The following is a 50,768-nucleotide window of genomic DNA, read 5'->3' as shown; positions in this document are numbered from 1 at the left end:
TTTGCTCAGCCAGTTTCTTGATGTCAGATTGGTTAGTCATTGCTTATTCTCCTGTTAGTGGATTATAAGCAGTTACACAGAGTTTGGGAAACTCCCCTCTATAAGATGGTAGGATGTGGCATCAATGGTCGTTCTACCTTCTGGACCAAGTACTCGGTCATATTTTCCAGAAGGTACAAAATGCGTAAGAATAGCTGCAATAGCACTAAATACAAATAATATGACATAAATATGCGGCATCTCAAATTTTTTCTTTTGCGTACTCACTAAATCTGTATCATCAATTTTGTTCTTTGACATGCTGCTTACTCCAAATTATCGTTTTAGAGAATATGATGTATCTTTCAATAGAAACTAAACTGTAATATATAAACAACTTATAATGTTGTGAGACGCACGAGATGAGCATATGTTCAACGAGTTGTACATTATGAACAACGAATGACACATTTTTTATACTATATAGAAGTTATCAGGAGAGGGATAAAATATCCTATTGAAATGCTAGTTGATAAATGTGGTAGAAAAGAGAGGTAGAAAGAAATTTTTAATGGGCTTTGATGCAATATCTATAGTTTTTGAATTAGAAAACCCAGCTATTATAAATAACTGGGTTTTTTTGACATTTTATGCGCTACTATAATAGCGATCTATTTACGCATGCGGTGTGATAGCAGGCATCAAGTCATGGAAGGTGCGACCAGAGGCTGTCTCGCCAATAGCATGCATTTTCCATTCATTATTGTGACGATAGACTTTTGCCATTATCATTGCTGTGTGTCCACCTTGTGCAGACAGATTATAACGCGCTACTTCGCTATTGTTGTTGGCGTTGACAATACGACAAAATGCATTTTCTACGGTTTCGAACGTCTGACCAGTAAAGCTATTTACCGTAAATACCAATGAAACCACATTGGCAGGTACTCTTGAGAGATCGACATTGATGACTTCATCATCACCATCACCGTCGCCAGTACGGTTATCACCAGTATGCACGATACTGCCGTCTTTCGATTTTAGCTGACTAAACCAAATAGCATCGACCGCTTGCTTATTAGCGTCAAACATAATGCATGAAGCATCTAAGTCGATAGAATCACCACCAGAACCGCCGCCGAATAATTTTCCTAAGAAGCCACCTTTTTTGTCCTGTGGCCCTTGAGCAACATCCCAGCCTAGCCCCAATTTAACTTGAGTAAGATCGCCGCCAGCTTCTTTGCTTAGGGAGATTTTTTGACCTTTTTGAAGACTAACTGCCATGTGAGTATCCTTATAATAATTGTGAGTAAAATGCTATAAAATATTATCTAAAAAGCCACCGCCGCCACCACGTCCACCTGAGCTACTACCTAGGACGCTTTGTATCCAACCTTGATAACTGTCACGGTTACGCGAGCAAATAATAACTTTGCCACTTCCTGAGAAGTTTAAAACCATACCTTCGCCACTGGTGACGGAGTTGATGATATTGCTCATGATGCCTTTTTTCTTACTGGTCGAAACTGACAGTTTATATTCAAGATTTGAATCCCAGCAGACCACATGACCGTTATCAATGATGACGTCTTTGTCTGGTGTAACATCAATCTCAAACAACGAGCCAAAACCAGAAACAACAACCTGACCTTGACCTTGTGTCTGCATCACCATAAAGCCGCCTGTGTCACCAAACACAGCACCGCCTAAATTGCGCTGAATATTGGCTCTGATATCGACGCCAGTTTGGGCTGCGACAAACGCACCATCACTCAGTGTATATTGCTGCTTGCCAACTTCTATGATTTGCATATCACCATCGAGCGTGGGCGCAAGCAAACAGTCACCTTCACCATTAACCGCTTCAATCTGCTGTTGAAACAATGATTCATCGTTTGCAAAGCGGCGCATCAGTGACTGCATTAGGCCACCTTGTAGCTTACCTTTCAGCTCAAGGTTAGACTCCATCATTACCATCGCATTGGCTTCACAATAAATTGAATCGCCTTTTTTAAGATTGCAGTGCAAAAAAGGTTCAATAGTACCGATTAAACTGAATGTTGCGGCCATGGCTTGCAAATCCTTATTCTAATATCTTTGTTAGGTGCTCTTAATATGTGTGCGTGCTTTTATAGACTCTATAATTCTAATGGTAAGCCAATTAAATTTAAAGCCATCAAATGCGTTAAAAGGGCACACTTGATGGCTTATCAGATCATAACCAGACGTCTGGTTATGAGAATCGGCTTGCTAAACGTTTACGCTAGTTCTAACGTTAAACATTTACGCCATAAGAGGCTGCTAATGGTCCAAGACCACCACTGAAACCTTGACCTACAGCACGGAACTTCCAGTCACCGCTATGACGATACAATTCGCCAAAGATCATTGCTGTTTCAGTGCTACCGTCTTCTGATAGGTCGTAACGAGCGATTTCAGATTCGCCATTGTCGTTTACAACGCGGATATAAGCATCACCAACTTGACCGAAATTTTGGTTACGTGCTTGACCTTCATAGATGATTGCGCAGATAGCTACTTTGTTGACGTCAGCTGGAATACTACCAAGATTGATTTTGATTTTTTCGTCATCGCCGTCGCCTTCGCCAGTACGGTTATCGCCAGTGTGTTCAACAGCGCCATTGTCTGATTTTAGGTTATTGAAAAAGATAAAGTCTTGATCGTTACGAACTTTACCTGCTTCATTGATCAGAAAACCGATTGCATCTAAGTCAAACTCTTGGCCGTCAGTGGCACGTGGATCCCAGCCTAAACCGACTGTAATGTTAGTTAAACCCGGCGCTTCTTTTGATAAGTTTACGTTGCCGCCTTTTGTTAAGCTAATAGCCATACAAATATCCTTTGGATTAATAGTTAAGTGGATTGGATAATAAAAAAGAAACTAAATAAAAGTTGTGCAGTGACTGATATACCAGCTGGAACAGTATAAGTAACTTAGCTGTGTGCCATGTACTGTATATCATTAGGTTTTACTATACTAAGCGTTTGCTTACTAAGCAAGGCGTATTTTGTGCACTTACTATATGCTTACTAAAGGACATAATACTTCTGTATCTTTGATAATTTCTAATCAACTTAGCAATAGTCGTTAAGATATTGTTATGAAAAGTAATGTTTCATACAACGAGAGTTTGGCGCAATGGTAGCTTCAAGAAAATAAACGATTGAAAAAGCACTGACTTACTATACGAGCTTAGATTAAATCAACTTATGGCTTACATATGCTTCGTAGCTAGTATAAAAGAGTATGAGCATGGCATGGTACCAAAAGCCTATTTGTAAAAATGTATATATAGCTCTTATTCTGCAAAAACCGACCAGCCTGTTTTTTGTACGAAACGCTCTAGCGCTTTTAACCCAAGCTTAGAGTTGCCTACATGATCAAGCCCTGGTGACCAAACAGCGATAGAACCTTTACCAGGTGCTATGGTTAAAATACCGCCACCAACCCCGCTTTTACCTGGTAAGCCCACGCGATAAGCAAATTCACCAGAACCATCGTAATGACCACACATCATCATCAACGAGTTGATACGGCGTGCTCGGTTTTCATTGATGACACGTATTCCTGAGTGCTTATCAACTCCGTTAGACACCAGATAAAGACCAGCACTGGCTAACTGTTGGCAATTCATTTCAATTGAACACTGATGAAAATACGTACCTAATACATTATCTACATCGTGTTTCAAACGATCAAAGGATTTCATAAAGTGCGCCAGAGAAGCGTTTCGGTCTTTGTGCGCCATTTCAGAAGCCGCCACTTTGTGATCAAAGCGAATGGATTCATCATCTGCAATGAGGTGAACAAATTGAAGAATTTCACCCAGTGTTTCTTTGGGTTCATGCCCCATCATAATAGCATCCACCACGGCAATGGCACCGGCATTGATAAATGGGTTACGTGGTCGGCCAGTCTCATGTTCGAGCATCACAATTGAATTAAAAGGATCACCAGATGGCTCACGCCCAACGTGTGTCCAAAGCGTGTCGCCTAGCTTGCCAAGACCAATGGTCAAGGTAAATACCTTAGAGATACTTTGGATGGAGAAGAGTGTGCTTGCATCACCTGCTGCATACATTTTCCCATCTGGAGTCGCTACGGCAATACCAAACTGATTAGGGTCGATATGGGCCAATTGTGGAATATAATCTGCCACTTTTCCACGGTCAGTTTCTCTTGCCATCTCTGCGGCAATATCATCAAGAATTTTTTGCATATTAATTGTATGGTCTTATCTTTGTGAGGTGACTTAAAATTGACGATTTTAATTGAAGATAGGGCAATAGTAACGGAATAAGCGCCATTTTAATCATTGATTATCTCAATTATTGAATATTCTTATATTTGAGTGCTTCAATGCGCCTTAGTAATATGGCAAAAATAGTATGACAAAAAAACAGGCCATACCTTGTGGTATGACCTGCTTAGATATATAGCTAGTTACAGACGGTATTATCCTGAGAAGATACCTTAGTTTAGGCTTGCTTTCTCAGCTTTACGATGCTGAAGTGATGCTAGCAGCGCCCAACCAATAAAGGCAATACCAATCAGGCCAGTGATAATCTCTGGTACATGGAACTTCACTGACAATAGCATAATCAATGCCAACGCACCGATTGCATAATGTGCGCCATGCTCAAGATAGATGAACTCGTCAAGCGTGCCTTTGTCTACCAAAAAGATAGTCATAGAACGTACGAACATCGCACCAATCGCAAGACCTAGCATGATAACAATCACGTCGTTGGTAATTGCAAATGCGCCAATCACACCATCAAAGCTGAATGAGGCATCTAAAACTTCTAGGTATAAGAAACCAATGATACCGCCTTTCATGATGGCACTGGTCGCCGCTGCGCCTGAATCGTTTTCTAGGTCTTCTTCAAGATCGCCCTCAAGCATGCCAGATACGACCTGCACACCAAGGTAAACTAAGATACCCCAAACACCAGCAATCAAGACAGCGCTTGCTTGATTATCATTAGCCCATGACACCGCAATCATCAACACAATAAGTGCGACAAATACGCTCATAGCATCGACTTTGCCTAGCTTGGCTAAACGGCTTTCAAGCCAACTGAACCAATGCACGTCTTTGTCATCAAAAATAAAGTTCAAGAATACTAAAAGTAAGAAGATACCACCAAATGCTGAAATTTCTGCATGGTGAGCCATTAGTCTTGCTGAGTACTCTTGAGGGTTATTCAATGCCAAATCGATTACTTGCATCATGCCAAGGTCAGCAGTAACGGCGACGATGACAATAGGGAAAACCAAGCGCATACCGAATACAGCAATTAGAATACCAACGGTTAAAAATATCTTTTTCCAAAATTCGTCCCAGCCCTTAAGGACTGAAGCATTGACCACCGCATTATCAAAAGATAATGAAATCTCCATAACGGCCAAAATAGCGGTAATAGAAAGAGTGGCTATCAAGCCGCCCATACCGCCATGTGAATATCCCCACCATGCTGCTATTGCCAAAGCAATCGCTGTGAAGATAAAGTCTAAATAAAAATGTCTCATGACACATCCTGTCTGGTTGCGTAAAGCTAAGGTCTACCTAGTATAGGCATGAACCGCAAAAAAGTGGTTATGACTAACCACTTTTTATGCATAATTTTAAACGAAACGTAAAGCATTACTAGTCATTTGGCCATTAAAAATTGTGACTATTTGCAACGATGGCGGTTTGCTATTTTGGACGTGATTACGGTGACTAATAATAGACTGAGTACCAGTGAATAATGGTGCTAGATATCAACACCGTATTGCTGACACATCGCTTGCAAGCCACCTGAATAGCCTTGACCAACAGCACGGAATTTCCATTCGCCGTTGTGACGATATACTTCGCCAAACACCATCGCTGTCTCAACAGAGTAATCTTCTGCTAAATCAAAACGTACGACTTCGGTGCCAGTCTCTTCGTTAACAACACGGATAAAGGCGTTGGCGACCTGACCAAAGTTTTGACTGCGAGCAGCAGCGTCATGAATAGTAACGGTTACGACTACTTTATCCACGTCAGCAGGTACTTGGGTTAGGTTTACTTTGATAACTTCATCATCACCGTCGCCTTCGCCAGTACGGTTATCACCAGTGTGTTCAACAGCACCATTGTCAGACTTCAGCTGATTGTAGAAGATAAAGTCATGATCGCCGCGCACTTTACCTGCGCCATTTAGTAAGAACACGCTGGCATCAAGATCGAACTCAGCACCAGAAGTGGCACGCTCATCCCAACCAAGACCGATAAGTAGCTTGGTCAAATTTGGGTCAGTTTTCGTTAGCGATAAATTACCGCCTTTATTAAGTGATAAAGCCATGGTTTTATCCTTCTTATTAGAAATTAGTGGTTTTATAAAATTATCGAAAAAAGGCGATGCTTGCACAACAACTGCGCAAATCCATCGCCTAGTAACGCTCTATCATAACAACAAAAAATGACCCAATCAAAGCTGATTGGGTCATTATTATATTTCATATACATTTGGCAAAAAACAGAATTTTCAGGTACTTAGACTACCACTATAAATATGTAGTTTTATATATATAAATCCTGTTTATGGACCTTAAGTCTCATATCTTGAGTTATAGACTTTGACGATGACGAATCTCAAAGCTTTGGTGAATTGGCTTCTTGATATTGAAATCAAAACCAATGGTTTTTTGAGTAATATCAACGATGTCATAACGCTGAGTCAACTGCTCATCTAGCTCAAAGCGAGTAAAGTTATTAGAAAAATACAAGACGCCATCAGAAGTAAGACGGTTCATTGCACGGTTAATCAGTGCAGCATGATCGCGTTGCACATCAAAGGTACCTTGAAATTTCTTAGAGTTTGAGAAAGTCGGTGGATCAATAAAGATAACATCGAACTGCTCAGTATTGTCTTTAATCCATTCAAAGATATCAGCAGCAACGAATTGGTACTTATTGCGACTAACGTCCAAACCGTTTAGGACAAAGTTTTGCTTGCCCCAGTCTAGATAGTTCTGTGACAAATCAACGCTAGTAACTTTTTTCGCACCAGCAAGTGCTGCATGCAAACTTGCGGTACAAGTATAAGCGAATAGGTTAAGTACTGCTTTATCGCGACTGTTGGCCTTGATACGAGCACGCATATTACGGTGATCGATAAATAGGCCAGTATCTAAATAATCTGTAAAGTTGACATAGATATACGCACCATCTTCACGCGCAACATGAAACTTGCCGCGTTTTTCTGTGGTGTTCTGCTTGCTGTATTGATCGTTACCAGACTGTCGAGCACGCGTTTTGATGAAGACCTGTTCACGGTTAATATCAAAGACTTCGCGAATACCCATTAATGCCAAGTTAAAGCGTTTTTTTGCAGTCTCAGGTGGTATTGTCTTCGGTGGCGCATATTCTTGTACATGAGCATAGTCACCGTATAAATCGATCGCGACTTTGAAGTCTGGCAAATCAGCATCATAGACACGTATATTACTGACATTGTCTTTTTTGGCCAATTTCTTAAGCTTAGCAAGGTTTTTTTGCAAGCGATTGACAAAGTCCTGTCCTTCTTCTACTTCAATCTCACGCTTTTCGAAACGGCTGACAAGATTGCCCGTTTGTCCCGAGATAAGTGTTCCGTAGCGGAAATAAACAGTGATGGCACCATTATGACAACGCAACGTTTTTGGTTCTTTAATCGGCAAGATATCGACCTGTTCGACATTGGCAGCCAAGATGCCAAGCATCGGATCAATACCGCTACCAGCAAAGCTGTCTTGCAAGATAAGCCCAATCGCTTGGTACAACGGCTTAATCATTTCTTCATCACCCAAACGCTCACCATAAGGTGGGTTAGTGATGACCAAAGGATTGCTCAGTCGACCATCATTAACTAATGGCTTGAGTACATTGCTGAGTTGGTCAAGCGCACGACGCTCGATATCGAGTAGCGGTAAAATATCTTGTAGACCTGCTGCAATTAAGTTTTTTTCTGTCGCAAGAACCGCACCACTATCAGCATCAAATCCTAACATGAGTGGCAACGTATCAGGCTGCTCATTGGCAATCTCTAACGCTTCGCGGAAACGCGTTTGGGCATCATCGATCATCTCTTGCCATAGCGTCTCGTCATGATGCTGCCATTGATAAAAACCAAATTGATTGGCAGCCTTATCGATACCCACGGCATAGTCGCAATGCATGAGTAGCGCTTCGATAAGAAATGTACCAGAACCGCACATTGGGTCAATTAAGGCATTGTAGAATGGCGCGTCACCGGCTTCGTTTTTCTTATGCCAACCAGCGCTATAGAGTAGGGCTGCTGCCAAGTTTTCTTTTAGCGGCGCTTCTGTCATAGCCACACGGTAACCACGGCGATGCAAACTGGTACCTGATAAATCTAAATATAGCTCGGCTTGCTTGTCATTGATAGTTGCAAAAACAGAGAAGTCTGGGTTTTTGCTATCGACGTTAGGACGGCTGTCGTAGACTTCGTTGAACGTATCGGCAATCGCATCTTTAATACGTAGCATAGCAAACTGCTGACTGACGGCGACACGCTTATCAACAGACAGACGAATAGCAAAGGTTTGCTCTAGGCTAAATTGCTCAGTCCAATTGACCGATTTTGCCAAGCCATATAGCTGTTCTGCAACATCGTATTCTGCGTTGATATTTTTGCGTTTAATCAGCATCAATACTCGCGAGGCCACACGTGACCAAAGGCAGATAGTATATAGCTCACGTAAGCCGACAGTTACGGTTAGACGGCCTGTACTTTTGATTTCGCTGTCAATGCCAAAACTGGTTAGCTCAGTTTGCAGTGGTGCCTCAAGCCCATCGGCACAGGTAATAATAAGATCAAGCGACAACTCTGGTGAAGCTGCTGCTAGAGATGTGGGCGCGGTTTGTTCGGTCATACGGGTACCTGTGGGCTAAATTGACAAAAAAGCAAATAATAAGATAATCGGTGTAACCAGCAATTTTACCATAATTCACGGTAGGATAGTTCAAAGTGGTCGTGTTTAAGATTTGAAGATGTGATAGCCAAATGCATAAGAATAAATTGTCTACTCACCCTTGGTCAGTGGTAATTTCTCTGGGAGAATTTGAGTGGTGGTTGCAAAAGGCTTAGTGGCAATAGGGTAGTCAATGTCTTTTGGCATGAGTAACCGCATATGAGGATAAGGGGTAGATATATCCGCAGCATCAAAGGCGACCTTGATATCTTCTTTTAGGCCCTCTTTAATCTTTGGCATACGCGCAACGGCTGCTGGCTTGACCCAAAAACGCACGATAAAAAACACCCCATACTCACCAATTTCTGAGACGGTCGCTGAGGTTTCAGGCCGATTGAGCACTACATCAGTATCGCTCAGCACCTGTAATATTTCTTGGCGAGCTGTTTCAATGTCATCCTCAAATGCGATACGTACGCGAATATCAAAACGTATGAAGTTCTTAGAAGTCAGGTTGATCACTTCAGAGGAGGCAACGTTAGAGTTTGGAATGATAACCGTAATATTGTCACGAGTAAGGATATGGGTAGTCCGCAGCGCAATAAGTACCACGCGTCCCTCAGTGTCATTGATATGAATCCAATCACCAACCTGAAAGGACTGCTCAAGCAAAATAGTAATACCAGCGATGAAATTAGCAAGAGTAGACTGAGCGGCGAAACCCACTGCCAAACCAACAATACCTAAACCGGCAACCAACGACACAATATCAAAGCCAAATTGTGCCATGACGCTGGCAAGCCCAAGTACCAACAGCAGTACGGATAAGATATTTTTAAGCAACTGTTCTATTGAAGCGTTGAGGCCATAGTGCTGTAAGACTCTGTGAATGATCTGTCCTGAGGATGCCCAAAGTACGTAATAGATACCGGCCCAAGTGCTTGCCTTTGCGGTGGCTTTGATGGTTTCTGGTTCAAAATTTATCTGACTCATGATGGCGATTAGACTTGCGACAATCCATATATAGCGTAAGACTGAACGGGCAATCTTAGTACGGCGTTCATTCAACCGAATTTTGGCTCGGCTTTGCCTAAGAATATAATTGGCCAACCAATAAAAAAATCCCAATACCGCAAGCAGTATTAGGATTTTGATGCCAGTGCTGACCAGTTCTGCTGCTTGTGAAGACCAATTAAGTGAGTCCTCATCTATAGAGCCGCCAAGAGCAAGGTAAAGACTAGTATGTAAGTCATGAACAATTTCTTTGAAGAAGTCAGTAATACTAGCAATTGGCATTGTTTCGTCCATGCAGGTTGCGATTATAAAAAACGTTATACATGAAATAGCTGTCTACAAATTATATCAAGCTGACCATACAATCACACGTGATATAAGCAGTGATTCAGTCTAGAGAGTTAAATTCCAAAAATTTTATTGGGCTAAAAAATACAAACCATTAGAAGTTGTCTTCTTGTGCATCTTGAGACTGGAAAGGGATCTCCATTTTATATTGAACATCGCGTAGTGCTGTGCGTAGTCCCTCTAATATCGTTGGATGATAAAAAGGCGTGTCTAGCAAGGCTTTGATGCTTAAGTCATTAGTAATGGCAGTAGCAAGTATGTGTCCAATGTATTCGGCATCAGGACCGACCATGCTAGCACCTAGAATCTTATCAGTTTTTTTGCAGCCATAGATATGTAGCAGACCACAATTGACACCCATCACACGACTACGCCCTTGATTGTCAAAGCTTACACTACCAATAACAAACTCTAATTCTGAATCTTCTTGAATCTCTGGTAGAGACATACCGATATTAACAATTTGCGGTGAGCAAAAGACGATAGAGAAAGGTGGGGCAGGTGGGCGGATATAAGCCCCTTCTGTATTTTCACAAACCATGTTGCCTGCACTATAGCCCTCATCACTGGCTACATGTAATAGTGGAATATTGGCATTGGCATCACCAACGATATAGACGTTTAAGTCGCCAATCTGACCTGTTTTTTTACTCAAATCTTTCGGACGGTTCTTATCGTCTAGCTCAACACCTAAGTTTTCAATTCCTAGCTGCTTAATATTGTTGCGACGACCAGTAGCAACTAATACGTATTCACCTTGCCATTGTTGAGACTTGCCAGTACTATCTTCATATTCGATAAATGCAGTGGTATTTTTATTGTTTCCATTACTTTCAGAGGTATCGTCTGCAGTAGATTTTGTACCAACATCCGTAATTTTGCTTCCCAAATGCATGGTCAATTCACGACTTAAGCAATCGATAGCCTTGTGATTGATATCTTCGTCTTGTAGACCAGCGACTTGTTTGACGCGGTTTAACAGCGTAACTTCTACACCTAAACGTGTAAACGCTTGCGCAAGCTCTAGACCAATGGCACCAGCACCGACGACTGCCATAGTTTTTGGCAAGTCTTCAAGCTCAAAGACACTGTCAGACGTAAGCATGGTATCACCAAGCTTGTCAGCCCATCCATCGGGGATAAACGGCGAGCTACCTGTGGCGACAATGATTTGCTCAGCGGCAATCAGCTCATCGTTGACCTCGATTAAACCTTGTTCATTGATATGAGCACGACCGTCGATTTTCTTATGATCAGGCCAGCTGTCTACTTGTTTCTTGATATAGCTGGCAAAATGACTGCGTTCATCACGTACACGCTCCATCACTCGTTTGCCATCTATTTGTGCCGTTGCATGAATACCAAATTCAGCAGAATGATTGGTATCGTGTGCACGATCAGCAGCTGCAATTAGTAGCTTACTAGGCATGCAGCCAACGGCAATACAGGTCGTGGTCCAAAATCCTTCATTTATAATGACCACGTCGTCTTTGATTTTACTTGCTTGGCGAAAAGCATTTTGTCCTGCGGTACCAGCGCCAATAATGGCGACGGATACTTTGCGCGTGGCTTCTTTTGACGTATCGTCAGTGGTAGTGTCAGTTTTTTTATTCATATTATTCTCTAATAGGGGAAAGTTATATTCAGTAATAGACTGAATTTTTAGCTTATATTTTTTATTCAGTTTTTATAATTATGACGGATACTGATTCAATGATAGAACCAATAATTACGGCGCCAATATAGTCAGTAAACGACTGGTATAGTCTTTGGCACGTAGATTACGCTGCGCATGAGTCAGCTCCCTGTCTTTATTGAATACAAATGCTGAACGTACAAGGCCTAGCGTGACTTTGCCATACATATTTTTTTCTTTGATAACGTCAAAATACTGGCATAACTTTTCATCAGTATCACTGATAAGTGGAATTTGCAGGTCATATTTGTCGATAAACTTTTCATGAGATTCGACGCTATCACGAGAAACGCCGATAATGTCGTAGCCCAATTCGTCAAAGTCATGAAGGTGCGAGGTAAATTCTGTTGCCTGTGTGGTACAGCCCGGCGTGTTGTCTTTGGGGTAAAAATACAGAATAAGGCCTTTATCAGTATTAGCGACCATTTCTTTTAAATTGATTTCATCATGAATGAAATTACCTGCAAGCTTGCGTACGATAGTTACTGGGAAATCAGGTAGATGAATGGTTTCTGTCGTTGGCTTGGCCATTGTAAAATCCTTATTAGTTTTAGTTGTGTGTATTGGCTTGATTAAGGTTCTATTTATATTGTTCTTATTATAAGCAGATTAGTAGAAATAAATAATCAGTTTTACACTTTGTCCATGCATTGGCAACAAAAAAGACTGGCAATAGCCAGTCTTTTGTATATTAAACGATTAAAAGTTAAGCAGGTTTTTGTGGCTTCTTTAGATCCAGACCAACAGTACATTGTTGCAGATCTTTTTGCATTGCTTTCACATAAGGCAGACCAGATGGATCCTTTTTATCTTGTGCGTAGCTTTCTATTTCCCACATTTGACCGATGGTCATGTTGCTACGTACGTCAATAGTACAGTTACACAGTTTGGTTGCGTTACTTTTGTCAGCGACCTTATATTTGACTGCGCCATCGACACATGAGTTGATATTTTGTTGCTTAATGTCGGCGGCGTTGGCTTGTGGCATGGCAAATAGGGCAGCTAAGGCTAAGGGTAGTACTGGCAACAACTTCATAGATTTCCTCTTACAGGTGGCGTCAATTTTGTGTATTTTGCTCAATGCAAAGTTAACTCATCAATATATGAGTGACTAATATTATTATATACATCGTTCGATAGATATAATCGTCCATACGATAGCAAGTATGTCGATTAAAATACAAGAATGACATGCTGTGTTAATGCAAGCGAATGTTGCGCAAATGTTGACGGACAACATCGTTGAATGCAATATTTAACGTTAGCGTGTAGTTTGCTCAATATAATCTGGATATAAGGAAGGCAAGTAAAAGTACCGTAACTAGTCTAAGCGCGCCTGATAGCGTATCCAGCTTATATAGGATTGACTCAAGTTAATTAAGATTGGTAATGAGTAGGGTCTGTTACACCAGCTTGGGCAAAGCCCTGACGACGTAATGCGCAGCTGTCACAAACGCCGCAAGCAAGGCCGTCGGCATCCGCGCGATAACAAGAAATTGTCTGCCCGTAATCGACACCTAATGATAGGCCAAGCTCAATCGTTTGTGCTTTTGACAATTGCTGTAATGGTGTTTGAATCGATAAACGATGACCAGTAACGCCTGCTTTTGTCGCAAGGTTGGCCATATGTTCAAAGGCAGCTATATACTCTGGGCGACAATCAGGATAACCAGAATAGTCAACTGAGCTGACACCGATGACGATATGATTGGCATCAGCCACTTCGGCAACTGCTAACGCGTACGATAAAAAGATAGTATTACGCGCAGGCACATAGGTATTGGGGATAGCGTCGTTGTCAATTTCATCGCGTTTTTTGCTAGGGAATTTATCTGAATCCCCATCTGGCACGATCATGCTGTGATCTGTTAGTGATGAGCCGCCCAGTTGTGCGATATCAATATCGATGATTCTATGATTGACGCCTGCTGTATCAGCGATGGTCTTTGCGGCGACAAGTTCACTATTATGACGTTGACCATAGTCAAAGCTAACGGCTGTCACTGATGCATAGCGCGATTTTGCCCAATATAAGCAAGTCACCGAATCGAGACCGCCTGATAAAAGGACAACCGCATTTTGGCTTTTGGTAAGAGCTGCTAAGTCAGCATCTGATACTTGATCGGAGGTATTTTGCAAAGTAACGTTAGTCATAGTGTTGTCTATTATTGGTTTACGAAAACGGCTATTTTAGCAAAAATACGTCTATTACAGAACCATGAAGCGACCAATCATGCGTCACTAAGCTGCCAAATCCAATTTAAACAGTATCATCATAAAATAAAGTCTGTATTACTGCCATCTTTTCAATCTGTTAGCAATATTTGTTATAATCGCAGCTTTTAAAGCATTGGTCATATAACACCGCTGACAATGTCTTTAAATATTTATCGCAAATCGCTTTATAGTAAAATCACCCTTATAAAGATATTGAGTAACTTATGACCGCAGCAACCTTATTTACGCCAAATACTCCTTCTCAAGCTGATGATGCATCTGATGCAATGAGCTTTGATAGTCAGGCTCTAAACACAGATACTAGTAGTAGAGAGTACAACGACGTCTCTGAAGATGGTAGTGATGAGGATATGATTGACGAGCAGTATGCTAATGCGCAGTCACAGTCACCGACCGAATCAGCATACTTTCGTAAACTACAAAAGAAGCTACGTCGCCAAGTCTCTTGGGCAATCCGCGATTTTAATATGATCGAAGATGGTGATGTGGTAATGGTCTGTGTTTCAGGTGGTAAAGACAGTTATACCTTACTTGATATTCTATTATTATTAAAACGCATTGCACCAATTCATTTTGATATCGTTGCGGTCAATCTTGACCAAAAACAGCCAGGATATCCAGAAGATATCTTACCTGCGTATCTAAACGAACAGGGAATTGCGCACTATATTTTAGAAAAAGACACGTATAGCATCGTCAAAAGCGTAGTACCAGAAGGTAAAACTTACTGCTCGGCTTGCTCACGTCTGCGTCGCGGCTCACTATATGGTTTTGCTAAACAAATTGGTGCAACTAAGATTGCCCTTGGTCATCATCGTGACGATATGCTTGCGACGTTCTTTTTGAATCTATTCCATGGTGGTGCGCTCAAATCAATGCCGCCCAAGCTACTGAGCGATGATAAGCAAAATATGCTGATTCGTCCATTGGCGTATGTTGAAGAAAAAGACATTATTGAGTACGCTAAATTAAAGGAATTTCCAATTATTCCTTGTAACTTGTGTGGCAGCCAAACCAATCTACAACGCGCTATCATCAACGATATGCTGCGTGAATGGGATGATGCTCACCCGCAGCGTTTGGCGTCTATTTTTAAGGCAATGCAAAACGTAGCGCCATCACAGTTGGCTGATCGCGAGCTGTTTGATTTTGAAACACTCAGTCTTGACCGTGATAATGATGAGCGTTTATTTGAGGGTGATAATATCCAAGCTGGGCAGACGGATAGTCTTGCTGAGATTGGTTTACCTGTAACACCAAAAACGCAAACGTTTAATCCTAAGTTTGCTAGTGACAAGTCTTATTCAGTAGAGGCGGATGAAACTGCGCAAAATGAGCGAAAATCCCAAAAAATCCCAACGATTAATCCAGTAATTTAGTAGTTTGTGGATTAGGGTGTGTTGAATAAACTTTATTAAATAGCATAAAAAAACCAGCCAATCTTTTATGAGTGGTTGGTTTTTTTATGTCTACATATCATTGATAGCGTTAACTCTTAGCGAAAACTGGTAGTGGGTCAAAGCTGACCTCTGAGCGAGGTAGTTTTGCAACATCTTGCATGCGCCAATCATCTTTACCATCATTGCCAACCTGTAGATAATACTTAGCTTTTACAGGATCAATATCAACTTGCGCACTGTATCTATTGCCCTCAACGTGCTTAAGTACAACGTCGCGGTCTTTTTTGATATCTGTTGCGTGAGAAATAGAAAGCTCTAACGTATCGGGGTAGGTGAGCGGTGTGCCATTTAGTAGCTTGCCTGACTGGAGGCTTTGCTCAGGATAGTTGAGATAAAATACAATATCGCCATTTTCTGCAAATTGCATTTGTCCATGTAAGTCTAAGTCATAGGTGAGTTTGTCACGAGACACATCATGATAGAGCGTCTTACCATCCATATACCAATCGTCACGTACCACGCTATCACGGATTTGGTAGGAGTAATAAACAAACCAAATACAAGCAATGACGACTGCAGCTGGCATGCCAATCACAAAGATAACGACCATGTAATTTTTATACCATGGTTGCGTATCTTGATGTTTAAAGTTCGGTGTTGGAGTAGACATAAAATACCTATGCATCAGATACGCATTCAATAAATATCTATTAACTAGACATTTATAAATGGCATCAACGGATAATTTGGCAGCTAAATGCTACCAGTTTAATGATAAAAAATTGATTCGATAGCCTTTAGCTAGAGCAATTAGCTACTTGTTTAGTGGCACTAGCTATAGACTACCGAATGACATACATGAAGTTAAATTACGGGTGTTTTAGTCGTTTACTGACCTTGAGTCGTAAAGATATTTTGTTTACTTACCTTATACTCATCATTTTCGCTGTTCACATTTAGCGTTATAGGCGTTTGACCAAATTCTATCACATCAGGGTCACCATAAATACTAACTGGCATATCAAAGCTTTCACCCGCTTCTAATGGTACATCATTAAAACGAAGTTCTAAACTCAACCCATCTTGCGGCGCAAGCGTTATCTTATAGGTATGAGCTTCTTGTGTTTTATTGGTTAGCTTGACGATATAGCTGTTTTCGATCATACCTTGATTATTGATAGAAGACAGCTGATTGCGATCGCGGCGGATATCAATTTCTAATGGTACACGATCGGTCAACGCATATATGACGCCGCCACATAGTACGGCCAACAGCGTTAAGTATGCAAACAGTCGTGGACGCAGTACGCGGCTCGGTTCTTTTTCTGCTAGCTGACGCTCGGTCGTATACCGAATCAAGCCACGCGGATAGCCAACCTTGTCCATTATATCATTACAGGCATCGATACAAGCAGCACATTGGATACAGGCAACTTGCAGGCCATCTCGAATATCGATACCAGTAGGGCAAACCTGCACACACATCGTACATTCAATGCAGTCGCCTAAGTGCTCTGGATTGGTGCCTTTTTTACGTGCACCGCGCGGTTCACCACGCTCATAGTCATAAGATACGATCAATGTATCTTTATCAAACATCACACTTTGAAAGCGACCATAAGGACAAATCTGTACACACATCTGCTCACGCATGTAGCCTGCATTGGCGTAAGTAGCAAAGGTAAAGATAAACATTGAGACCCAGATCCATGTTGGCCAGTCAGGAAAAGGAATCACGCCTATTGATTGCCAACTATGATATAGAGAATCTGTCCCTGCCACATAACTAACAAAGGTCGCCGCTGTAATCACAGAAAGCAAAAACCAAATTGAATAGATAATTGTGCGTTTGAATATTTTGCTCGCACTTAACGGTGCTTTATCAAACTTGTTACGCTTATTACGATCGCCAATCACCCATTTTTCGACATATTGATACAGATGCGTCCATATCGTTTGAGGACAGGCGTAACCACACCAAACGCGCCCTGCATATACTGTCACCATAAACAGCGTAAACGCAGCAATAATCGCAAAAGCTGCAATAAAATAAAAATCTTGCGTCAAAAACGTCATGCCAAAAATATAATAATGCTGCGATGGCACATCAAACCATATTGCTTGTCTATCATTATAGCGCAGCCATGGTAGAAGTAAAAAAGCCGCCAAAAGAGCATACATCGTGATGACGCGAATATTTTGATAAAAACCTGTGACGAACCTCGGGTGCACGCGATGCTTAGTTGCATCAAGATCGACTTGTTGTACAGGAATTTTATTGGGTTTTTGTGCTGACATAAACGTGCCTCTTTAAAAAAAGAATCAGTCTGCTGGCATGATGAACAAACACCTCTAGTGTCGAGGTATAGGGTTTTATGATGTTATCAATGTCAGTAAATAGCGGATAGAAAATTCGATAGGAAACCTTCTAATCTGCTTACCAAATGATCGATTGTAAATATAGTCGGTTCAACAGAGTTTCGATACAAAGGAAGAGGGGTGAAGGTACTATAAGTAGTAGACTAAACGCGCCTGTATCTGAGTTATGTGAAATTGACTATTGCTGTGTGTAATAAAGTCATAGCTATATAAAGCCATGATCAATAGACTATTTTAAAAAATAGCTATTTTAACATTCTCCTTTCTAATAATGGGTTGATAATCCTAAAAAGCAATAAATATATGAGAACGATTTCTAGTTGTTTATAGCCGCTCAGCATTGTTATTTCTAAATGAAAATCAATACCATTATATGCAAAAAGGAGAACTGCAATAACAGTTCTCCCTTCATTAAATATCACCCATATTTAGTGCAGGAGCAGCATTTTAGTTAGCAATTGCTTCTTCAGTTGCTACAGGCTGAGTAGCTGCAGCAGTAACAGGCGTTGCGCTTGTTTTATCTGATAGTGAGTAGATGTAAGCGGCAAGCAGCATAATGCGCTCATTACCTAGCTTAGTTTCCCACTGAGGCATAACACCAGCACGACCATAACGTAGTGTTTCACGAATAGTCTCGCGATCGCCACCATACAGCCAAATATTATCAGTTAAGTTTGGCGCACCTGCTGAAATCATACCTTTGGCATCAGGACCATGACAAAGAACACAATTGGTCGGTTCATTGAAAATAACTTTACCTTGAGCCACTTTAGTTTGATCAAGCTCATAGTCATTTTGGTTACCAGATATAGCTAAAACATACTCAGCAACGGCACGAACACCATCTTCACCAATTTGATCACGCCATGCTGCCATACCGCCAATACGCCCATTGTGCAGCGTGGTCAGAATATTGCCAGCTTCGCCACCATATAGCCAATCATTATCAGTCAGGTTAGGGTAACCAGGTGCACCTTTGGCGTTAGAGCCATGACATACAGAACAGTTCTGTAAGAACAAACGGCTACCAACTTTTAGGGCATTTGGGTTTTCAGACAGTTTTTCGACGTAAGGAGCAAGTTCTGTTACTTTCTCGTCGATTTGAGCCTGCAAATCTGCTGGTGGATTTTCACTACGACGCATAGTCGCTTGCAACTCGTTTAATGTTGCCAAAGTCGTCGTCGCGCCTGCAGCATCTGCTTTTACCAGAATACTTTTTTCAAAGTTATCGGTAAATACTTCGTTATTGCTTTCAAGTTCACTGAATAACTCGTTTTTAGAGGTCCACGGTACAGTCTCACCGTCAACTTCTACGGTGGCGATACCTTCCCAGTGTTTAGGGAACATAGCTGGAAAGAATACCCAGTACGCGACACCCCAAACGATCGAGCCAAAAAATATCACCAACCACCATTTAGGAAGCGGCTTGTCGTATTCTCGGATACCATCATATTCATGACCAGTGGTACCGTCTTCCTCAACGTCTGGTTTGTATTTTAGTACAAACAGCAGAACGCCAAGAATAAAAAGCCAGCAACCGAAACTGATTAGCGTGATCCAAGAACTCCAAAAAAATGTCATCATTTATCCTTATTGCGCTGCTCTTCAGACAGAGATTTTATATCCTCGTCATCAAGCGCAAGTTGTGCATCTTCTTCGAAGCGTTTTTTGTTTTTTGGCGAATACGCCCACCATGCAACGCCTACAAAGGCAATAAAGGCAGAAACGGTCGCAATTGTTTGTAATTCACCAATACCCATTAGCGCTGTCCTTCCATTGCGGTACCTAACTGCTGTAGATAGGCGACCAAAGCGTCAAGCTCAGTAGCACCAAGCACTGCATCTGGAGCGCCTTCAATGTCTTCTTCAGTATAAGGAACACCGAAGCGATCGCGGAATAGACGCATTTTAGTTTGAACGTTTTCGCCATCTACTTCGTTAGTAGCCAACCAAGGGAAACCTGGCATCACTGACTCAGGCACGAGTGAACGTGGCGCAATCAAATGCTGCTTTTGCCAGTCTTCAGAATAACGGCCACCAACACGTGCTAAATCTGGTCCAGTACGTTTCGATCCCCATAAGAATGGATGATCCCACGTTGACTCAGCGGCACGTGAATATGGTCCATAACGTTCAACTTCTGCACGTAGTGGGCGAACCATTTGAGTATGACAAACGTGACATCCTTCACGAATATAAATATCACGTCCTTCAAATTCAAGCGCTGTCCAAGGCTCCATGGCAGGAAGGGGTGCATTCATACCGCCTTCTTCAGGACCCTTGTTATCATAAATCAATGGTACGATTTCAACTAGCGTTGCAAAACTAATAGCAATCACAATACCAATGACTAACAAGCCTGTATTTTTTTCAATAATTTCATGCGGTGAACCAGCCATGATCGCTCCTTATACGTTAGCTGTCGAAGGTTTTTCGACACTAGGTTCATGATCCGTTGGATCAGCGACATCTACAGGCTTACCTTCTGGCATTTTAAGTGTTTTATAGCAGTTGTAAGCCATCACAAACATACCCGATACATATAAGAAGCCACCAAATGCACGACCAATATATGGGAAATGTGAGAATTCAACAGTATCAACGAAGCTATATACCAAAGTACCGTCTGGATTAGTAGCCAACCACATCATGCCTTGGCCAATACCTGAGATCCACATAGAGACGATATAGAAAATCGTTCCTGCAGTCGCTAGCCAGAAATGCGTGGTGATTAAGCTGATAGAATACATCTTTGGCTTGTTATAAATACGTGGTAACAGTACGTATAGCGAACCAATCGTAATCATACCAACCCAGCCAAGTGCGCCTGAGTGTACGTGACCAACCGTCCAATCAGTGTTATGCGATAGTGCATTCACTGTCTTGATAGACATCATTGGGCCTTCGAACGTTGACATCGCGTAGAACGACAATGCCACAATCATAAAGCGAATGATCGGATCAGTACGTAGCTTATCCCAACTACCTGATAGCGTTAGTACACCGTTAATCATACCACCCCAAGATGGTGCGAATAGGATGATTGAGAAGACCATCGCAAGAGACTGCGTCCAATCAGGAAGCGCTGAATAATGCAAATGGTGACCACCAGCCCACATGTATGAAGCAATCAATGCCCAAAAGTGAACGATAGATAAACGATAAGAATAGATAGGACGGCCGATCTGTACAGGAACGAAGTAATACATCATTCCAAGAAAAGCTGCCGTTAAGTAAAAACCTACCGCGTTATGCCCGTACCACCACTGCACCATCGCATCAGTTGCACCGCCAAATAGCGAATAAGATTTGAACGCACTAACAGGAATCGCCATGCTGTTTACGATGTGTAGTAGTGCAATCGTAATGATGAAGGCGGCAAAGAACCAGTTAGCCACATAAATATGTGAGGTTTTACGTTTTATGAGCGTACCAAAAAATACAATGGCATAAGAGATCCATACCAAGGCAATTAAGATATCGATAGGCCACTCAAGCTCAGCGTATTCTTTTGTTGAGGTTAAACCTAGAGGAAGGGTAATAACGGCGGATACAATAACTGCCTGCCAACCCCAAAAGGTAAACCAAGCTAAGTATGGCGCAAATAAACGTGTTTTACAGGTACGCTGAACGATGTAGTAAGACGTTGCGAACAGGGCAGAGCCACCGAACGCAAAAATCACCGCATTGGTATGCAGTGGTCTTAAACGACTAAAGGTCAGCCATGGAATGTCAAAGTTGAGTGCTGGCCATGCTAACTGTGAAGCAATGAACACACCAAGACTCATGCCGACGATGCCCCAAACGACAGCCATGATCGTAAAAAATCTTACGACAGTAATTTCATACTCACGGTCAACTGGGGCGACTGCTGTGTTTTGTAAACTCATTGGATGATTCCTTTACAGCCCGAATTATCAACAGAATTAACCAACAATCTATGCTGTCTGCACCATAAATACTCTCAAATTCATATTTATACTAGCGCCAACGCATGTTGTTTTTTGACTTACTTAACGCAATGATGTCATTAATTATCAATTTAAACCTTTGTTATCTATCAGTTGATACTAACAAATAGAAATAGGCACTTCATGCACCTTGCTTAAGGTCAATCGATAGTAGGATTGTTAATAGGTCATCAAGGTAAGTAAGAATACGCGCCGTTTTCAGCATCAAACATCTTATAAGGCTAAATATGTATCTTAATTATTACGAAAAAATCTGTACTAATGAAGATAGATACCCATATCTATAGGGCTATTAAAACGCATTGACCATAGATGTATGCTAGCGGCGGCTGACAAAAAACACGATTATGTAATGTTTGGTTAAAACTCCCGACTCTGTTTAAGGGTATTGTAACGCAATCCTAATCAAATATCATCAGAACTGTGTGCCAAAATACAAACTCTTTGGTATAAATGTTAGCGAGCAACTTATTATTGCTATGCTACTCCTCTATTTTATACACAATTTTGTCACTATTCTAGATGCTCACTTTAATTCAATAAGGGAAAAAGTCTCTAGACATAAGCGCAGGCTTGCAAAGAAGTTTTGTAACAATAACATTGCTGGGCTAATAAATAGGTTTTACTTCTTATCAAGTCGCCATTTATAATGAGGTTGAACGTCATTAATGGCTATGTGTTGCATAGATCTATTGATAGCAATCATTTTAATAATTCTACATTTTAATAATTTTAACCGTCAGGCTAATTGTATATTGAATAGTATTGGTCTGACAGAGTATCAATTAAGGATAATATAGTATGGCAGTTTTTTTGACAGACGAATGGTTTGAGCAAGTAGAAACAATGGGCAGCGAAGCAGGTGAGTTAAACTTACCGCCAGTACTGGCCAACATGGTCGTTAATCTGAAAGTAGCTGAAGCTGATAAAAATATCGAAGCCAACTTTGCAAATGGCCTGCTGCATCGCGGCTTAAATGATAATGCAACGACGACACTGCTATTAGATCGCGATATTCTACAGTCTATCATTACTGATTTTGATACCAATCAAATCATGGGTGCGTTCATGAGTGGTAAAATCCGTGTTGAGGGCGATATGTCACAGTTGATGGCAGTACAGACTGCACGTCCAAGCGTAGAGCAAAAAGAGCTATACACTCGCATTAAGTCAATGACGACAATGGCTTAATCGCATATTCATACGACTTTTACGTTACGTTTTTAACTATAAGAGTTCATAAAATATAAAAAAGCCCCTAATTCATATTAGGGGCTTTTTTATTGCATGATAAAATCAGAACTAGCATAAAAAACTGTAGAAAATATCTCAGCTAGACTAGCTAGCTTTTGATTGCTGCGTTGTGTTTGATTGATTTTCTTTGTATATTGCTGCTTGTAGCCATACGTTTGCTTGAACGTAATCATGTACTTTAATACTGTTAGTTTCAGCAGTATTGAGCGCACCAATACGCACTACGAAAGGATCTGCATCTTGTTCACGTAGCGTTACCACATCAAACAATATGATAGGTTTACCATTAAACACGGTCTCTTGTTTGCCAAGTACTTGACCCTGACACCAAGCCTCATCTTCTTGTCCTAGCGTATCGCCAAACAAGTAAGCACACATATGGCCTAAGTTAATCTCAACAGGTGCCATTTGCTCTTTGGTTTCAGGTTTCCACTCACTGATTTGCTCTTGTAGGTCATCAGGGATTTTTCCGTCATTTGCCGCCACGATGTCGTTAAAGGCACGGTGATAACGGATAGACTCTTGGTCTTCGACCATGATGACTTCGTTTTGCTCGCTTGGCTTAATTTCATGCGCCCAAGCACTAAAGTTCACATAGTAAGAAGTGTCGCGTTGATACAAATGACGGTTGGTCGTGTAGAGTTGATCAAACGCATAAATGATACTGCCATCAGCGGTACGTAAACGTAAAACAGCATCATGCGAGTTGTCATTGGCAATGACACGCTCAATTTTACAGTTCAATCCATAAGGACTATCGACACAAGGGTAGGCATTAATAAAGCATTCAGGCTTGCCATCTTTCATTGCAAGCACTTGATTGATATGACAAGGCTGATCTTCTGATAGAAGTAAACAGCTGTCTTTTGCGCTAACGTTATTGTTCAGGCCTTTGGGCATTGCAGCGACTTCGATCATCTTTTGTAGCCATTCAGGCACATCGTGACTCATATCATCGGTCAGAATGCGCCAGTGATCAGCGTGACCTGCAGACTGCTCATCGGTCAACGTGATCTTGGTAGGAGATTGAATGTTTTTGTATTGATAGTTTAGGGTCATGAAAATACTCAAAATTAAGTCAGCGTGAGGTTTGTATCTAATACTGTGTTTGCTTATATACCATCCAATATTTTAAATGATTGGTTTATGATGGTCAGAGATATTATCAGTAAATAGTGCGTAAACCTCAATGAGGGGTTAATGACAATTGTCTTTGGCATATAATATATAGGTATTGGTACAGTTAATAGCAAGCCCCCTATAAAAAATAATAACAAAACCCAGTTTTTTGGTAAAAAATACTCTCTGTTGTTGCTAATGACTGGCACATATCAGCTAGTTTGTGTCAAACTAGCTCCCTTTTGACAGCTGTTATTGGCTCGTCTGACACCCTGTTTTTGTGTTTGATTTATATGTGAGTAGTGGTAACTGTATGATGCATTTACTGCTGCTCGTTATGCAACCTATATAAAGTCGCACGTAGATAAGATAAAGAGTTTGAATATGTTTCGTCCTTTAGCGTTATTTATCGGCTTACGATATACCCGAGCAGAACGTAGTAATGGCTTTATCTCCTTTATATCACTCATATCGATGATTGGTCTGACGCTTGGGGTTGCCGTATTGATTACGGTGCTATCAGTCATGAATGGTTTTGACCGTGAATTGAAAACCCGTATTCTGGGGATGGTGCCACAGGCTACAGTGGTCTCATCAGAAATCATTGGTGACTGGGAACAGCTAGCCGATGAGATCAAGGAAGACCCAGAAGTGGCTGCTGTGGCACCTTTTATCCAACTGCAAGGAATGCTGACATCAAACGGTCAGGTTGCAGGTATCATGGTGACAGGCGTCGAGCCTGAATACGAAAAAAATGTCTCTATCATCAATGAGCATATGATTGAAGGTAGCATTGATACCCTACAAAGTGGTGACTTCAGTATCGTGTTGGGCGAAGAGATGGTGCAGTCTTTGGGTTTGCAAATAGGAGATAAAGTGACGCTTGTATTGCCAGAGGCGTCACCATCACCAGCAGGTGTGATACCGCGATTTAAACGTTTCACTCTGACAGGTATTTTTACGATCAGCCCAGAAGTCGATAGTCTCATGGCGTTTATTCCGATGGGAGATGCGGCAAAATTACTGCGTTTGCCAGAAGGAGCGCAGGGCGTACGCATGAAGCTTAATGATATCTTTACTGCGCCAATAGCTTCGGAAAAAGCGGCTGCTATAGCACCTGAGAGATTATATCCAAATGATTGGACACAGACTCACGGCAATCTATTTGGTGCAATTCAAATGGAAAAAGCGATGGTCGGTCTATTACTATTTTTGATTATCTTGGTTGCCGCTTTTAATATTGTCTCAAGCCTAGTCATGTTGGTTACCGATAAAAAAGCGGACATCGCAATTCTGAAAACCTTTGGTGCGTCTCCTCGTTTGATTACTCAAGTCTTTATGGTACAGGGTGTGGTCATCGGTGTGATTGGTACTATCGCCGGTACGATATTGGGTGTGATATTTGCGCTTACGGTTAGCGATATTTTAGGTTTTATTAATCAAGCCTTTGGTTTGAACCTATTTGATGCGTATTTTGTCAATTACTTGCCATCGCAGTTACGTTTGTTAGACGTGCTATTAATCACAGGTGCCTCATTTGTACTGAGCTTTTTGGCAACGATTTATCCAGCGCGCAGAGCGGCTAAGATTCAGCCTGCTCAAACACTACGCTATGAGTAATCCCAAACGCCTAAATGTTGAAATAAATATCGAAATAAATAAAATAAAGGAAGCGCTATGTCTGCCATTTTAGAGGCGACCAATATCAACAAGATATATGATGAAGGCGCGGTCAGTACGCAAGTATTGACTGGTCTTGATCTAACTGTTCATGCGGGTGAGCGCATCGCTATCGTTGGAACCAGTGGTTCGGGTAAAAGTACGCTGCTACATTTGCTGGGCGGTCTAGATACGCCAACCAGTGGTGAGGTTTGGTTGCATGGTCAGTTATTAAATAGCATGAATGAAACTGAGCGCGGGGCAATGCGTAACAAGCATTTGGGCTTTATTTATCAGTTTCACCATCTATTGGCAGAATTTACTGCAATAGAAAACGTAGCCATGCCGCTACTGATGCGTCCAAAAGTATCAACGACCGATGCTCGTAAGCAAGCGGTTGAGATTTTAGAAAATGTTGGCCTCGAGCATCGTTTGATGCATAGACCCGGTGAGCTATCAGGTGGTGAGCGTCAACGTGTAGCGATTGCACGCGCGCTAGTCACTAAGCCGTCGCTTATCTTGGCGGATGAGCCAACAGGTAACTTGGACTACGACAATGCCCAAAGCGTCTTTGGCCTATTGTCAGAGCTACAAAGCACCCTGCAAACGGCGCTACTTATGGTGACGCATGATCGCAATTTAGCAGCGCTTGCTGACCGTCAGCTGTTGCTACGCAATGGACATTGGGAACAGTATTGATTTTATAAGGATGCGTAAAATGAGTGAAGATGACAACCCAATTGCGGCTTTTGGCAGTGCAGAAGAGGGTGACGAGCCATTAAAGCCTTACATCGATCCAACTTTGTTTGAAACGCTTGATAGACAGGCGCAAACCGAGTTGCTAACACCTGTGTTTGATGCCATCACTTTGGCTGGGGTGGATTATGACCTGAAAGTCCAAGACAGCGCGGCAGGCAAGCGTTATACACTCTGTAAAAATGATGAAGTCATTGAGATCGTGCCGATGGATAGCAATTTCACTGACAAAGTCTTAAATGCTATAGAGAGTAGTAAAAAAGAATGAGCTGTACTGGCTAAAATGTAAGCGTTATAGCAGAGTAGTGAAATTAGTTGAATTTAGAATTTCTCAGATTTGTCAGAAGTCTTTGGCTGTCGCTTCTGCCAGCTCGTCACGGTCTTGTAACGCCAAATGGCCTTAAATGCCAAGCCACAAATAAGACTGGTGACAACGGCCAAAATGGTTAGCCCTATACAGAATGCAGCAAGCGATACTGTACCACGATAAGTAATAAACGGATTGGCACCGTTGGATAATGCCCATAAGCTAAAATCAGCAATCATTCTACCGATAAAACGCAAGCTAATCATGGGCGCATCAATAATCTTTGCACCGATATAGTAGCCAGCATAAAAGATGGGCAAGCTAGTGACTGGATTAGTAATCCATGTTAAACCGAGTGCCATAGGAACATTAGCGCGAAAAATAAGCGAGCCAATGAGTGCCAGTAACATCTGTCCTGGCAACGGAAAAAATGCACTTAGTACACCGATATAGACGGCCTTATTTAGGCTGTGTCGATTGAAATGCCATAACCTTGGATCAGCCAAGTGCGGTGCGAACAGCTTTAAAGTACGACTTTCTAAGATTTTCTCTGGTGTAGGAAGTAGGTCTTTTAGACGTTTTTGGGGCACAGGATCGCCTTTAATCGTTAACTACAGTCTACTCAATAGTGTTGAGAAACTGGTATAGAGTAATATATGGTGAGTAGGATAAAGGTTAGAACACACAGAATGGTGGTGTCAGATAGTTACCACTTAATACGTTGCTTCAGTATAGGGTAATATAAATATAAATGCTATTGCATCACGTGTCATTTGCTATGGTAAGTAACCATATCTGGTAGAATAATATGTAAGTCATCAAGCAAGGAGTGCTGGTGTACTGGTTAATTGGTAGCCTCATAATTATAGTTATGATGGGTGTATTGGCAGCCTCAGATAATGTGAGTTTGCCAACTGACCTATCTTTGCTAGGTATGGTTAGTACGACCAGTCTGTCTTTGGTACTTATTGCTTTTGCCACGATTCTGATTGCGTCTACTCAATTCAGCATACCCTCGATAGGCCGCCACAACGCTGATAAAAATACCTCTAATGGTACATTTCGTCGTAACAAATTTCCTTTCCGAATTATAAATTACTTGGTCTTAGCTGTGTTAGCAACTGTGCTAGTAATAGGCAGTGCACTGCAAGCTTTGATTACTCATCAACAAGCAGAAACCACTGAAATTACTGTGCCTATACGAGTGCAAGCGCTTGTGCGTATCGAAGGGTTGAGCGACAGTGTCTATGATGCCACCACAGATAGCGGATATCGACAAGTAGCAGTAATAACGAATATCGCTCCATTGGTCGCTGAGCTGGCACCGACAGAGTTAGCAGCTAAAACCTCCGACTACTTAGATGTTAATAAAAATAGCCTAAGTACTAATAAAAATGTTAGCTCCAATGAAGTTAGTATTAAAGCTAACGAACACCGAATCTTACTTAGCGCCTATCCAAGAACGTCTACAAATGATAACCAGCTTTCATCGTTAAACGATTTGCAGCCCGGTGATGAAATATTCATGAGCCTTGCACTAGCGCCGTTGGCTACTTCTGAGCAAGCATTAAACAATCCTACTGGTTTTGATAGTTATCGCTGGTTACGAGGTCGGCATATTGATGGTGTTGCAAGTATTTTGGCCGTTAGCCCTACATTGGCAAATAGCAACGAAATTAGCAATGAAAAATATGCCAAGCAGTCTCTAGATTCTGATTCGTATCTTCAGCGCTTTCGTACTCATATTGATCAAGGGCGTTGGCGATTACGAAAGCATTTCTATCAAGACTGGTCAGCGCATACGACAGCAGAGCAACAAGCAAAAGCTGTTACATTAAGTCTGCTCACGGGTGATCGTAGCTTGATTAATCGTGATACGAAAGACTTATATCAACTGGCGGGCATTTCGCACTTGCTCGCTATTTCAGGCACACATGTACTATTTTTAGCGATTGTGCTGGCAGGTATAGTCGTACTGCTGTTTGATCGTAATTATTCAGTGATTTATCGTCGCATTCCGCGTTGGCAAGTGCGCTGGTGGGTGATGATTGGTGCTGCTTTTATTTATGCGTTATTTACTGGTTTTGACGTGCCTGCTGCTCGTACGGCTTGGATGTTATTAGCGATTGGATTTGTCAGATTAACATTGCTTCCTATCAGTACGGTGCGAGTGCTATTGGCACTGGCTGTATTGATGGCTTGGCGTGACCCGTATGTATTATGGCAGGCGGGATACTGGCTGTCTTTTATCGCAGTGGCGCTACTGCTCAAGTATGACGATAAATCGTATGAGCACCAAACTACTGCTGCTACGACTATATATGATGATAAACAGCGTACTCATATTAGTAGCGCACTATCTAGCCGTATTTGGCAAATGGTCAAGCGTGTATTTAAACTACAGTTTTGGCTGTTTTTGACTTTACTCCCTGTTACGTTGCTTTTATTTGGTAAGGCATCGCTATGGGGGATTTTTATCAATTTATTTGCCATTGGGCTATTTGGCTGGGTGATTGTACCGCTCAATTTATTAGCAGGGCTGTGTTACCTTTTGGTACCGAGTATCGCTGATATTCTTTGGAGTATTATTAGTACGATTGTCGGTCATCTACACGATCTGATGAGTTGGCTGACATCATTGCCAGCGCTGTCGGATGCGTGGCTCTATACACCAGTTAATATCGCGTTACTATCGATGGCTTTGCTAAGTGCATTGCCTTGGCTGATGCCACGAGGTTTGCTCAGTCGTTGGTTAACGTTGCCACCATTAACGTTGCTGATGATGACGGTATACGCCAATCATCAGTCATTTGTAACGGTACCGACTCTATATATTTTGCCAACAGGTGATTCGTATGTAACAGCGGCATTGCTGCAATATCCTACCGTCAATGAAGATAGTACCAATTGGTTGTTCTTAGCCGATCATAGACCAGCTTCTACACGAACGATGCCAAGCAGCCTGATAGCCGACAAACTATCTACAAATTTAAAGCAGCAATTGGGCAGTTTGTCTGTCGATAAGTTAGAGAGCATTATCGTACAGAGTAGTAGTGTCGGTCTGACCGATACGTTAACTCCTAACAATAAGAATACTGCTACCGTTACCGTTACTAAAGCTTCTGACTTACTGCCGATGACCGTTGCACAATTAAACGAGCAATTGCCTATTAGCCAATATTGGCAAGCAGGGCGCTCTGATCGTTGGTCTGAATTTCAGCAAGCTTACAAAACAATCAGACAATCTGAAAATAAGCCCACTATCAGTGCCCAACCTTGTGAACAAGGCAAAATATGGCAGTCGACTAACGATGAGTTGTCAGTACAGGCCATCACTGGTTGGAGCGAGATAGGTGATGCCAGCGTTTGGGATTGTACGATTGCTCTTGATACTAACTTGCCTATACGAGTTCTAAGATACAATGCAGCAGACCCACTAAACTCGTTACCTGTTAATTCGCAAGCGCAAATAGCCACCAATCAGTTAACTGGCAAACAGTTAGAGTCCTCCCAGTCACGTTTGGTTTTAAATACTGATACTCATAAGCGCGTTTGGCAACTGTGGTCATTACTATGTTCAGCTGAATTGAATCATGAGGACATGCTATTCAAAAATACAAGGTGGCTTGGTCATAGTACCTCGCAAGTTAAAGCTGACGTTATAAATAGTCAGAGAATCGACGAAGTTATAACCTACGATAATAAATCTTTAGGGACGGCATTATCGCTAGACAACATTGATAGTATTCGCAATGTCGGAACTGCTAACCCTTAAAAGTAAGGCTTATATTGTCAGCGTTACAATATAGTGATATTTCACAGTTATACTATTGAACCATTATTGAAATACCACCATACTTAGCAGCCTATTAATACAGGTCACTCACTATTAACATAGGTAGCTGACTATTAATACGAGTCACTGGTACTGTGAGAAAGTGTCAGGTATACACCACTGTTATAACTGTATTTCTCGATAACCTCATTTTATTGTTTTAGATTGTTTCTAACTTAGGAAGTTATATGCCCAACTGGCCACCAGACCCTAACAAACGTCCTGATAACTCGGCAAATCAGCCAACGCAACAGCAGCAACCAAGCCCGCCAAGTGGACAAGAATGGAAAGTGCTAGAAAACACATTGTTAGCAAGTGTGGTTGAGCAACGCCGCGCCCGTCGCTGGAGTATCTTTTTTAAACTACTGACCTTTGGTTATATCCTGTTGATATTTTTGACCCTTGGTCGTGGTTGTAGCAGTGCGCCAACAGGTATGGATGCAGTCGATACTAGCGATCCGCATTTGGCAGTGGTTGAGCTACAAGGCGTCATCAGTAATGATGATGTGGCGAATGCGTACGATGTTAACGAAGCGTTGAGAGATGCTTTTGCAAGCAGTAACTCAAAAGCAGTGGCATTAGATATCAACTCACCTGGCGGTTCACCAGTACAGTCTGATGAGATTTGGCAGACCATGATGGAATTACGCCAAGAATACCCAGACAAAAAGCTTTATGCTGTCATTGGTGATATCGGTGCTTCAGGTGCTTATTATATTGCGTCTGCTGCAGATGAGATTTATGTCAATCCTTCAAGTTTGGTTGGCTCGATCGGGGTTATCATGCCAAGCTATAATGTTGAAGGCTTGATGGATAAAGTTGGCGTAGAAGATCGTACAATTACGGCTGGTGAGTATAAAGATATCTTAAGCTTGTCACGTCCGTTGACTGACTACGAAGAAAAGCACGTTGAAGGGGTGCTTGCCAACACGCATAAGCATTTCATCAATGCTGTCAAAGAAGGTCGCGGCGATCGTCTGAAAAATCCTGAGCAAAATAAACTGTTTTCAGGGTTATTCTGGACAGGTGAGCAGTCTATTGAACTAGGTTTGGCAGACGAAACAGGTAGTATTACAAGTCTGAGTAAACAACTAGACCTTGATACCATCATTAGCTATAGTCCAGCTGATCCTTTCCAAATGTTTATGGATCGTTTTGCAGTGAAGTTAGGTGCAGGTATCGGCTCTAGCGTTAGTCTTGATGTATTACCACAAGAAAGCAACACTGGGCAGATGCGTTAAGCGTTTTATGTTTTAAGTATAATGTGTATGATTGTTAAGGCTGAGCATATAATTGTGCTCAGCCTTAATTGTATGCAATACCAAATAGAAAAACCTTTGATCCAGTGATAGCTTGATTAGGGCAACTACGTAATTGAAATAGCTATTCAACCCTAGCTAGTGCGATACAGCTATGCAGTTAGAGGCCAAATACGGTCGTCAAATTTGCTATATAAACGTTACTAGTTTTGATGAGGTTGGTTTTAAAGCTGTTTTTTTGATAATGCTACAAGGTTCAATCATTAAAAATAATATACAACATAAACGATCCCACGAGAGTCTATCATGAGTGATGAAATAAATTTGCGGTCTTTTGCTGCACTACCTGTCTCTAAAATAACCAACAAACCTGTGCTTCATTTTGCTCATGCTAATGGAATGCCAAGCGCTGTATATGAGCCATTTTTCCAAGGCTTATCAGAGTTTTTTACGATTGAGTATATTGCAATGTTGGGTGATACGCCCGATTATCCAGTGGATGATCATTGGCGTAGTCTGACGCAGCAAATCATTGATAGCGTGGAAAATGCCTGCGAAAAGCACAGCGTCGCACAGGTAGTAGGAGTGGGGCATTCACTTGGGGCTATGTGTACGATGCAGGCCACGTATCGTCAGCCTGAGCTATTTGCACAAGCGGTGCTTATGGATCCGCCTTGGATTTATGGCAAAGTTAGTTTGTTGTGGCATTTGGCAAAGACAGCAGATAGATTACCGCTGATGAATAATCGTCTGATGGACAAACTATCACCAGCTGGCGTGTCAAAGCATCGCCGTGATGTGTGGGATAGCCGCGACGATGCGTACGAAAAAATGCGACATAAAGGATTTTTCAAAAACTTTGATGAGCGTAGCTTTCAAGGATACATCGATCACGGCTTGCATGAGCGTGCGGATGGTAAAGTGACGCTAGCTATCCCTAAAGCCAATGAGGTCGCTGTGTTCCGTACCAATCCGTCTTGGTATTGGCTTGCACCAAATCATGGCCCTAAAGTGCCTGTGACTTTAATTATTGGTCAAGACAGTATCTTTTTAAAACGTCGCTTTCCGCAGCAGATAAAATCGCGCCTAGGTATTCCTTACGAAACTCATGAAGGAGGACATATGTTTCCGCTTGAACATCCAGAATCTGTCTCAACGCAGGTTTTAGGATTGATTAAGCAGCAACTGTCAACATAAACGCCGCATATCATTAGTTGTGCTTGTAATCGATATGAGCCGCCAGAGCATTTTTAAGTGATACCTTTATGCCAAAAAACGTAATTGTTCCATCTGGTGCAACCGCTTCACCTAAGCCTATGCCACTATTTTCGCGCGTGGGTGCATTCGTGCTAACCGTAGGAATGGTACTTGCATTTTTTATCAGTCAGTTGATAGGTATTTATATCGCTGGCAAGCTGGTGTTACCTGCCGATGAAAAAACATCGATAGGGCGGATATTCTTTTTTGGTAGTAATGACGGAACAGTAGTGAGCCTGTCTATACTCATCGGCAGTGTATTGCTGATGGCAATTAGCGTACTTATCATTCGTTTGAAAGGTGGTAGTCTGCGTCAATATCTAGCCTTAAAGCCGTTCTTACTATCGGTGGGCATAGGAATGCTTGGGTTACTGCTGATATTTATGATTGCCAGTCAGTCGCTGACGTATGTACTTGATATGGCGCCGTTGGTGTTCGTTGATCCGCTCTATCAGTCAGTCAGTTCGGTTTGGCTATTAATCTTTGCAATGGTCGTCGTCGCACCAATTTACGAAGAGGTGGTCTTTCGCGGTATATTGTGGTCTGCTATTGCGGAACAGTTTACAGCACCACCATATTCAAAAAACTATGGTGCGATTGTCGCCAGCATTGTGACAAGTTTGATCTTCGCCGTTATCCATGTGCAGTATGGTATTTATGAGATTAGTACCATCATGGTATTGGCATTGATATTTTGCTATGCCCGTATCAAGTCAGGCTCGCTATTACTGCCAATCGTGCTACACGTTGTTAATAACGGTGCAGCAATGTGGCAGTATATTGCGCAAGTCGCATAGATGAGATGCTAGTCACAACGATGGCTAGCATATATGTTTTATCGGGCTAATTAGATATCAAAATCCAGCTGCGCATCAGAATTACGCATCAGGATTTAACGATAATACTTCATCAGCAGCTCGTTTAATATCATCAATTGTCAGCTGAGGTTTACCACTTAAGGCTTGGCGCCATTTACGTGCGCCCATCAAGCCTTGGAATAATCCTAAATAATGCCGTGTCATCGTCGGCAACGCTTCGCCTTTTCCGATTTGTTCTTCGAGATATGGGTAAAGCTGCGCTAAAATCTCCGAGCGCTTTGGTATCGTCTCAAGGTTTGCCTCTCCCCATAAGCTATTGGCTTCTGCTAATAGATATGGGTTGTGATAAAACGCTCGACCAATCATCACACCATCGATGTGCTGTAAGTGCATTTTTATATCTTCAACTGTATCGATACCGCCGTTGATTTCGATATCTAACTCAGGAAAGTCCTGCTTTAGACGGTACACATCATCATAACGTAGCGGTGGTATCTCGCGGTTCTGCTTAGGGCTGAGCCCTTGCAACCATGCCGTACGCGCATGTACGATAAAGCGGGTACAGCCTGCCGCTGCAACTGTCTGCACAAAATTTACCATAAACTCGTAACTATCAAAGTCGTCAATACCAATACGATGTTTTACCGTCACTGGAATATCGACTGCGGCTTGCATATGCTTGACTAAGTCAGCAACGATCTTAGGCTCAGCCATCAAACAAGCACCTATCTTGTTGTGCTGTACGCGATCTGAAGGGCAACCGACATTAATATTGACTTCATCGTAGCCATGTTGCTGAGCAAACTCCGCACACTGCGTCATCTCATCGATATCTGCACCGCCCAGCTGCAATACAAGAGGATGCTCAAGCGTATCAAAGCGCAAATGCCGCGCTCTATTGCCATGTATCAATGCACCAGTACTGATCATTTCAGTATATAGATAGGTATGCGGATTAAACAACCGCGCAAAATAGCGATAATCTGTGGTAGTCCAATCGATCATCGGCGCAACTGAGAGACGTTTATTGGTCATATCAACCATAATGGTTAAGCCTTAATATTTGTGTCTTAAATAAATGGAGAAGGTGCAATGGATGAGATATACCATTGCACCTTATTTTCAAAAGTTTCAAGCGCTTCAAGCATTATGCGAAGCGGTAATTGATTATTTACCTATAAAATAACATGGTCAATCTTTTTCAATTCAGGCAGGTTATAAAAATAGAGCCCCATGATAATACCGATAAAGCCAATGAAGGCAATGTATAGTGCTGGCGAGAAGCTTATTAAAGTTGTGGCGTAACCAAGACCAAATGGTATCAAAACGCCAATAATACCCTGTGTGACATTATTGCAAAAAGCGACGCCGGTGAGACGTACATTGGTCGGAAAAAGCTCTATCAAGATAGCAGGAACCATACCAATCACGCCAGCACAGAAGCCTAAAATCGCATACATAATCAGGATATAGTCACCGCCTGCTTGCAGATGGTAAAAGAACGCCAGCATTTGGGCAATCAGCAAAATCGAACCGATTACCAACACTTTACCAAAATTCTCATGATTAGAAATCATCCCATAAAATATACAGCCAAAAATTATAAATATGATCGCCAAGCTATGAGAAAATCCAAATATATCACTGTCCAATGAGAAGTTGATCTCTATTAAATCTGGTAATAGTAAAACGATAACCGTAGAAATACTAGAGATGACTAGTGTCAGCACCATACCAATGAAGATGGAATGTTTACAGTGTTTAAAAAGTAAGGTCAGCGGTTTGCCTGAATTTTTGCCCGTCTTCGGTTTTACGAGCGCCAAGAAAAAAGGCGTCTCTCCAACCATCCGCCACACTAATAATGGCAAAGCACTTAGTACAGCAGCAACTAAAAATGGTAAGCGCCATCCATATTCAGTTAACTCAGCTGTCGTCATAAAGCTAGAGAGCCACATAAAAAATGTATTTGAAAACAATACGCCGACAAAGAAGCTGGCTGTAACATAGCTACAGGCTACTGATAGATACTGCCTGGGCACATGCTCCGCTACAAACACCCAAGATAAGGGAACATAGAGTCCGTATGCCATTCCCTGTATTATTCTCAATAAAATGAACAAAACAGGGGCAACGATACCCCATTGTGCATAAGTTGGCAAAAATGCCATGGCTAGAAGACTGCATGCGGTGACTATTATACTTAGCAATAAAACTGGTTTTCTACCTTTTATGTCGCCATAACGACCAAAGAGAATTCCTCCAATTGGACGTGCTAAATAACCAATGACAAAAAGCCCCATCCCTTGCAACTTAGCAACTCTAGGGTCAGCATTAGCAGGAAAAATTGCTGCTGTCACAATATCTGAGATGTACAAATAAATCAAAAAATCGAAAAATATCACAGCGCTGATGAGGCTAATGAACATCACTGTGTTTCTGTCTTTAGTAGACATCAAGGCGTATTGAGAACGAGACGGCATAATAAATCACATATCCACAGAGTAAAACGGTCATTAGGACGATCATCATTTGGATAACCGACCATGGTAAAAACGGCAAATCAAGATATATAAAAAATGATTTGCCGAAACAATAGGTTGGGTGTCTTAAATAAAATTCTTTGAGTGGTACTTTGCTTACTTAATACAACTGAATTACAAAATTAAGTGTTCTAGAGTTTTTTTAATTTAAAAAACTGAGTATCTACAGCAGCCAGTCAATAGGTAACCAAGACATAATGGTCAACCAAACATGGTCACTCATATCTACTCGTGGCTCTGAGTCGTAGACTACTTTTTCGCCTTTTTCCATGGTATGCCATTGCAAGTAACCGTTTTCTAGTAGCTTGACTTCATACGCTTGGTTCAACAAATTATCGCTCAACGCGCCGTGTAGCTGCCTTGCTAGCTCGTCATCATTGATAATCACACCCATTTCGGTATTGATATTGGCAGAGCGTGGATCAACATTGTATGAACCGATAAAGACTTGATAGTCATCTACTGCGAACGTTTTTGCGTGCAGGCTAGTCGATGATTGACTACGTGCTCGCCACAGTTTGTTGTCACGTTTTTCTTCAGCAGCGGTTGATTTTAGCTCGTATATTTTGACGCCTGAACGAAGCAGACGAGGTCGCCACTGGCTATAGCCAGAATGAACGGCTGTCACATCGGTCGCATCAAATGAGTTGGTCAATATCTTAATATCAACACCATTTTCAGCTAGCTTAACCAATGTGTTAACGCCATCTTTGGTCGGTACGAAATAAGAAGAAATAATTGTCAGCTTCTTAGTTGGGCTACCAAGCAGATTGCGCAGTTGATGAACCAAGTTAGTATCGGCAGGAACTGTTTTGCTTAGTTTGCCGACATCATCACTCAAAAACTGCATATCTGTCCAACGAAAAGGTACACGTTTATTAACCAAGTCACTATCTATCGTAGAGTCTTGAATTGCAGCTTTATAAACTGTCAAGCTGCTACCTTCGTTGTTTTTCTCATCTAGGCCGAGCTTATCTAACGCCTCTATAAAATCAGGTGTGACATCGCTATCGAATTTAGCTAAGGTTTCGATGTCGAATGATAAGGGCGATGACCAGTAGCTATCAAAACTGTTATCGATATCTGCGACGACTTTACCAATTAGTAAGACATCCAAGTCTGCAAATTGGCTGCTTTGGTCGTTGCTGAGATATTCGTTGCCGATATTACGGCCACCGATGATGGTAATCTGCTTATCAAAGGTCATGCTTTTATTATGCATACGGCGATTGATACGTGGTAGACCAGTCACATAGTTCAACGTTGGAAACTTACGATGCATCAAAGGATTTATAATACGCACTGCAATGTTAGGATGGCTGGCAAAGCGTAATAAATGCTGATCGAACTTGGCACTATTATTAAAATCGTCTAACAATAAACGCACGATAACGCCGCGCTCAGCCGCGTCCCATAAATCTTTTAATAGAAGCTGTCCAGCCTGATCGTTATGCCAAATATAGTACTGTGCATCGATATTGCGCGTGGCCATATCCGTTAAAATGCTACGAGCGGCAAAAGCATTCGCTCCTGTTACGATTGGATGATAACCAGATAAATCAGGGTGAATATCTTTTTGCGCACTAATAGCCGAGACCAAATCAGTGCTACTGGTTTTAATAGTCTCATCTTGCGTCGTCTGATCTTTTGAATACAGGGCTTCTACACGTGCTGATAGTGCTTGGCTTTCCGGTAAATGCGGCTTTTTGGGCAAACTTTGGCAAGCACTAAGACCTAAAGTCAGTCCTAGTGTTAGACTCAACGATAAGCTGCTTGGTTCTATACTGAACATCGACATAACAAATTTACCTTAAGGAGCCTAAATGTACTGATTAATAATCATTCTAAGTGTTCAACTCACTCTTTTTAGCTGAATTGCCAGACTGTTGTTGTATTACGCAAGGCAAAATCCAAATCGTCGCTAAGCTTAGCAGCTGTTATGATATCTGCCTATTATAAATACGTTATTTTTGTTAGATTTGATGCACGAAATCATTGTTTTTTAAGTATTGTTTAAATGTATATGTGACAAATTTTAAGTAATCAAATTGGTATATTTTTGGTATTCAAAAATAATATTTAGTTGCTCTTTGAGACCAGCTGTGCGGAATAAGTCGTCATGATATGATAACGCTGATGAATTCGGTCAACAATCAGAAGAATAAGCAGTCACTTTATATCAATTAGCATAATAGCAATTAACATACCAACCAACATAGCAATTAACATCCCAACCAACGTAATGGAACGTTTATGAGTCAGTCGAAAAGCCATGATAAGAGCAGTTTGAACCAAAAAAAATCAAATGATGGGTTAGATCCAAACTGGCGTAACGATGCCTTAGATTTAGGGCTTGATTATGGCATGCAGACCATTGCCGTGCGGGCAGGTCAACATCGTACAGACGAGGGCGAGCATTCAGAACCTATTTTTACAACCAGCTCTTATGTTTACCGCTCAGCTGCTGATGCTGCTGCTCATTTTGACGGTACAAAAACAGGCAATGTTTACTCTCGTCATACCAATCCAAGTGTACGTACTTTTGAGCGTCGTTTAGCCGCACTAGAAAACGGTGAACGTGCGGTTGCAACGGCCTCTGGTATGGGCGCTATTTTGACCATGTGCTTGGCATATCTAAAAGCGGGCGACCATCTACTAGCGGCCAACCAGTTATTTGGCTCGTCTATCGGTCTGTTCAACAACTATATGGCCAAATTTGGTGTGGAAGTCAGCTATGTGGATTGCTTTGATAATGAGGCATGGGCCAATGCCATTCAATCAAATACCAAGGTGATCTATTGTGAAAGCCCAAGTAATCCATTAGCGCAGATTTGTGATCTTGGTTATCTGAGTCAATTATGTAAAGCCAATGATATATTACTTGTCGTTGATAACTGTTTTGCGACACCAGCACTACAGCGCCCTTTGGACTTGGGGGCTGATGTAGTGATTCACTCTGCGACCAAATATTTAGATGGTCAGGGTCGAGTATTAGGCGGTGCATTGGTTGGTAGCGACAAGCTGATGCAAGAAGCATTTACCGTGGTGCGCTCAGGCGGTATCAGTATGAGCCCGTTTAATGCTTGGGTATTCACTAAAGGGCTTGAGACACTTAAATTACGTATGCAAGCACATTGTCAAAATGCCAATCAAGTCGCAGAATTTTTGGTCAATCACCCTAATGTGAGTACCGTACATTTCTCAGGACTGAGTGATCATCCTGCGCACGAACTGGCCACACGTCAGCATCATATGAAAGACGGTTACGGTGCTATCATGGGTTTTGAAGTTAAAGCATCTGATAGCCGTGACACAAAAGAAGCGGCTTGGCACGTGATTGACTCGACACAAATGGTCTCTATCACCAATAACTTGGGCGATGCCAAAACTACGATTACCCATCCTGCAACCACTACGCACTTCCGTTTAACTGCTGAGGCTCGCGCCGAAGCTGGTGTTAAAGATGGTTTGATTCGTCTGTCGGTAGGTTTGGAAGATGTGGAAGATATTATTAAAGACTTAGCACGTGGTTTAGACAGTTTGTAAAGATAACGGTATAATTGCAGTTAGCGCTTTATATTAGCAAAATATCAATCATTTATTATTAAAAAACAAAAGAGGTAGTTATGAACATTCAAGCATTGATGCAACAAGCACAAACGATGCAAAAGAAAGTAGAAACGAACGTTGAAAACGCTAAAAAAGAGCTTGCTAATAAAGAAGTACAAGCAGAAGCGGGCAGCGGCTTAGTCAAAGTAACGATGACAGGTCGTCACGTGGTTAAGCGCTTGACCATCGATCCAAGTCTACTAGAAGACGAGCCAGATATGATCGAAGACTTGATTGCGGCTGCCATTAATGATGCGGTTCGCCAAGCAGATGATTTGTATGAAGAAACGATGGCTGGAGCGACTTCAGGTATGGGTCTGCCACCAGGTATGCAAGGTATGTTTTAAGCGGTAAATATGTCGTACTGAAGACAAAAATGGGGTTGTTATCGACATGATACGACCCCATTTTTATAGCTACGGTTTATAAATTCAGTTAGATAAAGTCAACTAAAGGAAGCTACTTTGCTTACAGCCAAATTTGATCAGCTGGTCAAACAGCTGCGTATATTGCCAGGCGTCGGTCAAAAAAGTGCCCAACGAATGGCGCTACATCTGCTTAGCAAAAAACGCCCACAAGGCATGGCACTCGCTCAAGCACTAGATGAAGCCATGCGTGATATCGTCGAATGTCAGCGTTGCCATAGCTTTAGTGATGAAGCTGTATGTCCGCTATGCCAAGATGTTAGACGTGATGACAGCCTATTATGCGTGGTCGAGACGGCAGCAGATGTCATGGCTATTGAGCAGACAGCGGGCTATCGTGGGCGTTATTTTGTGTTGGGTGGGCATTTATCTCCCATTGATGGTGTTAGCGCTGATGACTTGAATATTGATCAGCTGGTATGGCGAGTGAAACAAGAACCTATAGAAGAGCTGATACTAGCAACGGGCACGACAGTCGAAGGTCAGACTACGGCACATTTCATTAGTGAAGCGGCCAGTCGTCATGTCAATAAAGTGACGCGTTTAGCACAAGGTGTGCCGATGGGCGGTGAGCTTGAATATTTGGATAGTATGACGCTCGGTCAAGCTATGCAAAATCGTTCTTTTTTATAACGTTTTGATTGCCTCAAAGTCTTACCCAATTCATTTCTTGAAATTGTTATAATTACTTTATTATTGTTTTCTCTTTTAATTTTATTAAGGCGCGGTTTAGCGTTTTATTTTCTCCTATCAATGCAGGTATCTGCCCGTGTCCAACAACGTCTCAAACCCATTAGCTCAATCAAATGCTTCTGATATCAATGATAGCTCATCGCAAGAAGCTGCTAATACTGAGCCAATGTCAGTAGTCACACCATCCGAGCCAGCTACTAATACTCCAGATGTTGAAGTGCCTGATATTGAGGTGCTAGGTACTGAAGTATTAGATATTGATGCACTGTTGGATATTGCTGATGACGTTGCTATCACATGGGTGCGCAAGCAAAGTGAGTTAGATGGAGTCATCGATGACTTAGCGACTTGCGGACGTGTGGCATTAGATACTGAGTTTATCAAGCGTGACACGTATTATCCGCGCTTGGCACTCGTACAACTGAATACTGGCAATCATGTTTATCTGCTGGATGCACCGCAGCTACAACTGGCTGAACTGTGGGAAGCGCTACGCAAAGTAGATGTGGCTATCTGGCATGCTTGCGGCGAAGACTTAGGTATTTTTTACCTGTTGTCTGGCTGTCCACCGTTGACCAATATCTTTGATACGCAAATTGCGTTGTCTTATTTAACGGGTCAATTGCAAATGGGGTATCAGCAAGCATTGGCTGATCAGCTAGACATGCATATCGATAAAGAACACAGCCAGTCTGATTGGCTCCAGCGCCCGTTGACAGATGAGCAGGAGCAGTATGCCATCGATGATGTGCGTTATTTGCCAGCGCTGTATCTCAGTATCGAGCATGCGCTTAAGGCGCAAGACTTATACGATTATGTCTGGGCTGATTGTCAGCTCTATGCCAGTGATCTATATGACTCGCAGCACGTCGAAGATGAAGCGATGTATCTCACGATGTCAGATTATCGTTATAACTCGCAAGAGATGGCAATACTAAAAGGGGTAGCCACGTGGCGAGAAGAGCTGGCACGTGCGACCAATCAACCGCGCACCTTTGTGATAAAAAAACAAGCGGTACGTGAGATTGTCACCGAAAAACCGAAAAGTATGCGAGAGCTGGCACATAAAACGACCATGCACCGTAGTATGTTGCGACTCTATGGTGAAGAGCTGCTGAAAGTAATCAGAGATGCCAAGAGTCTACCGCCTGCTGAGCATCCAGACTGTCTTGTACCGCCGTATCGCTCGAAAAACAAAGTGTTGTCAAAAGCAGTACAAAAGGCGATTGATGATCATGCGCGCGAGATCGGTATACCTGCCAGTGTATTGATGCGTAAAAAATGGCTAGGGCAATTGTATGAAGTGGTTGCTCTTGATAAAGACGTTAGCGAACTGCCGCAAGGGCTAAAAGGCTGGCGTAACGACTGGGTTATTAAAACTTTAATTCCAGTTATTAAAAAACATAAAACCGAACTGCAGCAGGGCATGGGTATCCGTGTTCAATAAATAAGCATTCAATAAGGTAATACCCGATAAGATATAGAGCTTACATTAAAGCATTTATGTCACTGCTAGCGTTTAAATCGTCCATGCTCTAAAAAGTATCGAGTCTGCTCGGCGACATCTGGATTCACTAGCATGCCGGTGTGCGAAACTGGCATGACGATATGATCAGCTGCGGCTTCTATTTTTGTTTCTTCTATATAAACTGTTCCATCATGTGCAAGCTGCTCGTTGAGTAGCGGCTTGTTAGATTTGCGCAGTTTGCGATTGTGATATTGCAAAAATAGCTGACCCAGACCATAAGGTCGATTACCAGCGATGATGCCTAGCGTTACATGTTTGGGCAATGGCGCAACTGTGCCATCTAGTGCGTCGACATATGAGCGACCTACGACAGCAGGAGTTAATCGCCAGATATAGTCGGCACAAACACTTCCTACATGCGGTGTCCCTAAAGTCACGCAACGTCCAATTTGCCATTTTGGATACTGAGCAACAAAATCGCGAATAATTAAACCGCCCAAGCTGTGCCCAACCAAGTCTACAGGGTGGTCTGGGTGGTGGTTTGTTTCTAGCCAACTGTTTAGGTGTGCGCTGTTAGTTTTGATATCATCACGCATACTACGATAGCCATATTGGTGGGTATCAAACCCTGCTGCTTGCAGGCGCTTGGCTAATGGTCGCATGATCCACGGAGTTTGATGTAGTCCATGAATGAGAATGACACGAGTTTTCTGTTTAGGCGCTTTATGTTGCATAGCAGTGTCCAATGGTTACTTCAGAAATTTAGGATAAATAGCTTATTATTAAGAAGAGTTTTTATCGCACTAATTTCTTATCATTTATTTTATTTATAATATTACCTGCTAATGTGATGGATAAAAAGTCAGCATAATAAAAACCTCCAAGTCAGCTACTGACTTGGAGGTTTTTTACTACAGAGAATAACTATCGGAAATAATAATTACATATAGTTTTCGATACTTGGGCAAGAGCACATTAGGTTCTTATCACCATACGCATCATCGACACGCGCGACACTTGGCCAGAACTTGTTTGCACGGATGTACGGTAGTGGGAATGCAGCAGTCTCACGGCTGTAAGGATGTGTCCACTCTTCACTAGTAATCATAGCAGCCGTATGCGGTGCATTGACCAACGGATTGTCTTCTAGCGTCCAGTTGTCTTCACCAGATTTGGCTTTCATGGCTTCCGCTTTGATAGATTTTAGCGCACTGATAAAACGATCCAACTCTTCTTTTGATTCAGATTCTGTTGGCTCAATCATAAGTGTACCAGCGACTGGGAAGCTCATCGTTGGTGAATGGAAGCCATAATCCATCAAGCGTTTAGCGATATCGCTTTCTGTGATGCCAGTCTCTTCCTTCAATGGACGAATATCGATGATACATTCGTGAGCCACACGGCCGTTTTTGCCCGCATATAAGACAGGGTAGTGATCTTTTAGCTCGGCTGCCACATAGTTAGCGTTCAATAATGCCAGCTCAGTGGCTTTTAGCAAACCATCACGGCCCATCATAGCAATATACATCCACGAAATAGGTAAGATACTCGCTGAACCATAAGGTGCTGCCGATACTGCCGAGCAGTCTTTTTGTGCATTGTGCACAGGACTCAAGGTATGGTTGGCCATAAACGTTGCCAAATGCGCTTTCATACCGATAGGGCCCATGCCTGGACCACCGCCACCATGTGGAATACAGAAGGTTTTATGCAGGTTCATGTGCAATACGTCAGCACCAACGTCTGCAGGCTGCATCATGCCTACCTGAGCATTCATGTTTGCGCCGTCCATATAGACCTGACCACCATGCTTGTGAGTCAAATCACAGATATGACGGATGCCTTCTTCAAATACACCGTGCGTCGATGGATAAGTGATCATTAGCGCACCTAGGCGATCGCTATATTCTTCACATTTAGCCGTTAAATCGTCGATATCAACGTTACCGTTTTCATCCGTTTTGATCACGACCACTTTCATGCCCATCATCATCGCAGTAGCAGGGTTGGTACCGTGCGCCGACATTGGGATCAAGCAAACATCACGATTGGTCTCGCCCAATGACTCATGATAACGGCGAATCGCTAACAAACCCGCATATTCACCAGAAGCACCAGAGTTTGGCTGCATAGAGACATCATCAAAACCAGTAATGGCTTTCAATTGATCCTGTAGGCTATCGATCATTGCGATATAGCCAGTGACTTGGTCACGCGGTGCAAAAGGATGCACATTGGCAAACTCAGGCCAAGTGATTGGTAGCATCTCACTAGTGGCATTCAACTTCATAGTACAGCTACCCAGTGAAATCATGCTGCGGTTCATCGCTAGATCTTTGTCTTCAAGCGACTTTAGATAGCGTAGCATTTCATGCTCGGTGTGATGCGAGTTGAATACTGGATGGGTCAAGATGTCATCTGTACGTAGGTGTGCGCTATCCAGAGAAATACGAGCAGTTTCAGGTAGATCACGTGACTTATTAACGAACAATTGAGTCAATGTGTTGAAGTCTTGTTGATCGCTGGTTTCACTGAAAGCAACGCTCAATTTGGTATCGCTTAGACGCCATAAATTGTAGCCAACGTTGTCTGCATTTTTGAAGATTTGCGTAGCCAATTTCTCTGAACCGCAATCAACCACGACTGTGTCGAAGAATTGATCATGTACCACGCTCAAGCTACTATCGTTAGATTCTGTGATAGCATCAGCAAATGCCGTGGCAAACGCATGAATACGAGTGGCAATACGCTTTACGCCGCCTGGACCATGATATACCGCATACATACCAGCGAGGTTAGCTAGCAACACTTGTGAGGTACAGATGTTTGAGTTGGCTTTTTCGCGGCGGATATGCTGTTCACGCGTTTGTAGGGCCATACGTAGTGCTGTATTGCCTTGTGCGTCTTTTGATACACCAATGATACGACCAGGTGCTGAACGCTTGGCTTTGTCAGAGAAAGCAAAATAAGCGGCATGTGGACCGCCGAAGCCCATTGGGATACCAAAACGCTGAGTACTACCTAGTGCTACGTCTGCACCCATATCGGCTGGTGATTTTAATAACACCAAGCTCATGATGTCACTGACGACACTCACGTAGGTTTTGTTTTCTTTTACTGCACTGATGACGTCTGTTAAGTCTTTAATATCGCCTTCAGCACCGACATACTGGAATAGCGCACCGAAATAGTCGCCAGATTTAGCCGTTTCAAAATCACCAACGACGACTTCCCAACCGAAGTATTTAGCACGAGTATTGATAACATCTAGCGTTTGTGGATAGACACGCTCATCGACGAAATACTGCGTTGATTTGCTTTTACTCACACGCTTTGACATCGCCATCGCTTCTGCCGCTGCTGTTGCTTCATCAAGCAGTGACGCACCAGCCAGCTCAAGACCAGTCAAATCAATACATACTTGTTGGAAGTTGAGCAATGCTTCTAAACGACCTTGAGCGATTTCCGCTTGGTAAGGCGTATAAGCCGTATACCAGCCTGGATTTTCAAGAACGTTGCGCTGAATGACAGCAGGCATACGAACTGGAGAGTAGCCTTGGCCGATATAGCTTTTGTTAACAGTGATATCGTCTGCCATCGTACGCAATTTAGCAAGCGCAGCGTGCTCACTCATCGCTACTGGCAAATCCAACTCTTTGTGCAAACGTACTGGCTCAGGCACAGTGTCATTGATAAAGCTTGGCATATCTTTATAACCAACAGCGCTGAGTAGGTCAGCTTGCTTGGTCTCATTTGAACCTAAGTGGCGATAGACAAATTCAGCTTCGTTGAATAATCCTTGAAAGGTATCAAACGATGGGTTTTGAGAGATAGTCATGACAATCCTTGGTTAAGGGAGTAATAAACAAAATAGCAATTAAGGGAATAGTGTGAGCGGTACGTTATACGTAATGCACAAACTGTGTTTGATCAAAACGGAACTGGGTGTTGTAAACGCCATTGTCAGCACGTTCACCTGCACCAATCATCATAATGATATGCTGATCGTCACCCAAGCCTAGTAGGCGCTTCATAGCAGGCTCATCAAAGCCGCCCATGGCACAGCTGTCAAACCCATGAGCACGCAATGCTAGCATAAGGTTTTCGGCGGCAAGTGCGGTGTTATTGGTCGCCCAGTTTTTGGTGTCTTCAAACGTATAATAAGGTGATTTAATTGGACCTTTTGCGCGTCTAACTACCTGAGTTGCACCCCATTTTGCAGCCGAAACTACGTTGGCTGGGCCGCGCAAAAAGTCCATCGTGACGACTTTGTTGTAGTAGTCTTTCACTTTTTTTGGAACTGGTTGATCAGGGTACTCGCGCAATACTTGCTTAGCGTGATCGTGCCAAACATCAGTACGAGCAACGATGGCAATCAAACGGGCTGATGTTTTAGCTGCGTTTTGATTCATGCAGTTTTTGACGGCACGTTTGCGATTGTCAGCGTCATCGATAACATAAAATTCCCACGGCTGTAGATTGCTAGAGTTCGGCGCTAGCATGGCCAAACGTAGACAATCTGCCAACACGTCGTCAGGGATGGGCGTGTCAGTAAAGCGGCGCACTGAACGGCGTGATTCTACGATATCGCGAAACGCTTGTAGCTGCGGCGTATGATTTGGCGTAGCGATGGGGTCTTTATTATCGGTGTTGGCATTCATATTAGGATCCATGCTGAAAATTGGGTTATCAGTTTGAGTCGTTATTGATGACACGTATTCATTGGGATTCGAATAGGTGATCAATACGAGTCAATGAGATAACGCTTGGAAGCAATAACATCGAACGATAATGATTGTTGGAGATCTACATATAAAGCTACTTTCAAATAACAAGCATGGTCAATGAGCCAGTACTTTTAATTAGAAAGGCTTTTAAGTCGTTTAAATAGAGAGTATAGATACCAACTGCCGCCAGTATCTATGATGTTCAGTCGGGGCTAATACTTTGTTCTAGCTGAGGTCTTACAAGTTCTAATGTCTTACTAGAGCAGGCTTAGCTTATAAGTCGCTTTCGTACTCGTCAGCAGTCATTAGTGCTTCGTAGTCAGCGATATTGTCAGGCTTCATTCTGAAGAACCAACCTTCGCCATACGGGTCAGAGTTGATGATTTCAGGATCATCTTCTAGTGCTTCGTTGATAGCGATAACTTCACCTGAAATAGGGGCATAAACGTCAGAAGCAGCTTTTACTGATTCAACAACTGAGATTTCGTCATCAACAGCGATGATATCACCCACATCTGGTAGTTCAACGAATACCACATCACCCAATAGATCTTGAGCATGGTCAGTGATACCAACAGTGACCGTACCGTCGTCTTCTAGGCGTAGCCACTCGTGACTAGCAATATATTTTAGCTCTGCTGGGATGTTGCTCATGGTCTCTCTCCTAAGTGATAGAGGTTAATTAACAAAAGTAATAGAGGGTAGGCGTGTCGTTATTTTCAGAGTTATTTGTAAAATAACAACGCGCCCTAATGATAGAATTTATAAGACCTAAGAGTCAAACTGTTGCTTGCCGTTACGGACAAAAGGTAGCTTCAATACGCGTACATCGACGAATTTACCTTTACCGCGTAGATCGACTTGTACACTGTCATCTTCTGATAAGCTAGCAGGTACACGAGCAATTGCGATTGAATTTTTTAGGCTAGGGGAGAATGTGCCGCTGGTGATAATACCAGTCTGCTCGTTGTCTGTGCCTTGATTGATAGTCACCGTCATGCCTTCACGCAAAACGCCACGTGTGGTCAATAGTAGACCTACTTGCTTCATAGCGGTGTTGTCTTCTTTTGACTGCTTACGTTTGCTGACCAATGCTTCACGGCCGACAAAGGTGCGGTCGTCTTTGAGCGCTAGTGTCCAACCCATGTTGCACTCATAAGGACTGATAGTCTCGTCCATATCATGACCATAGAGGTTCATGCCTGCTTCCATACGCAATGTATCACGCGCACCAAGACCAGCAGGTTTGATGCCATTCGCTTTTAGCTGCTCAAAGAAAGCAGGAGCATCATCGGCATGCATAATGACTTCGACACCATCTTCACCAGTATAGCCAGTACGAGCCACAAACCAATCAGTGCCTTCGATACCGGTCAAGTCAGCACCAACGAAAGGTTTTAGGCCTGCTAAGGTATCCGCCCAATTTGGCTTGGCTTGAGCCAGTTTTGCAATAGCATTTGGACCTTGGACGGCAAGCATAGCAAGCTCAGGACGCTCGGTAATCGCAATATCGAAACCTTCAGCGACTTTATTAAACTGTGCTAAATCTTTGTCACGAGTGGCTGCGTTAGAGACAATACGGTATTCAGTTTCTTCTGCATTCATCAGGTAGACGATCAAATCATCGATGACGCCGCCTTGCTCGTTGAGCATGCCAGAGTATAGTGCTTTACCAGCGGTAGTGAGTTTATTGACATCGTTTGCGAGCAGTTTTTGTAGCCATGCTTTAGTATCAGCGCCTTTGATATCGGTCACAACCATATGTGAGACATCAAACATACCGGCATCTGTACGTACCGCTTCGTGCTCTTCGATTTGTGAACCGTAATGAATTGGCAATTCCCAACCAGAAAAATCGACCAGTTTGCCCTCACTATCAATATGAGACTGGTAAAAAGGGGTGCGCTGAGGGGCTTGGCTTTGGGCGTTTTGAGAAGTGATGTCTTGAGAGTGGGTATCAGTCATAACAAATCCTTATGTGTACATCAGTCATACTCGGCAGAGTAGGAAATGATGCGCAACGTAAAAGTAGCGAGAAGCAATATCGCAAGGTGCAAATATCACATCAAAGGGTGACACAGAAAGCAAAGATAAAGACGTAAGCCAAACAGACGTTATACGTCAGTTTAAGCTGAGCCCTATCTGTCCTGTGACCTGAGATTTTCAATACGAATCATCATTTTTGAGCAGTTATATAAGCCCTATCGTTGATAATAGCGTATTTTCTCCCCTTCGGTGGGTAAGACGTCGTCCGTTCTTACCACTCTCCAGATTTGTTATGCCTTATGTTTGACAAAGTAGTGTGCTATGAGCGTGATGCTACTACATACTATCAAACAACAGTGACATGCGTTTTTCAGTCCTTTTACCTGAGCGATTGGCAGGGTAGATGCGCCTTCGGTGGTTATCTAGCAATTGCGAGTGTTGTATAACCAATAGGGTTCAATACAAAATCGATGCCGTCAAACTCTCTCCTGAAAAACACTTTTATTATGAAAGGTTCAAAGCGCTTTTACAAGTCATCAAAGCCATTAAAATGAATAAATTTGGCAAAAACGATGTTTTGATAGGGGAGTCTGCAAATAGACGACATTTTATGATAGTTTTTTTATTCTCTATATCAGCGTTTTATCTGTGTTTTTGGCAAAAATTACGATAGCAAAACGCAAAGCGACTACTGGTGTTTGTCTGAAATATGCTAACCTACGCGCATAGTTTCTGATAGGTGATTTTTATGCATTGCGATATTTATAAGTTTCCCAAACATGATGACATGTATATCTACATTGCGCGTCCTGATTATCCTGATGATACTGACGAAATCAAAGACTGGCTTGGTGTATTACCAAAAGATTTCCGCGCGGGTTTAGGTCGTAGTAAGTTCGTCATGCATTTGGACTTGGCGACAACGGATAAGCTTGCTCGTGTTGATAAAGAAGAAGTACTGACAAAACTACAGTCTCAAGGTTACTTTGTGCAGTTGCCGCCGCAGGATGTTATGCGTCGCCAAGCAGAGCTGCGTGCTCGTGAATCGCAGGACAGCATCTATA

The 50,768-nt window shown here is 42.3% G+C and carries 43 protein-coding genes and 2 riboswitches (1 of these 45 only partly in view); of the genes, 14 read left to right on the top strand and 29 right to left on the bottom strand.

Annotation, left to right across the window (positions count from 1 at the left end; all coding sequences use genetic code 11):
- Positions 1-72: 72 nt before the first annotated feature.
- The 13 genes from ACT3QQ_RS03880 to queC all read right to left on the bottom strand — a co-directional run bounded on the left by ACT3QQ_RS03880 (position 73) and on the right by queC (position 14,159).
- On the bottom strand, positions 73-300 hold the full coding sequence (locus ACT3QQ_RS03880) for a hypothetical protein (RefSeq protein WP_444526989.1): 228 nt from the start codon (positions 298-300) through the stop codon (positions 73-75).
- Positions 301-654: 354 nt separating this feature from the next.
- Positions 655-1,263 (bottom strand): TerD family protein, encoded by a 609-nt coding sequence (locus ACT3QQ_RS03875; protein ID WP_444523072.1) that lies wholly within the window; start codon positions 1,261-1,263, stop codon positions 655-657.
- A 33-nt stretch (positions 1,264-1,296) separates the two neighbouring features.
- Complete coding sequence (locus ACT3QQ_RS03870) at positions 1,297-2,049, bottom strand: TIGR00266 family protein (protein WP_057760834.1); 753 nt, start codon at positions 2,047-2,049, stop codon at positions 1,297-1,299.
- Positions 2,050-2,254: 205 nt separating this feature from the next.
- A complete protein-coding gene (locus tag ACT3QQ_RS03865; protein ID WP_444523070.1) occupies positions 2,255-2,830 on the bottom strand; it encodes a TerD family protein in 576 nt (191 codons plus the stop codon).
- A 469-nt stretch (positions 2,831-3,299) separates the two neighbouring features.
- Positions 3,300-4,220 (bottom strand): glutaminase, encoded by a 921-nt coding sequence (locus ACT3QQ_RS03860; protein WP_444526988.1) that lies wholly within the window; start codon positions 4,218-4,220, stop codon positions 3,300-3,302.
- 254 nt (positions 4,221-4,474) lie between these two features.
- Positions 4,475-5,533 carry a DUF475 domain-containing protein gene (locus ACT3QQ_RS03855; protein ID WP_444526987.1) on the bottom strand — a complete coding sequence of 353 codons (1,059 nt, stop codon included), beginning with the start codon at positions 5,531-5,533 and terminating at the stop codon, positions 4,475-4,477.
- A gap of 227 nt (positions 5,534-5,760) precedes the next feature.
- Positions 5,761-6,336 (bottom strand): TerD family protein, encoded by a 576-nt coding sequence (locus tag ACT3QQ_RS03850; protein ID WP_057760825.1) that lies wholly within the window; start codon positions 6,334-6,336, stop codon positions 5,761-5,763.
- A gap of 265 nt (positions 6,337-6,601) precedes the next feature.
- The gene (gene rlmKL / locus ACT3QQ_RS03845; RefSeq protein WP_444526986.1) at positions 6,602-8,908 is read right to left on the bottom strand and encodes a bifunctional 23S rRNA (guanine(2069)-N(7))-methyltransferase RlmK/23S rRNA (guanine(2445)-N(2))-methyltransferase RlmL; all 2,307 of its coding nucleotides are present in this window, start codon (positions 8,906-8,908) and stop codon (positions 6,602-6,604) included.
- Positions 8,909-9,058: 150 nt separating this feature from the next.
- A complete protein-coding gene (locus tag ACT3QQ_RS03840; protein ID WP_444526985.1) occupies positions 9,059-10,243 on the bottom strand; it encodes a mechanosensitive ion channel family protein in 1,185 nt (394 codons plus the stop codon).
- Between the two features lie 160 nt (positions 10,244-10,403).
- Positions 10,404-11,924 carry a dihydrolipoyl dehydrogenase gene (locus ACT3QQ_RS03835; RefSeq protein WP_444526984.1) on the bottom strand — a complete coding sequence of 507 codons (1,521 nt, stop codon included), beginning with the start codon at positions 11,922-11,924 and terminating at the stop codon, positions 10,404-10,406.
- A 114-nt stretch (positions 11,925-12,038) separates the two neighbouring features.
- Positions 12,039-12,536, bottom strand: a complete 498-nt coding sequence (locus ACT3QQ_RS03830) for a peroxiredoxin (protein ID WP_444526983.1) — start codon at positions 12,534-12,536, stop codon at positions 12,039-12,041.
- Positions 12,537-12,711: 175 nt separating this feature from the next.
- Entirely contained in the window at positions 12,712-13,041 is a 330-nt protein-coding gene (locus ACT3QQ_RS03825) for a hypothetical protein (protein ID WP_444521670.1), read from the bottom strand.
- 341 nt (positions 13,042-13,382) lie between these two features.
- The gene (queC, locus tag ACT3QQ_RS03820) at positions 13,383-14,159 is read right to left on the bottom strand and encodes a 7-cyano-7-deazaguanine synthase QueC (RefSeq protein WP_444521669.1); all 777 of its coding nucleotides are present in this window, start codon (positions 14,157-14,159) and stop codon (positions 13,383-13,385) included.
- Between the two features lie 434 nt (positions 14,160-14,593).
- Between queC and ttcA the strand changes: the two genes are divergently transcribed.
- Complete coding sequence (ttcA, locus tag ACT3QQ_RS03815) at positions 14,594-15,622, top strand: tRNA 2-thiocytidine(32) synthetase TtcA (RefSeq protein ID WP_444526990.1); 1,029 nt, start codon at positions 14,594-14,596, stop codon at positions 15,620-15,622.
- Positions 15,623-15,731: 109 nt separating this feature from the next.
- Here ttcA and ACT3QQ_RS03810 read toward each other — a convergent pair whose 3' ends face one another.
- The 6 genes from ACT3QQ_RS03810 to ccoN all read right to left on the bottom strand — a co-directional run bounded on the left by ACT3QQ_RS03810 (position 15,732) and on the right by ccoN (position 21,911).
- The gene (locus tag ACT3QQ_RS03810; RefSeq protein WP_444526982.1) at positions 15,732-16,313 is read right to left on the bottom strand and encodes a FixH family protein; all 582 of its coding nucleotides are present in this window, start codon (positions 16,311-16,313) and stop codon (positions 15,732-15,734) included.
- Between the two features lie 218 nt (positions 16,314-16,531).
- Entirely contained in the window at positions 16,532-17,941 is a 1,410-nt protein-coding gene (gene ccoG / locus ACT3QQ_RS03805; protein ID WP_444521667.1) for a cytochrome c oxidase accessory protein CcoG, read from the bottom strand.
- Positions 17,942-18,469: 528 nt separating this feature from the next.
- Positions 18,470-19,603 carry a cytochrome-c oxidase, cbb3-type subunit III gene (gene ccoP / locus ACT3QQ_RS03800; RefSeq protein WP_444526981.1) on the bottom strand — a complete coding sequence of 378 codons (1,134 nt, stop codon included), beginning with the start codon at positions 19,601-19,603 and terminating at the stop codon, positions 18,470-18,472.
- Positions 19,603-19,782, bottom strand: a complete 180-nt coding sequence (locus ACT3QQ_RS03795; protein WP_057760804.1) for a CcoQ/FixQ family Cbb3-type cytochrome c oxidase assembly chaperone — start codon at positions 19,780-19,782, stop codon at positions 19,603-19,605. Before ACT3QQ_RS03795 ends, ccoP begins: the two co-directional genes overlap by 1 nt.
- Positions 19,782-20,420, bottom strand: a complete 639-nt coding sequence (gene ccoO, locus ACT3QQ_RS03790) for a cytochrome-c oxidase, cbb3-type subunit II (RefSeq protein WP_444526980.1) — start codon at positions 20,418-20,420, stop codon at positions 19,782-19,784. The genes ACT3QQ_RS03795 and ccoO overlap by 1 nt, the downstream gene beginning before the upstream one ends.
- Positions 20,421-20,429: 9 nt before the next feature.
- Positions 20,430-21,911 (bottom strand): cytochrome-c oxidase, cbb3-type subunit I, encoded by a 1,482-nt coding sequence (ccoN, locus tag ACT3QQ_RS03785; RefSeq protein WP_058024766.1) that lies wholly within the window; start codon positions 21,909-21,911, stop codon positions 20,430-20,432.
- Between the two features lie 882 nt (positions 21,912-22,793).
- On the opposite strand from ccoN, the gene ACT3QQ_RS03780 reads away from it, so the two are divergent.
- Positions 22,794-23,183 (top strand): SCP-2 sterol transfer family protein, encoded by a 390-nt coding sequence (locus ACT3QQ_RS03780; protein ID WP_444526979.1) that lies wholly within the window; start codon positions 22,794-22,796, stop codon positions 23,181-23,183.
- 147 nt (positions 23,184-23,330) lie between these two features.
- Here the strand turns inward: ACT3QQ_RS03780 and ACT3QQ_RS03775 are convergent, their stop codons facing one another.
- Positions 23,331-24,305 carry a hypothetical protein gene (locus ACT3QQ_RS03775; protein WP_444526978.1) on the bottom strand — a complete coding sequence of 325 codons (975 nt, stop codon included), beginning with the start codon at positions 24,303-24,305 and terminating at the stop codon, positions 23,331-23,333.
- Between the two features lie 444 nt (positions 24,306-24,749).
- Here ACT3QQ_RS03775 and ACT3QQ_RS03770 point away from each other — a divergent pair, with 444 nt between their 5' ends.
- Genes ACT3QQ_RS03770 through ACT3QQ_RS03760 form a run of 3 tightly spaced genes read left to right on the top strand, consistent with a single transcriptional unit; the run spans position 24,750 to position 27,048 of the window.
- Positions 24,750-25,985: a lipoprotein-releasing ABC transporter permease subunit gene (locus ACT3QQ_RS03770; RefSeq protein ID WP_444521663.1), complete on the top strand. Its 1,236-nt coding sequence runs from the start codon at positions 24,750-24,752 to the stop codon at positions 25,983-25,985.
- Between the two features lie 57 nt (positions 25,986-26,042).
- Positions 26,043-26,723, top strand: a complete 681-nt coding sequence (gene lolD, locus ACT3QQ_RS03765; RefSeq protein WP_444521662.1) for a lipoprotein-releasing ABC transporter ATP-binding protein LolD — start codon at positions 26,043-26,045, stop codon at positions 26,721-26,723.
- A gap of 19 nt (positions 26,724-26,742) precedes the next feature.
- On the top strand, positions 26,743-27,048 hold the full coding sequence (locus ACT3QQ_RS03760; RefSeq protein ID WP_444523062.1) for a hypothetical protein: 306 nt from the start codon (positions 26,743-26,745) through the stop codon (positions 27,046-27,048).
- A 53-nt stretch (positions 27,049-27,101) separates the two neighbouring features.
- On the opposite strand, the gene ACT3QQ_RS03755 is transcribed toward ACT3QQ_RS03760, so the two are convergent.
- The gene (locus tag ACT3QQ_RS03755) at positions 27,102-27,677 is read right to left on the bottom strand and encodes a DUF2062 domain-containing protein (RefSeq protein ID WP_444523061.1); all 576 of its coding nucleotides are present in this window, start codon (positions 27,675-27,677) and stop codon (positions 27,102-27,104) included.
- Positions 27,678-27,922: 245 nt separating this feature from the next.
- Here ACT3QQ_RS03755 and ACT3QQ_RS03750 point away from each other — a divergent pair, with 245 nt between their 5' ends.
- The 4 genes from ACT3QQ_RS03750 (at position 27,923) to ACT3QQ_RS03735 (ending at position 34,235) form a co-directional block, all read left to right on the top strand.
- Positions 27,923-30,862 (top strand): ComEC/Rec2 family competence protein, encoded by a 2,940-nt coding sequence (locus ACT3QQ_RS03750; RefSeq protein WP_444526977.1) that lies wholly within the window; start codon positions 27,923-27,925, stop codon positions 30,860-30,862.
- A gap of 248 nt (positions 30,863-31,110) precedes the next feature.
- Entirely contained in the window at positions 31,111-32,163 is a 1,053-nt protein-coding gene (sppA, locus tag ACT3QQ_RS03745) for a signal peptide peptidase SppA (protein WP_444526976.1), read from the top strand.
- A 324-nt stretch (positions 32,164-32,487) separates the two neighbouring features.
- Positions 32,488-33,378 carry an alpha/beta fold hydrolase gene (locus ACT3QQ_RS03740; RefSeq protein WP_444526975.1) on the top strand — a complete coding sequence of 297 codons (891 nt, stop codon included), beginning with the start codon at positions 32,488-32,490 and terminating at the stop codon, positions 33,376-33,378.
- Positions 33,379-33,446: 68 nt separating this feature from the next.
- A complete protein-coding gene (locus ACT3QQ_RS03735) occupies positions 33,447-34,235 on the top strand; it encodes a lysostaphin resistance A-like protein (protein ID WP_444526974.1) in 789 nt (262 codons plus the stop codon).
- Between the two features lie 81 nt (positions 34,236-34,316).
- Here the strand turns inward: ACT3QQ_RS03735 and dusA are convergent, their stop codons facing one another.
- From dusA to ACT3QQ_RS03720, 3 genes are all read right to left on the bottom strand, one after another.
- Entirely contained in the window at positions 34,317-35,300 is a 984-nt protein-coding gene (dusA, locus tag ACT3QQ_RS03730) for a tRNA dihydrouridine(20/20a) synthase DusA (protein ID WP_444526973.1), read from the bottom strand.
- A 131-nt stretch (positions 35,301-35,431) separates the two neighbouring features.
- Complete coding sequence (locus tag ACT3QQ_RS03725) at positions 35,432-36,736, bottom strand: MFS transporter (protein WP_444521654.1); 1,305 nt, start codon at positions 36,734-36,736, stop codon at positions 35,432-35,434.
- A 223-nt stretch (positions 36,737-36,959) separates the two neighbouring features.
- On the bottom strand, positions 36,960-38,594 hold the full coding sequence (locus ACT3QQ_RS03720; RefSeq protein WP_444526972.1) for a phospholipase D family protein: 1,635 nt from the start codon (positions 38,592-38,594) through the stop codon (positions 36,960-36,962).
- Between the two features lie 455 nt (positions 38,595-39,049).
- Between ACT3QQ_RS03720 and ACT3QQ_RS03715 the strand changes: the two genes are divergently transcribed.
- The 4 genes from ACT3QQ_RS03715 to ACT3QQ_RS03700 all read left to right on the top strand — a co-directional run bounded on the left by ACT3QQ_RS03715 (position 39,050) and on the right by ACT3QQ_RS03700 (position 42,970).
- Positions 39,050-40,342 (top strand): O-succinylhomoserine sulfhydrylase, encoded by a 1,293-nt coding sequence (locus ACT3QQ_RS03715; protein ID WP_444526971.1) that lies wholly within the window; start codon positions 39,050-39,052, stop codon positions 40,340-40,342.
- Between the two features lie 80 nt (positions 40,343-40,422).
- Positions 40,423-40,752, top strand: a complete 330-nt coding sequence (locus ACT3QQ_RS03710; RefSeq protein WP_444523054.1) for a YbaB/EbfC family nucleoid-associated protein — start codon at positions 40,423-40,425, stop codon at positions 40,750-40,752.
- A gap of 117 nt (positions 40,753-40,869) precedes the next feature.
- Positions 40,870-41,463, top strand: a complete 594-nt coding sequence (recR, locus tag ACT3QQ_RS03705) for a recombination mediator RecR (RefSeq protein ID WP_444523053.1) — start codon at positions 40,870-40,872, stop codon at positions 41,461-41,463.
- Positions 41,464-41,599: 136 nt separating this feature from the next.
- A complete protein-coding gene (locus ACT3QQ_RS03700; RefSeq protein WP_444526970.1) occupies positions 41,600-42,970 on the top strand; it encodes a ribonuclease D in 1,371 nt (456 codons plus the stop codon).
- Between the two features lie 65 nt (positions 42,971-43,035).
- Here the strand turns inward: ACT3QQ_RS03700 and ACT3QQ_RS03695 are convergent, their stop codons facing one another.
- The 5 genes from ACT3QQ_RS03695 to gcvT all read right to left on the bottom strand — a co-directional run bounded on the left by ACT3QQ_RS03695 (position 43,036) and on the right by gcvT (position 49,683).
- Complete coding sequence (locus tag ACT3QQ_RS03695) at positions 43,036-43,725, bottom strand: esterase/lipase family protein (RefSeq protein ID WP_444526969.1); 690 nt, start codon at positions 43,723-43,725, stop codon at positions 43,036-43,038.
- A 206-nt stretch (positions 43,726-43,931) separates the two neighbouring features.
- Positions 43,932-46,829, bottom strand: coding sequence for an aminomethyl-transferring glycine dehydrogenase (gcvP, locus tag ACT3QQ_RS03690; RefSeq protein WP_444526968.1), 2,898 nt, complete (start codon positions 46,827-46,829; stop codon positions 43,932-43,934).
- 64 nt (positions 46,830-46,893) lie between these two features.
- Positions 46,894-47,652, bottom strand: coding sequence for a nitroreductase family protein (locus ACT3QQ_RS03685; RefSeq protein WP_444526967.1), 759 nt, complete (start codon positions 47,650-47,652; stop codon positions 46,894-46,896).
- Between the two features lie 339 nt (positions 47,653-47,991).
- Positions 47,992-48,372 (bottom strand): glycine cleavage system protein GcvH, encoded by a 381-nt coding sequence (gcvH, locus tag ACT3QQ_RS03680; RefSeq protein ID WP_444526966.1) that lies wholly within the window; start codon positions 48,370-48,372, stop codon positions 47,992-47,994.
- A 117-nt stretch (positions 48,373-48,489) separates the two neighbouring features.
- Positions 48,490-49,683 carry a glycine cleavage system aminomethyltransferase GcvT gene (gcvT, locus tag ACT3QQ_RS03675; protein ID WP_444526965.1) on the bottom strand — a complete coding sequence of 398 codons (1,194 nt, stop codon included), beginning with the start codon at positions 49,681-49,683 and terminating at the stop codon, positions 48,490-48,492.
- A gap of 167 nt (positions 49,684-49,850) precedes the next feature.
- Positions 49,851-49,999, bottom strand: a riboswitch (glycine riboswitch).
- Between the two features lie 66 nt (positions 50,000-50,065).
- Positions 50,066-50,205: riboswitch (glycine riboswitch) on the bottom strand.
- 247 nt (positions 50,206-50,452) lie between these two features.
- Between gcvT and ACT3QQ_RS03670 the strand changes: the two genes are divergently transcribed.
- Positions 50,453-50,768 carry the 5' portion of a YcgL domain-containing protein gene (locus tag ACT3QQ_RS03670; RefSeq protein ID WP_444523046.1) on the top strand. Its footprint extends 5 nt past the window's final position, so 316 of the gene's 321 nt are visible here — the first part of the coding sequence; it begins with the start codon at positions 50,453-50,455; the stop codon falls past the right edge of the window.

It is taken from the genome of Psychrobacter sp. AOP7-A1-24 (assembly GCF_052376235.1).
GTDB lineage: Bacteria > Pseudomonadota > Gammaproteobacteria > Pseudomonadales > Moraxellaceae > Psychrobacter.
This window is presented reverse-complemented; position numbering and strand designations above follow the sequence as displayed.

Bases quoted from the DNA above. Each gene is read 5' to 3' on its own strand.
- ACT3QQ_RS03880 (WP_444526989.1), bottom strand. From the start codon at position 300: ATGTCAAAGAACAAAATTGATGATACAGATTTAGTGAGTACGCAAAAG.
- ACT3QQ_RS03875 (WP_444523072.1), bottom strand. From the start codon at position 1,263: ATGGCAGTTAGTCTTCAAAAAGGTCAAAAAATCTCCCTAAGCAAAGAA.
- ACT3QQ_RS03870 (WP_057760834.1), bottom strand. From the start codon at position 2,049: ATGGCCGCAACATTCAGTTTAATCGGTACTATTGAACCTTTTTTGCAC.
- ACT3QQ_RS03865 (WP_444523070.1), bottom strand. From the start codon at position 2,830: ATGGCTATTAGCTTAACAAAAGGCGGCAACGTAAACTTATCAAAAGAA.
- ACT3QQ_RS03860 (WP_444526988.1), bottom strand. From the start codon at position 4,220: ATGCAAAAAATTCTTGATGATATTGCCGCAGAGATGGCAAGAGAAACT.
- ACT3QQ_RS03855 (WP_444526987.1), bottom strand. From the start codon at position 5,533: ATGAGACATTTTTATTTAGACTTTATCTTCACAGCGATTGCTTTGGCA.
- ACT3QQ_RS03850 (WP_057760825.1), bottom strand. From the start codon at position 6,336: ATGGCTTTATCACTTAATAAAGGCGGTAATTTATCGCTAACGAAAACT.
- rlmKL (WP_444526986.1), bottom strand. From the start codon at position 8,908: ATGACCGAACAAACCGCGCCCACATCTCTAGCAGCAGCTTCACCAGAG.
- ACT3QQ_RS03840 (WP_444526985.1), bottom strand. From the start codon at position 10,243: ATGCCAATTGCTAGTATTACTGACTTCTTCAAAGAAATTGTTCATGAC.
- ACT3QQ_RS03835 (WP_444526984.1), bottom strand. From the start codon at position 11,924: ATGAATAAAAAAACTGACACTACCACTGACGATACGTCAAAAGAAGCC.
- ACT3QQ_RS03830 (WP_444526983.1), bottom strand. From the start codon at position 12,536: ATGGCCAAGCCAACGACAGAAACCATTCATCTACCTGATTTCCCAGTA.
- ACT3QQ_RS03825 (WP_444521670.1), bottom strand. From the start codon at position 13,041: ATGAAGTTGTTGCCAGTACTACCCTTAGCCTTAGCTGCCCTATTTGCC.
- queC (WP_444521669.1), bottom strand. From the start codon at position 14,159: ATGACTAACGTTACTTTGCAAAATACCTCCGATCAAGTATCAGATGCT.
- ttcA (WP_444526990.1), top strand. From the start codon at position 14,594: ATGATTGACGAGCAGTATGCTAATGCGCAGTCACAGTCACCGACCGAA.
- ACT3QQ_RS03810 (WP_444526982.1), bottom strand. From the start codon at position 16,313: ATGTCTACTCCAACACCGAACTTTAAACATCAAGATACGCAACCATGG.
- ccoG (WP_444521667.1), bottom strand. From the start codon at position 17,941: ATGTCAGCACAAAAACCCAATAAAATTCCTGTACAACAAGTCGATCTT.
- ccoP (WP_444526981.1), bottom strand. From the start codon at position 19,603: ATGACATTTTTTTGGAGTTCTTGGATCACGCTAATCAGTTTCGGTTGC.
- ACT3QQ_RS03795 (WP_057760804.1), bottom strand. From the start codon at position 19,782: ATGGGTATTGGTGAATTACAAACAATTGCGACCGTTTCTGCCTTTATT.
- ccoO (WP_444526980.1), bottom strand. From the start codon at position 20,420: ATGGCTGGTTCACCGCATGAAATTATTGAAAAAAATACAGGCTTGTTA.
- ccoN (WP_058024766.1), bottom strand. From the start codon at position 21,911: ATGAGTTTACAAAACACAGCAGTCGCCCCAGTTGACCGTGAGTATGAA.
- ACT3QQ_RS03780 (WP_444526979.1), top strand. From the start codon at position 22,794: ATGGCAGTTTTTTTGACAGACGAATGGTTTGAGCAAGTAGAAACAATG.
- ACT3QQ_RS03775 (WP_444526978.1), bottom strand. From the start codon at position 24,305: ATGACCCTAAACTATCAATACAAAAACATTCAATCTCCTACCAAGATC.
- ACT3QQ_RS03770 (WP_444521663.1), top strand. From the start codon at position 24,750: ATGTTTCGTCCTTTAGCGTTATTTATCGGCTTACGATATACCCGAGCA.
- lolD (WP_444521662.1), top strand. From the start codon at position 26,043: ATGTCTGCCATTTTAGAGGCGACCAATATCAACAAGATATATGATGAA.
- ACT3QQ_RS03760 (WP_444523062.1), top strand. From the start codon at position 26,743: ATGAGTGAAGATGACAACCCAATTGCGGCTTTTGGCAGTGCAGAAGAG.
- sppA (WP_444526976.1), top strand. From the start codon at position 31,111: ATGCCCAACTGGCCACCAGACCCTAACAAACGTCCTGATAACTCGGCA.
- ACT3QQ_RS03740 (WP_444526975.1), top strand. From the start codon at position 32,488: ATGAGTGATGAAATAAATTTGCGGTCTTTTGCTGCACTACCTGTCTCT.
- ACT3QQ_RS03735 (WP_444526974.1), top strand. From the start codon at position 33,447: ATGCCAAAAAACGTAATTGTTCCATCTGGTGCAACCGCTTCACCTAAG.
- dusA (WP_444526973.1), bottom strand. From the start codon at position 35,300: ATGGTTGATATGACCAATAAACGTCTCTCAGTTGCGCCGATGATCGAT.
- ACT3QQ_RS03725 (WP_444521654.1), bottom strand. From the start codon at position 36,736: ATGCCGTCTCGTTCTCAATACGCCTTGATGTCTACTAAAGACAGAAAC.
- ACT3QQ_RS03720 (WP_444526972.1), bottom strand. From the start codon at position 38,594: ATGTCGATGTTCAGTATAGAACCAAGCAGCTTATCGTTGAGTCTAACA.
- ACT3QQ_RS03715 (WP_444526971.1), top strand. From the start codon at position 39,050: ATGAGTCAGTCGAAAAGCCATGATAAGAGCAGTTTGAACCAAAAAAAA.
- ACT3QQ_RS03710 (WP_444523054.1), top strand. From the start codon at position 40,423: ATGAACATTCAAGCATTGATGCAACAAGCACAAACGATGCAAAAGAAA.
- ACT3QQ_RS03695 (WP_444526969.1), bottom strand. From the start codon at position 43,725: ATGCAACATAAAGCGCCTAAACAGAAAACTCGTGTCATTCTCATTCAT.
- gcvP (WP_444526968.1), bottom strand. From the start codon at position 46,829: ATGACTATCTCTCAAAACCCATCGTTTGATACCTTTCAAGGATTATTC.
- ACT3QQ_RS03685 (WP_444526967.1), bottom strand. From the start codon at position 47,652: ATGAATGCCAACACCGATAATAAAGACCCCATCGCTACGCCAAATCAT.
- gcvH (WP_444526966.1), bottom strand. From the start codon at position 48,372: ATGAGCAACATCCCAGCAGAGCTAAAATATATTGCTAGTCACGAGTGG.
- gcvT (WP_444526965.1), bottom strand. From the start codon at position 49,683: ATGACTGATACCCACTCTCAAGACATCACTTCTCAAAACGCCCAAAGC.